General features: G+C 42.6%; 51 protein-coding genes (2 of these 51 running past the window's edge). 31 read left to right on the top strand and 20 right to left on the bottom strand.

Annotated elements, in window-relative coordinates:
* Positions 1-671, bottom strand: partial view of a tRNA epoxyqueuosine(34) reductase QueG gene (queG, locus tag GFB47_RS09665; RefSeq protein ID WP_153447801.1) — the 5' portion only. 448 nt of this gene lie to the left of the window's left edge; the window shows 671 of its 1,119 coding nt (coding positions 1-671); it begins with the start codon at positions 669-671; the stop codon falls past the left edge of the window.
* Between the two features lie 367 nt (positions 672-1,038).
* On the opposite strand from queG, the gene tsaE reads away from it, so the two are divergent.
* From tsaE to GFB47_RS09615, 10 genes are all read left to right on the top strand, one after another.
* Positions 1,039-1,503 carry a tRNA (adenosine(37)-N6)-threonylcarbamoyltransferase complex ATPase subunit type 1 TsaE gene (gene tsaE, locus GFB47_RS09660; RefSeq protein WP_153447800.1) on the top strand — a complete coding sequence of 155 codons (465 nt, stop codon included), beginning with the start codon at positions 1,039-1,041 and terminating at the stop codon, positions 1,501-1,503.
* Between the two features lie 35 nt (positions 1,504-1,538).
* Positions 1,539-3,263, top strand: coding sequence for a LysM peptidoglycan-binding domain-containing protein (locus GFB47_RS09655; protein WP_153448207.1), 1,725 nt, complete (start codon positions 1,539-1,541; stop codon positions 3,261-3,263).
* Positions 3,264-3,397: 134 nt separating this feature from the next.
* Positions 3,398-5,398 (top strand): DNA mismatch repair endonuclease MutL, encoded by a 2,001-nt coding sequence (mutL, locus tag GFB47_RS09650; protein WP_153447799.1) that lies wholly within the window; start codon positions 3,398-3,400, stop codon positions 5,396-5,398.
* Positions 5,395-6,330: a tRNA (adenosine(37)-N6)-dimethylallyltransferase MiaA gene (gene miaA, locus GFB47_RS09645; protein WP_153447798.1), complete on the top strand. Its 936-nt coding sequence runs from the start codon at positions 5,395-5,397 to the stop codon at positions 6,328-6,330. The genes mutL and miaA overlap by 4 nt, the downstream gene beginning before the upstream one ends.
* 303 nt (positions 6,331-6,633) lie before the next feature.
* Positions 6,634-6,903, top strand: a complete 270-nt coding sequence (gene hfq, locus GFB47_RS09640; protein ID WP_153447797.1) for an RNA chaperone Hfq — start codon at positions 6,634-6,636, stop codon at positions 6,901-6,903.
* A 35-nt stretch (positions 6,904-6,938) separates the two neighbouring features.
* Positions 6,939-8,246 carry a ribosome rescue GTPase HflX gene (hflX, locus tag GFB47_RS09635; protein WP_153447796.1) on the top strand — a complete coding sequence of 436 codons (1,308 nt, stop codon included), beginning with the start codon at positions 6,939-6,941 and terminating at the stop codon, positions 8,244-8,246.
* Positions 8,247-8,368: 122 nt separating this feature from the next.
* Complete coding sequence (gene hflK, locus GFB47_RS09630) at positions 8,369-9,562, top strand: FtsH protease activity modulator HflK (protein ID WP_153447795.1); 1,194 nt, start codon at positions 8,369-8,371, stop codon at positions 9,560-9,562.
* A gap of 2 nt (positions 9,563-9,564) precedes the next feature.
* Entirely contained in the window at positions 9,565-10,551 is a 987-nt protein-coding gene (gene hflC / locus GFB47_RS09625) for a protease modulator HflC (protein ID WP_153447794.1), read from the top strand.
* A 114-nt stretch (positions 10,552-10,665) separates the two neighbouring features.
* On the top strand, positions 10,666-10,854 hold the full coding sequence (locus tag GFB47_RS09620; protein WP_153447793.1) for a DUF2065 domain-containing protein: 189 nt from the start codon (positions 10,666-10,668) through the stop codon (positions 10,852-10,854).
* 160 nt (positions 10,855-11,014) lie between these two features.
* The gene (locus tag GFB47_RS09615) at positions 11,015-12,331 is read left to right on the top strand and encodes an adenylosuccinate synthase (protein ID WP_153447792.1); all 1,317 of its coding nucleotides are present in this window, start codon (positions 11,015-11,017) and stop codon (positions 12,329-12,331) included.
* Between the two features lie 102 nt (positions 12,332-12,433).
* Here the strand turns inward: GFB47_RS09615 and hmpA are convergent, their stop codons facing one another.
* Positions 12,434-13,606 (bottom strand): NO-inducible flavohemoprotein, encoded by a 1,173-nt coding sequence (gene hmpA / locus GFB47_RS09610; protein ID WP_153447791.1) that lies wholly within the window; start codon positions 13,604-13,606, stop codon positions 12,434-12,436.
* Between the two features lie 155 nt (positions 13,607-13,761).
* Here hmpA and nsrR point away from each other — a divergent pair, with 155 nt between their 5' ends.
* The 3 genes from nsrR (at position 13,762) to rlmB (ending at position 17,598) form a co-directional block, all read left to right on the top strand.
* On the top strand, positions 13,762-14,187 hold the full coding sequence (gene nsrR / locus GFB47_RS09605; protein WP_153447790.1) for a nitric oxide-sensing transcriptional repressor NsrR: 426 nt from the start codon (positions 13,762-13,764) through the stop codon (positions 14,185-14,187).
* A gap of 113 nt (positions 14,188-14,300) precedes the next feature.
* Positions 14,301-16,763: a ribonuclease R gene (gene rnr, locus GFB47_RS09600; protein ID WP_153447789.1), complete on the top strand. Its 2,463-nt coding sequence runs from the start codon at positions 14,301-14,303 to the stop codon at positions 16,761-16,763.
* An 82-nt stretch (positions 16,764-16,845) separates the two neighbouring features.
* Positions 16,846-17,598, top strand: coding sequence for a 23S rRNA (guanosine(2251)-2'-O)-methyltransferase RlmB (gene rlmB, locus GFB47_RS09595; protein ID WP_153447788.1), 753 nt, complete (start codon positions 16,846-16,848; stop codon positions 17,596-17,598).
* Between the two features lie 82 nt (positions 17,599-17,680).
* Here rlmB and GFB47_RS09590 read toward each other — a convergent pair whose 3' ends face one another.
* Positions 17,681-18,664, bottom strand: coding sequence for a TAXI family TRAP transporter solute-binding subunit (locus GFB47_RS09590; RefSeq protein ID WP_153447787.1), 984 nt, complete (start codon positions 18,662-18,664; stop codon positions 17,681-17,683).
* A gap of 203 nt (positions 18,665-18,867) precedes the next feature.
* A complete protein-coding gene (gene argR / locus GFB47_RS09585; protein WP_153447786.1) occupies positions 18,868-19,338 on the bottom strand; it encodes a transcriptional regulator ArgR in 471 nt (156 codons plus the stop codon).
* Positions 19,339-19,629: 291 nt separating this feature from the next.
* Between argR and mdh the strand changes: the two genes are divergently transcribed.
* Entirely contained in the window at positions 19,630-20,565 is a 936-nt protein-coding gene (gene mdh, locus GFB47_RS09580) for a malate dehydrogenase (protein WP_153447785.1), read from the top strand.
* A 298-nt stretch (positions 20,566-20,863) separates the two neighbouring features.
* On the opposite strand, the gene ispB is transcribed toward mdh, so the two are convergent.
* Positions 20,864-21,835 (bottom strand): octaprenyl diphosphate synthase, encoded by a 972-nt coding sequence (gene ispB / locus GFB47_RS09575; RefSeq protein ID WP_153447784.1) that lies wholly within the window; start codon positions 21,833-21,835, stop codon positions 20,864-20,866.
* A 372-nt stretch (positions 21,836-22,207) separates the two neighbouring features.
* Here ispB and rplU point away from each other — a divergent pair, with 372 nt between their 5' ends.
* The 7 genes from rplU (at position 22,208) to GFB47_RS09540 (ending at position 27,179) form a co-directional block, all read left to right on the top strand.
* Positions 22,208-22,519 carry a 50S ribosomal protein L21 gene (gene rplU, locus GFB47_RS09570; protein WP_153447783.1) on the top strand — a complete coding sequence of 104 codons (312 nt, stop codon included), beginning with the start codon at positions 22,208-22,210 and terminating at the stop codon, positions 22,517-22,519.
* Positions 22,520-22,541: 22 nt separating this feature from the next.
* The gene (gene rpmA, locus GFB47_RS09565; protein WP_017026335.1) at positions 22,542-22,799 is read left to right on the top strand and encodes a 50S ribosomal protein L27; all 258 of its coding nucleotides are present in this window, start codon (positions 22,542-22,544) and stop codon (positions 22,797-22,799) included.
* A gap of 198 nt (positions 22,800-22,997) precedes the next feature.
* Entirely contained in the window at positions 22,998-24,173 is a 1,176-nt protein-coding gene (gene cgtA, locus GFB47_RS09560) for an Obg family GTPase CgtA (RefSeq protein WP_153447782.1), read from the top strand.
* 168 nt (positions 24,174-24,341) lie between these two features.
* On the top strand, positions 24,342-25,109 hold the full coding sequence (locus GFB47_RS09555) for a threonine/serine exporter family protein (protein WP_153448206.1): 768 nt from the start codon (positions 24,342-24,344) through the stop codon (positions 25,107-25,109).
* Positions 25,109-25,573 carry a threonine/serine exporter family protein gene (locus GFB47_RS09550; protein WP_225874265.1) on the top strand — a complete coding sequence of 155 codons (465 nt, stop codon included), beginning with the start codon at positions 25,109-25,111 and terminating at the stop codon, positions 25,571-25,573. Before GFB47_RS09555 ends, GFB47_RS09550 begins: the two co-directional genes overlap by 1 nt.
* 36 nt (positions 25,574-25,609) lie before the next feature.
* The gene (folA, locus tag GFB47_RS09545; protein WP_153447780.1) at positions 25,610-26,092 is read left to right on the top strand and encodes a type 3 dihydrofolate reductase; all 483 of its coding nucleotides are present in this window, start codon (positions 25,610-25,612) and stop codon (positions 26,090-26,092) included.
* A 19-nt stretch (positions 26,093-26,111) separates the two neighbouring features.
* Positions 26,112-27,179: an FUSC family protein gene (locus tag GFB47_RS09540; RefSeq protein ID WP_153447779.1), complete on the top strand. Its 1,068-nt coding sequence runs from the start codon at positions 26,112-26,114 to the stop codon at positions 27,177-27,179.
* A gap of 135 nt (positions 27,180-27,314) precedes the next feature.
* Here GFB47_RS09540 and GFB47_RS09535 read toward each other — a convergent pair whose 3' ends face one another.
* The 6 genes from GFB47_RS09535 to lptD all read right to left on the bottom strand — a co-directional run bounded on the left by GFB47_RS09535 (position 27,315) and on the right by lptD (position 34,454).
* Positions 27,315-28,148, bottom strand: a complete 834-nt coding sequence (locus tag GFB47_RS09535) for a symmetrical bis(5'-nucleosyl)-tetraphosphatase (protein ID WP_153447778.1) — start codon at positions 28,146-28,148, stop codon at positions 27,315-27,317.
* Positions 28,149-28,157: 9 nt separating this feature from the next.
* Positions 28,158-28,541 (bottom strand): Co2+/Mg2+ efflux protein ApaG, encoded by a 384-nt coding sequence (apaG, locus tag GFB47_RS09530; protein WP_153447777.1) that lies wholly within the window; start codon positions 28,539-28,541, stop codon positions 28,158-28,160.
* Positions 28,542-28,749: 208 nt separating this feature from the next.
* Positions 28,750-29,586 carry a 16S rRNA (adenine(1518)-N(6)/adenine(1519)-N(6))-dimethyltransferase RsmA gene (gene rsmA, locus GFB47_RS09525; protein WP_194704448.1) on the bottom strand — a complete coding sequence of 279 codons (837 nt, stop codon included), beginning with the start codon at positions 29,584-29,586 and terminating at the stop codon, positions 28,750-28,752.
* A 47-nt stretch (positions 29,587-29,633) separates the two neighbouring features.
* Positions 29,634-30,680, bottom strand: coding sequence for a 4-hydroxythreonine-4-phosphate dehydrogenase PdxA (gene pdxA, locus GFB47_RS09520; protein ID WP_153447775.1), 1,047 nt, complete (start codon positions 30,678-30,680; stop codon positions 29,634-29,636).
* A complete protein-coding gene (gene surA / locus GFB47_RS09515; RefSeq protein WP_153447774.1) occupies positions 30,670-31,962 on the bottom strand; it encodes a peptidylprolyl isomerase SurA in 1,293 nt (430 codons plus the stop codon). The genes pdxA and surA overlap by 11 nt, the downstream gene beginning before the upstream one ends.
* An 89-nt stretch (positions 31,963-32,051) precedes the next feature.
* The gene (gene lptD / locus GFB47_RS09510) at positions 32,052-34,454 is read right to left on the bottom strand and encodes an LPS assembly protein LptD (RefSeq protein ID WP_153447773.1); all 2,403 of its coding nucleotides are present in this window, start codon (positions 34,452-34,454) and stop codon (positions 32,052-32,054) included.
* A 278-nt stretch (positions 34,455-34,732) separates the two neighbouring features.
* Here lptD and djlA point away from each other — a divergent pair, with 278 nt between their 5' ends.
* Positions 34,733-35,578: a co-chaperone DjlA gene (gene djlA, locus GFB47_RS09505; protein WP_153447772.1), complete on the top strand. Its 846-nt coding sequence runs from the start codon at positions 34,733-34,735 to the stop codon at positions 35,576-35,578.
* Between the two features lie 122 nt (positions 35,579-35,700).
* Here djlA and nadC read toward each other — a convergent pair whose 3' ends face one another.
* Positions 35,701-36,621: a carboxylating nicotinate-nucleotide diphosphorylase gene (gene nadC, locus GFB47_RS09500; RefSeq protein WP_153447771.1), complete on the bottom strand. Its 921-nt coding sequence runs from the start codon at positions 36,619-36,621 to the stop codon at positions 35,701-35,703.
* Positions 36,622-36,854: 233 nt separating this feature from the next.
* On the opposite strand from nadC, the gene ampD reads away from it, so the two are divergent.
* The gene (gene ampD, locus GFB47_RS09495) at positions 36,855-37,403 is read left to right on the top strand and encodes a 1,6-anhydro-N-acetylmuramyl-L-alanine amidase AmpD (RefSeq protein ID WP_153447770.1); all 549 of its coding nucleotides are present in this window, start codon (positions 36,855-36,857) and stop codon (positions 37,401-37,403) included.
* Between the two features lie 261 nt (positions 37,404-37,664).
* Here the strand turns inward: ampD and leuD are convergent, their stop codons facing one another.
* Genes leuD through leuA form a run of 4 tightly spaced genes read right to left on the bottom strand, consistent with a single transcriptional unit; the run spans position 37,665 to position 42,432 of the window.
* Positions 37,665-38,270: a 3-isopropylmalate dehydratase small subunit gene (leuD, locus tag GFB47_RS09490; RefSeq protein WP_153447769.1), complete on the bottom strand. Its 606-nt coding sequence runs from the start codon at positions 38,268-38,270 to the stop codon at positions 37,665-37,667.
* Positions 38,271-38,280: 10 nt separating this feature from the next.
* Complete coding sequence (leuC, locus tag GFB47_RS09485; RefSeq protein ID WP_153447768.1) at positions 38,281-39,732, bottom strand: 3-isopropylmalate dehydratase large subunit; 1,452 nt, start codon at positions 39,730-39,732, stop codon at positions 38,281-38,283.
* 18 nt (positions 39,733-39,750) lie between these two features.
* Complete coding sequence (gene leuB, locus GFB47_RS09480) at positions 39,751-40,854, bottom strand: 3-isopropylmalate dehydrogenase (RefSeq protein ID WP_153447767.1); 1,104 nt, start codon at positions 40,852-40,854, stop codon at positions 39,751-39,753.
* A 27-nt stretch (positions 40,855-40,881) separates the two neighbouring features.
* Positions 40,882-42,432: a 2-isopropylmalate synthase gene (leuA, locus tag GFB47_RS09475; protein ID WP_153447766.1), complete on the bottom strand. Its 1,551-nt coding sequence runs from the start codon at positions 42,430-42,432 to the stop codon at positions 40,882-40,884.
* Positions 42,433-42,891: 459 nt separating this feature from the next.
* Here leuA and GFB47_RS09470 point away from each other — a divergent pair, with 459 nt between their 5' ends.
* From GFB47_RS09470 to ilvN, 4 genes are all read left to right on the top strand, one after another.
* Positions 42,892-43,686, top strand: a complete 795-nt coding sequence (locus GFB47_RS09470) for an SH3 domain-containing protein (RefSeq protein WP_153447765.1) — start codon at positions 42,892-42,894, stop codon at positions 43,684-43,686.
* A 343-nt stretch (positions 43,687-44,029) separates the two neighbouring features.
* A complete protein-coding gene (gene leuO / locus GFB47_RS09465) occupies positions 44,030-45,004 on the top strand; it encodes a transcriptional regulator LeuO (RefSeq protein WP_153447764.1) in 975 nt (324 codons plus the stop codon).
* Positions 45,005-45,650: 646 nt separating this feature from the next.
* Positions 45,651-47,369 carry an acetolactate synthase 3 large subunit gene (locus GFB47_RS09460; RefSeq protein WP_153447763.1) on the top strand — a complete coding sequence of 573 codons (1,719 nt, stop codon included), beginning with the start codon at positions 45,651-45,653 and terminating at the stop codon, positions 47,367-47,369.
* 1 nt (position 47,370) lies between these two features.
* Positions 47,371-47,865, top strand: a complete 495-nt coding sequence (gene ilvN / locus GFB47_RS09455) for an acetolactate synthase small subunit (protein ID WP_153447762.1) — start codon at positions 47,371-47,373, stop codon at positions 47,863-47,865.
* Positions 47,866-48,471: 606 nt separating this feature from the next.
* Here the strand turns inward: ilvN and pykF are convergent.
* Positions 48,472-49,884 carry a pyruvate kinase PykF gene (pykF, locus tag GFB47_RS09450; RefSeq protein ID WP_153447761.1) on the bottom strand — a complete coding sequence of 471 codons (1,413 nt, stop codon included), beginning with the start codon at positions 49,882-49,884 and terminating at the stop codon, positions 48,472-48,474.
* 596 nt (positions 49,885-50,480) lie between these two features.
* Positions 50,481-51,281 (bottom strand): glucosamine-6-phosphate deaminase, encoded by an 801-nt coding sequence (gene nagB, locus GFB47_RS09445; protein ID WP_153447760.1) that lies wholly within the window; start codon positions 51,279-51,281, stop codon positions 50,481-50,483.
* A gap of 284 nt (positions 51,282-51,565) precedes the next feature.
* On the opposite strand from nagB, the gene GFB47_RS09440 reads away from it, so the two are divergent.
* The 3 genes from GFB47_RS09440 (at position 51,566) to GFB47_RS09430 (ending at position 55,395) form a co-directional block, all read left to right on the top strand.
* Entirely contained in the window at positions 51,566-52,333 is a 768-nt protein-coding gene (locus tag GFB47_RS09440) for a DeoR/GlpR family DNA-binding transcription regulator (RefSeq protein ID WP_153447759.1), read from the top strand.
* 221 nt (positions 52,334-52,554) lie between these two features.
* Positions 52,555-54,387 carry a glutamine--fructose-6-phosphate transaminase (isomerizing) gene (gene glmS, locus GFB47_RS09435; protein ID WP_153448205.1) on the top strand — a complete coding sequence of 611 codons (1,833 nt, stop codon included), beginning with the start codon at positions 52,555-52,557 and terminating at the stop codon, positions 54,385-54,387.
* 135 nt (positions 54,388-54,522) lie between these two features.
* Positions 54,523-55,395, top strand: coding sequence for a TnsA endonuclease N-terminal domain-containing protein (locus GFB47_RS09430; protein WP_225874264.1), 873 nt, complete (start codon positions 54,523-54,525; stop codon positions 55,393-55,395).
* A gap of 212 nt (positions 55,396-55,607) precedes the next feature.
* On the opposite strand, the gene GFB47_RS09425 is transcribed toward GFB47_RS09430, so the two are convergent.
* Both GFB47_RS09425 and GFB47_RS09420 read right to left on the bottom strand, forming a co-directional pair.
* Positions 55,608-56,483 carry a radical SAM protein gene (locus GFB47_RS09425; protein ID WP_153447758.1) on the bottom strand — a complete coding sequence of 292 codons (876 nt, stop codon included), beginning with the start codon at positions 56,481-56,483 and terminating at the stop codon, positions 55,608-55,610.
* Between the two features lie 174 nt (positions 56,484-56,657).
* Complete coding sequence (locus GFB47_RS09420) at positions 56,658-57,473, bottom strand: SDR family NAD(P)-dependent oxidoreductase (RefSeq protein ID WP_153447757.1); 816 nt, start codon at positions 57,471-57,473, stop codon at positions 56,658-56,660.
* 168 nt (positions 57,474-57,641) lie between these two features.
* Between GFB47_RS09420 and GFB47_RS09415 the strand changes: the two genes are divergently transcribed.
* Positions 57,642-57,671 carry the 5' portion of a zinc-dependent alcohol dehydrogenase family protein gene (locus GFB47_RS09415; protein WP_153447756.1) on the top strand. Its footprint extends 957 nt past the window's final position, so 30 of the gene's 987 nt are visible here — the first part of the coding sequence; it begins with the start codon at positions 57,642-57,644; its stop codon lies off the right edge, out of view.

The raw sequence follows: 57,671 nt of genomic DNA, 5'->3' as shown, positions 1-57,671 counted from the left end.
TCAAACTCAATGGTGAGATAAGAAATACATAGACGAGCATCCACCACGCCATCACTTAATATCGCCCCAGTCGGGCAAGAGGTGATACAAGCGGTACATTTTCCACATTGATTGCTCTGCGGTTCATCAACTGGAAGAGGAAGATCAATCAGTAGTTCACCTAAGAAAAACCAAGAGCCTTTATCTTTATCAAGAATAAGCGAGTGTTTTCCTGTCCAACCAAGTCCGGCTTTTTGAGCTAATGGACGTTCTAAAATAGGTGCGGAATCTACGAATGGGCGATAACCAAAAGCGCCAACTTCTTGTTCAATACGCTGACCGAGCTTTTTCAGTTGGTTACGCATTAATTTATGATAGTCACGACCTAATGAGTAACGACTAATATAAGCTTGGGTAGGATCGGCAAGGTTGGCGGCAAACTGGGCTTGCGGTGGAAGGTAATCCATTCGCACGCTGATCACTCGCACTGTGCCAGGGTGAAGTTCGGCCGGACGCGCACGCATCATGCCATGTCTTGCCATCCAGTCCATGTTGCCATGGTGACCTGCATCTAACCAGCGCTGCAGTTGAGCTTCATGTTCGGATAAATCGACATCACAGATCCCCACTTTTTGAAAGCCAAGCTCTTGGCCCCACTGTTTGATGTTTTGTGCAAGTTCGGTGTAATTCATGGCGGTTGGCTTTTAAGTGATAATCGAGGGCAGATTTTAACCAATCTAATCCAGGGTTGCGATGGCTCTTAATGGTTATTTATTAATTATATTCTTTCGCCAATCTTACTTGAGCCACTTCTTGCCAGAGTGCTCTTAATTCTGCATCTTGACCTTACTTGGGTATAGATAGCAGAATAAAGCGGATATTGAGTTAAATTCTGACACTTTGTTTAGAATTTATTGGCAATATGTAGAATAATGACGTGCTTAAGAGAATATTACTCTTAACACTGTATTTAAACTCTTTTTATACCCACTGAAATTGAAGCTTTATGTTGGTGGGTATATAGCGTTAGACCATTACCTTTTGATGAGCAAGAGTAACATGACAAAAATCAAACAAGCATTATTGATGGATGAAGCCGCTACTATAGATTTAGGGACTCAATTAGCCCATTTATGCTCACAACAAACTACGATTTATTTGCATGGTGATCTTGGTGCTGGAAAAACCACATTCAGTCGTGGTTTTGTTCGAGCATTAGGTCATCAAGGCAATGTAAAAAGTCCAACGTATACCTTAGTTGAACCTTATATATTAGATAAATGGCAGGTCTATCATTTTGACTTGTATCGCTTGGCCGATCCTGAAGAGTTGGAGTTTATGGGGATCCGAGATTACTTTACCCCAGATGCGATTTGTTTGGTTGAGTGGCCTGAAAAGGGCGAGGGCATTTTGCCGCTGGCCGATTTAGATATTGAATTGCGCTACATTGAAACCCATAGACAAGTGGTGTTGACCGCCAATAATGAATATGGACAATCTTTATTAAGCGAGTTGACGCTGTGATTAAATTAGTTAAAGCAAAAACTTTCTTTTTAGTCATGATACTGGCGGCTTTTTCATCGACCGTATGGGCTAATTCTTTAAATACTATTCGTGTATGGCCCTCAGCAACCGATACCCGTGTTGTGATGGACATGGGAAGTGAACCCACCTTTAGTTATTTTACCCTCTCTGGGCCTAACCGTTTAGTCGTGGACATTAAAAACACCAGTTTAAAAACAAAACTACCCGTCAAAGTTACCGATAGCCCTGTTTTGACCAAAATTCGTCGCAGTGGCGCGCCGGTTGCTTCAACTTATCGGTTAGTGTTTGAATTAAAATCGAAGCAAAATCCTGAAGTGTTTAAATTAGCCCCTACCGCCAATGGTCAATATGGTCATCGTTTGGTGGTGGATTTTAAACATGGATCAGCGGCAGTTAGCAACCAAAAATCAGGGCAATTTAGCCATACTTTGCCGGTAGTCGCTAAACCAACAGTAATAAAACCTGCGACTAAACCTCAAGCAATACCGAGTACAGTGTCGAGAACTCCAACTCGAATTATAGTGGCGATAGATCCTGGGCACGGAGGCAAAGATCCAGGCTCTATTGGCCCAACCCGAAAATATGAGAAAAACGTCACGTTAGCGATCGCTAAAAAAGTGGTGAATGATCTTAATAAGAAGACCCCTAATATTCATGCGATATTGACGCGTAAAGGGGATTATTACGTTAACTTAAATGAACGTTCAGAGATCGCACGTAAGAATAAAGCGCTGTTATTAGTGTCAATCCATGCTGATAGTTACACCACATCAGGCCCGCGTGGTGCGTCGGTGTTCGTATTAAGTACTCGTCGAGCCAATACTGAAATTGGTCGTTGGGTGGTAAAAAAAGAAGAGCAATCTGAGTTATTGGGCGGTGGTGGTCTATTGCTAGCCAAAAATGCTCATGATAAAAACGTCAGCCAAACGGTACTCGATCTCCAATTTGGCTATTCACAAACTGAAGGTAACAAGCTAGCACTGCATGTGATCAAGCAATTGCGTCAAGTAACACGGATGCATACCTCTAAACCCGTTTATGCCAGTTTAGCGGTTTTGAAGTCTCCTGATATTCCATCAATCTTGGTTGAAACTGGTTTTATTTCCAATCCTGCGGAAGAGAAGTTATTGGTGCAAAACTATCATCAAAATCAACTTTCAGGAGCTATATCTAAGGCTATTCAGCAATACTTTAAAGATAACCCAGTACAAGGAGCAATGGTGGTTAATCATGCTTCTTCTGGCACTCACAAAGTAAAAAGTGGTGAATCGCTTTCGGTTATCGCTAAGAAATACAACATCAGCACAGCCAATCTAATGCAGTGGAATAACTTAAAAAGCTCGAGCTTAAAGGTGGGGCAGCAATTAAAAGTAACCGCACCAAGCACAACGGCTTCCACTTCAAGCACTCAAGCTTCTTCGTTGTCAATCGGTACGCAAGACATTACTCATGTGGTTCAACGTGGGGATTACTTAGGTAAAATAGCTGAAAAATACAATGTATCGATCAGACAAATTAAGGCACAAAACAACTTGCGCAGCAATACGCTAAAGTTAGGTCAGAAGCTTAAAATCGCGGTGCCAAAATCGACTAAGACCGTCACGCACCAAGTAAAAAGTGGTGAATATTTAAGTGGTATCGCACAAAAATATAACGTCAAGGTGAGCGAAATCCGTAAAGCCAATAATTTGCGCTCTGATAGTTTGGCGGTGGGTCAGAAGTTAACTATTCCTCAATAAGCAATAAGCAATAAGCAATAAGCAATAAACGATAATCTGAGATAGCGTTAAACATTAAACATTAAACATTAAACATTAAACATTAAACGTTTGTTGAGGTATTAGTATTCATAGTGAAAATCAGTGGTGTAGCGATGGCGATTAAAATTTTACCAGCTCGACTGGCCAACCAAATCGCCGCTGGTGAAGTGGTAGAACGCCCTGCATCTGTGGTGAAAGAATTAGTTGAGAACAGTATTGATTCTGGTGCGACCCGTATTGATATTGATATTGAAAAAGGCGGTAGCAAGCTCATTCGAGTGCGAGATAATGGCTCGGGGATCGCCAAAGATGAATTGGGTTTAGCGTTAAGTCGCCATGCCACTTCAAAGATACACAGTTTAGATGACTTAGAAGCGATCATTAGCCTTGGTTTTCGCGGTGAAGCGCTGGCCAGTATTAGCTCGGTTTCTCGTTTAACCTTAACCTCGCGTATTGCCACTCAAAGCGAAGCTTGGTCTGCTTATGCTGAAGGGCGAGATATGGCGGTGCAATTAACCCCAGCCGCTCACCCTATTGGCACCACAGTTGAAGTGGTGGATTTATTTTTTAATACTCCAGCGCGACGCAAATTCTTACGCACGGAAAAAACCGAATTTACCCATATTGATGAACTGTTAAAGCGAATTGCGCTCAGTTGCTTCGAGGTGTCGATTACCCTGCGTCATAACGGCAAAGTGATCCGCCAATATCGCGCGGCAAAAAACGATATTCAAATCGAAAAACGTATCGGCGTCGCTTGTGGTTCGAGCTTTATGCAGCATGCGGTGTCGATCGCTTTAGATCACAACGATCTCAAACTAAAAGGCTGGATCACTACTCCCGACGGTGCGCGCAGTCAAAGTGATTTGCAGTACTGCTATGTTAATGGCCGTATGATGCGAGATAAGCTTATTAATCATGCGATTAGGCAAAGTTACGAGTCGGCGCTGCGCCCAGATCAATTTGCCACCTATGTACTCTTTATTGAAATCGATCCACATCAAGTTGATGTCAATGTGCACCCTGCGAAACATGAAGTCCGTTTTCATCAAGCGCGCTTAGTGCATGATTTTATTTATCAAGCATTGCGCGATGGATTATCGCAAGTGGTCGATATTACCGCTCCTGCTATTGCTAAATCAGCGTATGCTAGCCCGCCTCAAGTGGATGAACAAACTGAACATTCATCTCAAAACGAGGATCTTCAGGGCCGAGATGACAGCGCGCAAGGTAAGCGCAATGCGAGCCAATACATTAGCGATCAGCGACAAGGTTATACTGTATCGACTCATCAGGCTTGGCAAACGGACGATCAAGATGAAAACTCGCGCCCTAATGCTAATGCTAATGCTAATGCTAATACTAAAGCTCATTCGAGTCGCCCAAGAGCGTCATCGACAAGTTATCACCCTAAGCAATCAGAAGTCTATCGCGCCTTATTTCAAACACTCGACCCAATTGAAAAACCAGAATGCGTAGAGCAACCAGAAAATCACCAATCCAGTCATGCCTCAGAGTCAACTGAACCGAACATTATCACCAGTTTGGGTAAGTCTCTAGCGGTGGTGCAAGAGTGTTATTTGTTGATGCAAAATCCTCAAAGCTGTCTATTGGTGGATCTCAACAAGGCGGCGAGTTTAAAGATACAAGGCCAATTTTTGCTTAATGGCGAACCAAGCTTGAAAGCTCAGCCTCTATTGATCCCGTTAAGTCTTCCGCTATCGCTGGATTTGATAACGACCGCAGCAAGTCAGCATGCACTATTAGCGCAACTGGGGGTTGAATTACAAGCCAAAGGGCAGCATTTAATGGTGGTGGGGGTACCACAACCGTTAAGACAACAGAATTTACAAATCTTGATCCCTGAGCTTTTAGGCTACCTTAACCGTCACCAATATGACAACCAAAGTGGTGGCGAAGAAATCACTTATCAGGCTTTGAGTTTATGGCTCACAAAACATATTAGTGTTACTCAGACTCGCTATACTTTATCGCAAGCCATTCAATTGGTGTCGGAACTTGAACAAATTTGGGGAACCGCTTTGCCATTACAACAATATAACTGGGTTCAACCCGTTGATTTTTCATCTACTCTAGCGGTGCTGCAATCATGAGCCAAACATTACCTTTAGCATTATTTTTGATGGGGCCGACAGCCTCAGGTAAAACCGAGCTGGCAATACGTTTACGTCAAAAGTATCCAGTGGAAATCATCAGTGTCGATTCCGCCTTGATTTATAAAGGTATGGATATCGGCACCGCTAAACCAGATGCTGCAGAACTGGCATTAGCGCCCCATCGATTGATTGATATTTTGGATCCTAGCGAATCTTATTCGGCGGCGGATTTTCGTCGTGATGCACTGCAACAAATGGCGGAAATTGTCGCGCAAGGCAAAATTCCATTATTAGTTGGCGGGACCATGTTGTACTACAAAGCACTGCTAGAAGGTTTATCCCCATTGCCAGCTGCCGATCCGGTTATTCGCCAACAAATAGAGCAGCAAGCACAAGATATTGGTTGGGAAGCACTGCACCAAGAGCTTGCCAGTATCGATCCAGTTGCAGCTAAAAGAATCCACCCGAATGATCCACAGCGTTTATCTCGTGCGTTAGAAGTTTTCCGTATTTCAGGTAAAACCTTAACTCAACTAACCGAGCAAAAAGGCGAGCCGATCCCGTATCGAGTCAAGCAGTTTGCGGTTATGCCGAAAGAGCGAGCGGAATTGCATCGTCGGATTGAGCTGCGATTTGAGAAAATGATCGAGGCAGGGTTTGAACAAGAAGTGAGCGGTTTACATCAACGCAGTGATCTACATCTTGATCTACCATCAATTCGGTGCGTAGGTTACCGACAAATGTGGGAATATCTTGATGGAAATGGCACACTAGATGAAGCGGTATTTAAAGGGGTGTGCGCTACTCGTCAATTGGCGAAAAGACAAATCACTTGGCTGCGTAGTTGGGGTGATTTAACTTGGCTAGACAGTGAAAAAATTGACGCATCAGTAGAAACTTTATCAAATGCGATAACCAGTGACGGCTGATCCGTGCATCTTACCGTGATTTGAGTATATACTGAGACTAATCAGTATGATTGCTACTTTGATCGCTGAAAGTAAGTATCTAGGAACTAACTAGCCTAGAAGATTCATTATTTTCAATATGAAGATAAAAATTCGGCAGTCGAGCCATTTTGCTCGTTAATGCACAACTTCTTCTATTTTAGATGAAGTCTTAGCACTGCTTTTATTGTGTGACCACTTTCTTGTATCGGTTTTTTGTAACTTGATGCGTAGCAAAGTGAGATTAGCTAAAAATAAAATAACAAATAAATAAGGAAGAAAAACATGGCTAAGGGGCAATCTTTACAAGACCCATTCTTGAATGCATTACGACGTGAACGTATCCCAGTTTCAATTTATCTCGTTAATGGTATTAAGCTGCAAGGACAAATTGAATCATTCGATCAATTTGTTATCTTGTTGAAAAACACCGTCAGCCAAATGGTTTATAAACATGCCATTTCAACGGTTGTTCCTGCCCGCGCGGTGAGTCACCATACGACTGAGCGTCCGGCGCAGCAAGAGAAACCACAGCAAGATAATTCAGAAGATTAAGACTATTTTATTACCAAAACTAAGGAGCGAACTACTTGTTTGACCGTTATGAATCTGGTGAACAGGCAGTGCTTGTTCATATCAACTTCACCCAAGAAGGTGAGTGGGAAGATCTCAGAGAATTTGAAATGCTGGTTTCTTCCGCTGGGGTTAATAAGTTACAGGTTGTGACAGGTAGTCGCCAATCCCCGCATGCTAAATATTATGTAGGGACCGGCAAAGCACAAGAGATTGCCGATACAGTGCAAGCTCAAGGTGCTGAAATTGTTATCTTTAATCATGCATTAACACCGGCGCAAGAGCGTAACTTAGAAATGTTGTGCCAGTGTCGAGTACTTGACCGTACCGGCTTGATCTTAGATATCTTTGCTCAGCGCGCTCGAACCCATGAAGGTAAAATGCAGGTTGAATTGGCGCAGTTGCGTCATTTATCGACGCGTTTGATCCGAGGCTGGACCCACTTAGAGCGTCAAAAAGGCGGGATTGGCTTACGTGGACCGGGTGAAACTCAACTAGAAACGGATAGACGATTACTGCGTGAGCGAATTAAAGCCATTTTGCGTCGTTTAGCTAAAGTTGCAAAACAACGCGAACAGGGCCGAAAAGCCAGGCAGAGAGCTGAAATTCCGACCGTTTCATTAGTTGGTTATACCAATGCGGGTAAATCGACGTTATTCAATCGAATTACTGAAGCCGGAGTGTATGCTGCCGATCAGTTATTTGCGACATTGGATCCCACGTTACGTAAAATCGAACTAGAAGATGTGGGCGATGCAATCCTAGCCGATACGGTTGGTTTTATTCGTCACCTTCCTCATGATCTAGTTGCAGCATTTAAAGCGACCTTGCAAGAGACGCAAGAAGCAGACATTTTGTTACATGTTGTCGATGCCAGTGATGAGCGTTTTCGTGAGAACATTCATGCGGTTGATGTGGTTTTAGAAGAAATTGATGCGCATGAAGTACCGTCACTGTTAGTGATGAACAAAATTGATAGTATGGATGGACAAAAACCAAGAATAGATCGAGATGAAGAAGGTCTTCCTCGTGTGGTTTGGGTTTCTGCCATGAATGGAATTGGCTTAGATTTGTTGTTTACCGCGCTTACTGAGCGTTTGGCGACACAAATTGTTCAATATCAGCTGTGTATTCCACCTATGCATCAAGGACGTATTCGTAGTTTATTCTTTCAAATGAATGCGATCCAAGCAGAAGAGTACGATCAAGATGGTAACTTATTGATTGATATTCGAATGCAACAAGTTGATTGGTTAAAATTAGAAAAAAGAGAAGAGGTGGTTTTGAGTGACCTTATCGTCACAGACTTAACTACTACAATATGATATCAAAACAGCGATATTATTAAGTGGTTTACGACTAATGGTTTGATTAAAAACTATTTTGTATGAACTTTTTATTATTAATGATTGGTATGAACGTCATATCTACACGATGGAGCTTTCTAATGGCGTGGAACGAGCCTGGAAATAACAACGACAATAATGGCAGCGATAAAGACCCTTGGGGTAAGAATAAAAATCGCGGCGGTCGAGATCAAGGACCACCTGATTTGGATGAGGTGTTTAATAAACTCAGCCAAAAATTAGGTGGAACATTCGGTAAAAAAGGAAATGGAAAACCACTCTTTGGTGGCGGCGGTGCAATGGGCTTTGGTGCTATTGCTCTGATCGCAGTCTTAATCTGGGTTTTCTCTGGCTTCTATACCGTTGGTGAAGCTGAGCGCGGTGTGGTACTTCGCTTAGGTAAGTATGAGAAAATGGTTGACCCTGGTCTAAACTGGCGTCCTCGTTTTATTGATGAAGTGACGCCTGTTAACGTACAAGCGATTCGTTCATTACGCGCTAGCGGTCTCATGCTAACCAAAGATGAAAACGTGGTAACGGTAGAAATGGGGGTTCAATACCGAGTATCAGACCCTTATAAATACCTATATCGCGTAACCAATGCTGATGACAGCCTACGTCAAGCAACCGATTCTGCGCTTCGTGCCGTAATTGGTGATTCTTTGATGGACAGCATTCTAACCAGTGGTCGTCAGCAAATTCGTCAAACCACAGAAGAAACGTTAAACCAAATTATTGATAAGTACGATATGGGTCTAACGGTAACGGACGTTAACTTCCAATCTTCTCGCCCACCAGAGCAAGTAAAAGATGCCTTTGATGATGCGATTGCAGCTCGAGAAGATGAAGAGCGTTTCATTCGTGAAGCCGAAGCGTATAAAAATGAGATTTTACCGAAAGCAACCGGTCGTGCCGAGCGCTTGAAGAAAGAAGCTCAAGGTTATACCGAACGCACAGTGAACGAAGCATTAGGTCAAGTGGCTCAGTTTAATAAACTATTGCCTGAATACAACGCGGCGCCAAAAGTAACGCGTGATCGTCTGTATCTTGATGCGATGGAAAAAATCTACACCCGCAGTTCGAAAGTGCTGATTGATTCTGAGTCATCTGGCAACATGTTGTATTTACCGATTGATAAGTTAATTTCGGACGCTAAATCAAAACCAGCGAAAGCCCGCACCGGAGATAAATCCTCTTCTGAGTATGATGGCATTCAGCTAGATGCAAGCAAACCAAATGGTGATGAAACTGATCAACATTCAAGTTCGACTTCAACACGTAAAGGGAGATTCTAAACATGCGTAAGTTATTTATCCCTTTAGTGGCGATTTTAATTGTTGTGACACTGATGTCAGTGTTTGTTATTCCTGAAGGTGAGCGCGGAATCGTGATCCGTTTTGGACGAGTGCTTAAAGATACCAATGATGTGTCTTCAAGAATTTATCCACCAGGTTTGCATATTAAAATGCCTTTCTTTGATAACGTCAGAACGCTCGATGCTCGTATCCAAACTATGGATGGCAAAGCGGATCGTTTTGTTACATCAGAGAAAAAAGACGTCATCATTGATACCTATGTCAAATGGAAAATCAGTGACTTTGGTAAGTATTACCTAGCCACTGGTGGTGGTAACGCATTAACAGCAGAAGCATTGCTTGAGCGTAAAGTGACTGATGTTCTTCGTTCTGAAATTGGTTCGCGTGAAATTAAGCAAATTGTTTCTGGTCCTCGTAGTGAGATCGTTGCAGCAGATACCATTAAAGATGATGAAGGGTTGCCAGAATCAGCTAAAGAAGCATTAGAAGTTGATGGTGAACGCGATAAGATCATGCAAGATGTATTGGATGATACGCGTGATAGTGCAATGAAAGATTTAGGGGTTGAACTGGTTGACTTCCGTATGAAGAAAATCAACTTACCTGATGAAATCAGCGAATCTATTTATCGTCGTATGCGTGCTGAACGTGAATCTGTTGCTCGTAAGCACCGTTCTCAAGGTCGTGAAAAAGCCGAAATCATTCGTGCTCAAGCGGAACTTGAAGTGGCAACTACAATAGCAGAAGCGGATAAAACAGCTCGAGTGACTCGTGGTAACGCTGATGCAAAAGCGGCGGCGATTTATGCACAGTCGTACCAAAAAGCACCTGAGTTTTATAGCTTCTTGCGTTCACTTAAAGCTTACGAGAAATCGTTTAGCAATAAGAGCGACTTGTTAGTACTCGATCCTAAGAGCGACTTCTTCAAGTACATGAATGCCAGTGATGGACGTAAAACTGACAAATAATTATCTATTGATGAATACTCAATCAATATCGATATAAACTAGGGAGCCGAATTGGCTCCCTTTTTTTCATGAAATCTATGATGATAAATCGTAGACAAAATATGAGTAATGAACATGACATCTTTATTAATAGCGCTAGGCTTGGTATTGGTTTTTGAAGGTTTAGGCCCAGCATTTGCACCAAAAGCATGGCGTAATATGGTGGCTCAAGTCGCTCAACTGCCAGATGCTCAATTAAGACGAGTGGGTGGCGCATTAGTGGTTGCCGGTGGGGTAATGGTATTTATGTTGTTAAAGTCGTAGTGATTAACGCTGATATATCATTGATACCAGCCACAACATACTGTCAAGTAAGAAAAAATCAGCAAAAAATGAAACTGCATAAAAATTCATCTAAAAAATGACTGCAACAACGATTGTTGGTATGCTAGAATCCTTTTTTAACTAGCAAGCAGATTTAAAAATGGCAAATAACGTAGTCGTTCTAGGCACCCAATGGGGTGACGAAGGTAAAGGCAAAATAGTTGACCTTTTAACTGAAGATGCAAAATATGTGGTTCGCTATCAAGGCGGTCACAATGCAGGTCACACTCTAGTCATTGACGGTGAAAAAACCGTTCTTCACTTAATTCCATCAGGTATTCTACGCGACAATGTGAAATGCATTATCGGTAATGGCGTAGTACTGTCACCTGACGCTTTATTAAACGAAATGAAACCGCTTGAAGCGCGAGGCATTCCTGTTCGTGAACGCCTATACATTTCTGAAGCTTGTCCTCTCATTCTTCCTTACCATATTGCTTTAGACCAAGCGCGTGAACTCGCTCGCGGTAAAAAAGCGATTGGTACAACCGGTCGTGGTATCGGTCCTGCTTATGAAGATAAAGTATCTCGCCGCGGTTTACGCGTTGGCGATCTATTTGATATGGAATCTTTTGCAGAGAAACTAAAAGAAGTAATGGAATACCATAACTTCCAATTAGTGAACTACTACAAAGTAGAAGAAGTGAACTACGAAGAAGTACTTGAGCAAGTGAAAAGCTATGCTGATCTACTAACTTCTCTTGTTATCGATGTAACCGATGAGCTGGATGCTGCTCGTAAACGTGGTGATAAAATCATGTTTGAAGGCGCACAAGGTACATTACTTGATATCGACCATGGTACTTACCCATACGTAACTTCTTCAAATACTACCGCTGGTGGTGTTGCTGCAGGTTCTGGTTTTGGTCCGAGTCACTTAGGTTACATCTTAGGTATCGCGAAAGCGTACTGTACTCGTGTAGGTTCAGGTCCGTTCCCGACTGAATTATACGATGGTATTGATAAGCAAGATCCAATTGGTAAACACCTTGGTACTGTTGGTCACGAATTTGGTGCAACCACGGGGCGTTTACGTCGTACTGGTTGGTTTGATGCGGTTGCGATGCGTCGTGCGGTGCAACTAAACTCAATTACCGGTTTCTGCTTAACTAAGCTTGACGTTCTTGATGGTTTAGAAGAACTTAAAATCTGTACTAGCTACCAAATGGAAGATGGTTCAGTAATGAACGTGTCTCCATTAGCGGCTGATGCATTTGAGAAAGCGACTCCAATTTACGAAACCATGCCAGGTTGGTCTGAAAATACTTTCGGTGCTAAATCAATCGATGCGCTTCCACAAGCTGCTCTTGATTACATCAAACGTATTGAAGAATTAACTGGTGTGCCAGTGGATATCGTTTCAACGGGTCCAGATCGTAACGAAACTATCGTTAAGGTTCACCCATTTAACAGCTAATACTTGCTCCAATCTTCTGTGATTGGTTTTCAATGTATTTAAGTTAAATGAACAATCAAAAAAGCCGACGTATAATGCGTCGGCTTTTTGTTATCTAAAATATTACAGTACTTTGTGTGGTCCGAAGCATTCATAGTGAATACGATCTTCGCTGACACCTAATGCTAATAATTGCTTAGCAACATGCTGCATAAATACCACAGGGCCACAGAAGTAGAAATCGGTTTTATCCCAATCTATATCGGCTTTAATTTGGTTTAAATCGATCAGACCGTCAAGATGTTCAATTTCGTCATCTTTTTCTTGATACCAAGTGTATTGATTCAAGTTAACGGTTTGCTGGGTAAGCTCATGTAGGCGAGCTTTAAAACCATGACGCTGGCTATTATCTGCTGCATGCAACCAATGGATCGGTGCGCTGTGAGTTCCTTTAATCGCTTCTAACATCGCCATCATTGGCGTAATACCAACACCGGCTGAAATGAGCGCGATAGGGGTATTTGGTTCTGTGGTTAAGAAGAAGTCTCCAGCTGGCGCAGCTAACTGAACGCTATCGCCAACATTAATACTGCTATGCAGGTGATTTGAAGCAATACCTTGATCTTCACGTTTAACTGAAATGCGGTAAGTTTTGCCATTTGGCGCATCTGACAAGCTGTATTGACGAATTTCTTGGTTATCAAACTTATCTGAGTTTAGGTAAATACCGATATACTGCCCAGGCTTGTAACCTACCACCGTATTATCATCAACTGGTGCAAACACAAAGCTGGTGATCACTTCGCTTTCGACGATTTTTTCGATGACTTTGAATTCACGGGTACCACGCCAACCGCCACTTTGGCTTTCGGTTGCTTGGTAGATTTCTTCTTCACGAGTAATAAATACGGTAGCTAACAGGCCATAAGCTTCAGCCCAAGCATCAATCACCGCTTGTCCTGGGCTCATTAATTCATCAATGGTTGCCAGTAAGTGACTACCAACAATTTGATATTGCTCGGCGGTAATATTAAAGCTAGTGTGCTTTTGGGCAATTTTTTCAACCACTGGCAATAGAACTTCAATATTCTCAATATTGCTGGCATAACCATAAATCGCATTAAATAGCGCTTCACGTTGGCTGCCACTTTCTTGGTGGGTGAGATTGAAGATATCTTTCAGTTCTGGATTATGCGATAGCATGCGATCGTAAAAGTGCGCAGTAAGAGCCGGACCCGCTTGTTCGATCAGCGGAGCGGTAGATTTTACGATGTCGATAGTAGATTGAGTGAGCATTGTTAGAACACCTTTATAGTTATATGGACGATTACTTTGTAAGTTGTATCTAAAATGTATCTTTTAGTCAAATGAATATTTATAATGAAGTCACATCAGCAAGATGACCTTGAGGTTAATTAAGCGTATATTGAACACATTCAACAGGAGATAGTATGCAATTAACCACTTTTACCGATTATGGACTGCGGGCGCTAATTTATTTAGCCTCACTACCTGAAGGTGAAAAAACCAATATCAACACCGTAAGCCAAGTTTTTAATGTGCCTAAAAATCACATGATCAAAATTATCAATAAATTGGCTCAGCTTGGTTATATTACTGCGATCCGTGGTAAAAATGGTGGGATCTTGCTCGGGTTACCGGCAAAAGATATTATTATTGGCCAAGTGGTACGCGGTATTGAACCAATGCAGTTAGTTAATTGTGCTCCTGAAGCGTGTCATATTACTTCTGCTTGCCGTTTAAAAAGCCATATTGCCAAAGCAAAACAAGCTTTTATTGCTGAACTCGATAAAGTGACACTGCAAGATCTCTTGGCGGATAATGACGAATTACTTTTGTTTTTAACGCCAGTTTAAGAATATAGGCCGTTTTTTTCGCTATTTTTGTCATTTTCCAAACCATTTCTGTAGCTTAATGCTGCTGTCAGATATAATCATAATTACACTTTGCGTCTATAAGCAGGTTTGTCATGTCCGAACGTCCCGAAATAATTGATCCTTTTGCCAAGCGAGAATCAGAAAAATACGAAAACCCCATTCCGAGTCGAGAATTCATTTTATCGTTCTTAACTAAGGCGAATGTGCCGATGAATCGTAATGATCTCTTCGAAGCGCTAAATTTAGCAGGCGAAGATAATTATGAAGGACTGCGCCGTCGTTTACGTGCGATGGAGCGTGATGGTGAATTAATTTTCACTCGTCGCCAATGTTACGCCGTACCTGAAAAAATCGATCTGATTAAAGGTACCGTCATCGGTCATAAAGATGGCTTTGGTTGGGTGCGCCCAGACGGTAGCGTAGGTAAAGATAACGATGTCTTGTTACCATTTCATCAAATGCGCACTATTATCCATGGCGATTACGTATTAGTGCAACCCAATGGCGAAGATAAGCGTGGCCGTAAAGAAGGGCGTTTAGTGCGCATTCTTGAAGCGCGTAAAACTAACTTGGTTGGCCGCTTCTTTATGGAAGATGGCCATGCTTACGTGGTATCTGATGACTCTCGTATTTGCCAAGATATTCTCATTCCTGAAGAGTTTCGTGCTGGGGCTCGTATGGGCAACGTGGTGATCGTTGAGCTGACCGCTCGTGCCACTCGTTCACGCGCCATGATGGGTAAAGTCATCGAAGTATTAGGCGAAAATATGGCGCCAGGTATGGAGATCCAAATTGCGATCCATACTCATCAAATTCCCAATGAATGGCCACAAGCAGTTGAGCAACAAGTTAAAAATTTAGCCGAAGAAGTACCAGAAGAAGCGAAACAAGGTCGAGTTGATTTACGTGATTTACCGTTAGTGACCATTGATGGCGAAGATGCGCGTGATTTTGATGATGCCGTTTATTGCCAAGCTAAAAAAGGTGGTGGCTGGCGTTTATGGGTGGCAATTGCTGATGTAAGTTATTATGTTCGCCCTAAAACATCCCTCGACAAAGAAGCGATTAAGCGCGGTAACTCGGTTTACTTCCCTGCGCAAGTGGTGCCGATGTTGCCAGAAGTTCTGTCCAACGGCTTATGTTCACTTAACCCTCAAGTAGATCGCTTATGTATGGTATGTGAAATGACCATTTCAGCGGCGGGTAAGCTGTCGGGTTATAAGCATTACGAAGCAGTAATGAACTCTCATGCTCGTCTTACCTACAACAAGGTTGGGGCAATTTTAGATGGCAATCAAGAGCTGCGTGAGCGCTATTCAAAAGTGGTGCCGGATCTCGAGCAGTTGCATAAGATGTATCAAGTGCTGAAAGTAGCGCGTGAACAACGTGGCGCTATTGAGTTTGAAAGCACCGAAACGAAGTTTATCTTTAATGAATTACGCAAGATCGATCGCATTGAACCTGTAGTGCGTAACGATGCGCATAAGATCATTGAAGAATGTATGATCTTAGCCAATATCGCTTCAGCAACGTTTGTTGAAAAAGCCAAAGAGCCGGCTTTGTATCGCGTGCATGATACTCCGGGTGAAGAGCGCCTCACGGGTTTTCGATCTTTTCTTGGTGAACTCGGTTTAGGTTTAACTGGCGGATTAACCCCAACACCAACCGATTATGCCGCCTTGATCCAATTGATTGCCGAGCGTCCAGATAAAGAGCTTATCCAGACCATGTTGCTGCGTTCAATGAAGCAAGCGGTGTATAACCCAGCTAACGGTGGTCACTTTGGTTTAGCGTTGCAACGTTATGCACACTTTACCTCGCCAATTCGTCGCTACCCAGATTTGCTGCTGCATCGTGCGATTAAGTATCTCATCTCTCAAGGCGAAAGTTCATCAACCGGTGGTCATCACTATAACGTTGATGAAATGGACTTTTACGGTGAGCAATGTTCAACCACAGAGCGTCGCGCCGATGATGCTACCCGTGATGTATCCGATTGGCTTAAATGTGAATACATGCAAGATCATGTCGGTGAAGAGCTTGATGGCGTGATCGCAAACGTGACCGGTTTTGGTTTCTTTGTGCGTTTAAGTGATTTGCATATTGACGGCTTAGTGCATATTTCATCGCTGGCCAATGACTACTATCAGTTTGATCCTATGGGTCAACGCTTAGTCGGTGAAAGCTCAGGCCTGATTTATCGCTTAGGTGACACTGTTAAGGTGAAGGTTTTAGCTGTGAATCTTGAAACCCGTCAAATTGATTTTGAAATTGTTGGCAGCAGCCGCGAAGTGCGTGGTAAAGGCAAAACCGCCAAGAAACGCGCCGCGAATGCAGATAAAAAAGAAATCAGTAAAAAGAAACAAGCGGTAAAAGCCAATAAGCCAGGCAAAAAAGCCAAGCCTTTAATTGAACCGACTAAGCGACCGGAAGAAACATTAGGCAAACCGGCGAAAAAGAAAAAAGCCAAGCGTAAGCCAAAAGAGGCGGGTAAACCTGGCACTAAGCCAAAACGCAGCAAACCGTCGGCGTCGAAGCGCGCGAGCAGTAAGTAATATTATTTTCAGTCATTAGGATCGATCACTAAGATCGATCCATAATTAATATGGGGTCGATGATCGACCCACAAGGTAGACCATGAGTAACGAATTTATCTTTGGCATCCACGCCATCAATGCGGTTCTAGAAAAAGATCCTGCGCGCTTAATTGAAGCTTTTGTTTTAAAAGGCCGTGAAGACGACCGTTTAATGCCGGTAATTAACCAACTAAAGAAGTATGGTATTTCGGTACAGCAAATGGGGCGTAAAGCGTTAGATGACAAGTCTGAAGGGGCTAACCACCAAGGTATTATCGCTAAAGTAAAACCGGCTAAACAGCTGAATGAGAATCATCTTGATGACATTATGATCGCTTACAAAGCCAAAGGTGAGCATCCGTTATTATTGGTGCTCGACGGTGTGACGGATCCGCATAATCTAGGCGCTTGTTTGCGTAATGCCGATGCGGCAGGTGTTGCCGCGGTTATCGTACCCAAAGATAAGTCAGCGCCATTAACCGGTACAGTAAGCAAAGTCGCGTGTGGCGCGGCAGAAAGTGTTCCATTTGTGCGTGTCACCAACTTAGCTCGCACGATGCGCGCGCTGCAAGAGCAAGGTGTCTGGTTTGTGGGTACAGCGGGTGAAGCGACCCAAGATATCTATCAAGCAAAATTAACAGGACCTTTGGCGATTGTGATGGGCGCAGAAGGTGATGGAATGCGTCGTTTAACTCGTGAAACCTGTGATGATTTAATCAAGATCCCAATGGCAGGTAGTGTTTCAAGTTTGAATGTATCGGTTGCCACTGGCGTATGTTTATTTGAAGCGGTAAGACAACGCTTGGCAAAATAAGCCATCATTGAAGCAATGCTATACACAAAAAAGCGATCCGGTTGGATCGCTTTTTTTATGGCTGAAATAACCAGCAAGTTGACTATAGCAGTCCGACCTCTTTGTAATAACGGATCGCTCCAGGGTGAAGTGGCACTGAAATCCCATCTTTGACCATATTCTGCTTTTTTAAATGGGCAAATGCCGGGTGCAGACGTTTGAATATCTCAAAGTTTTCAAATACCGCTTTGGTTATTTGATAAGCGTTTTCATCGGGCAGTTCGGTGCTGGTGACGACGGTTGATAGTACCCCAAAGGTTTTTATGCTGTCTGGGTTGTTAGGGTAAATTCCGCCAGGTATGGTGGTGTAAGTATAAAATGCACTGCGTTTAACAATATTATCTACCCCTTTTCCGACCACCGGAATCAGTTGGGCTTTACAGGTTTGGGTGGCTTCTTTAATTGAAGCATTGGGGTGGCCAAGAAAAGCCACAAAAGCATCGATTTGATTATCACATAATGCTTTAGCGCGATGAGAACCCGCGAGAGCTTGGGTTGAGGCAAAGCTATCATCATCCCATTTTGATTGTGCCATTAAAATATTCATAGTGGCGCGATCGCCCGAACCATTGCTGCCTAAACTGACTCGCTTATTTAATAAATCGGGTAGGCCATGAATGGCTGAGTCTGAGCGCACTAATAAATTAAAAGGTTCGTTATACAAAGAGAACAAAGCGCGCTGCTCTTTATAGGCTCCTGCACTGGCAAAAGGACCACTGCCATGATAGGCGTAGTATTGCCAATCAGCTTGAGTGATCGCGATATCAATATCTTGCGCTTGCAGCTGAGTGAGATTATCGATTGAACCATTACTGGATTCTACCGAGCAGCGAATATGATGTTGTTTACGACCTTTATTGATTAACTTACAGATAGAAGCGCCAGCAGGATAATAGACACCCGAGACCGAACCGCTACCAATGGTGATAGAGGTATTTTCTTGGGCGTGTAAAGCGGAGCTAATTACTAATAAGGCAGACGCGAGCCATAACCAGCAAAAGCGCAGAGGTGAATCAGGTGAAATCATCGTAACGATCCTTGTCGTTTTAACCATAAATAACGCAATCCATCGCGTTAAGTCCTTGCTGCTAGAGTTGAAAACCAAAGGGCTCTACAGGGAATAACAAGGTACACAGTTATCCGAAAGGCAAATGTCATGGAAGGGGTAGAAAAAAACGAGAAAAGTTGTGTATTTGAGAAGGCGTTCACGTCATGAACGCCAATATTGCTTTAGTCGGCGTATTCGAATAAATCACAAACAGAATCAAACAGTTGCTTTGTAGTATAATTCATTGTCGGGGTGATAAAAATGGTATCATCGCCAGCCACTACGCCAAGAATGCCTTCTGACTTACCTAGTGAGTCCAATAAACGCGCGATAAGTTGCGCTGCGCCCGGGCCAGTATGGATCACTACGAGCGCATCATTGTGACCAACATCGAGTACTAATTCTCGTAATGAGCTTGATACTGTTGGCACCCCGAGCTCAGCAGGTAAGCAGTACACCATGTCCATTTTGGCGTTGCGGGTACGAACGGCGCCAAACTTAGTTAGCATGCGAGAGACTTTAGATTGGTTGATATTATCGAAGCCTTCTTCTTTAAGGGCATCGACAATTTCGCCTTGTGAACCAAAGCATTCTTCTTTCAATAATGATTTGAATGAACGGACGAGTTGATCTTGTTTATCGCTATTTCGCATGAGACACATCTTTAATTTACATAGAATTGCATTATTTTCGCATAGAAAGGCACTTTGTGCCAATAAGAACTGGTGGCAGAGTTAACGAAAAAGAAAAATTGAAATGTAATATATATTATTGAGATTTTAATCACTGACCTAATATCCTTTATACCTGAAAATAAGAGGTCAGATGAGGGGAAGATCTCAAACTAAAGGTTAATGAATTGTAATCAATATGTCTATGTTGTAGTTTGTTTTTAGTCACTTTATTGACGTAATTATAAAATTGTTTTCCAAAGGAGAAGGTTTATGAAAGTAGCGGTAATTGGTGCTGCAGGTGGTATCGGACAAGCATTGGCTTTATTGCTTAAAAATGGCTTGCCAGCAGGTTCAGATCTTGCGTTATATGATATTGCACCAGTAACCCCAGGGGTTGCGGCTGATCTTAGTCATATTCCAACCCCTGTTTCGATTAAAGGTTACGCTGGCGTTGACCCTACACCGGCACTGGAAGGTGCGGATGTGGTGCTGATTTCTGCAGGTGTGGCGCGTAAGCCCGGCATGGACCGTTCTGATCTTTTTAATGTTAATGCCGGTATTGTTAAGTCATTAGCAGAAAAAATTGCGGTAACTTGCCCTACAGCGTGTGTCGGTATTATTACTAACCCTGTTAATACTACGGTTCCTATTGCCGCAGAAGTATTAAAGAAAGCGGGGGTTTACAATAAAAACCGTTTATTTGGTATTACTACTCTTGACGTTATTCGTTCAGAAACCTTTGTGTCTGAATTAAAAGGGGTATCTCTTGACGGTCTAGAAGTACCGGTTATTGGTGGTCACTCTGGTGTGACTATTCTGCCATTACTTTCACAAGTGAAGGGCGTTGAATTTAGCACGGAAGAAACCGCAGCATTAACTAAGCGTATTCAAAATGCCGGTACTGAAGTGGTCGAAGCTAAAGCGGGTGGCGGTTCAGCTACACTGTCGATGGGCCAGGCGGCTTATCGTTTTGGTCTGTCTTTAGTTAAAGCGCTACAAGGCGAGCAAGGTATTGTTGAATGTGCATATGTTGAAGGTGATGGCGCAAATGCCCGTTTCTTCGCTCAGCCTATTCGTTTAGGTAAACAAGGGGTTGAAGAGATCTTAAGCTATGGTGAGCTAAGTGATTTCGAACAACAAGCTTTTGATAGCATGCTAGAAACACTGAAGAGTGATATTGCCCTAGGTGAAGAGTTCGCTCAATAATGTAGCAGACGAACCTACACAAGTATTTTAGAAAAACAAAACCCCGTGATGGCTTAAACCGTCACGGGGTTTTATTTTAATCTCGTTCGCTATTTACGGTCACGAAGCCTAAGGCCGGAAACCTAAAGCTAATAGCAATTCCATTTAATGTTTGCTCAATTTGAATACGCCGAAAAGACGCTAATCTGTCCTTGGTCGCTTGAGATAAAGGTCATCCATGGTCTTTGACACTTTTCTCTGTACTCAATTTTGAACGGTCATTAAATTTATAGAATTGCTATAAAGCTAAAAACGGAAGCTATTTTGTTCTTCTCACTGCCATATGCGCTAGTGTGATCAGTGCTTGCTTATATTCAGACTCCGGAACGACCGCTAGCTCTGCAATCGCTTTATCGGCTTCTTGCTCGGCGCGTTGAGTGGTGTACTCCAGTGAGCCAGTTTGATGCATCGCATCCATAATGGCATCGAGCTTTTCCATTCCATTCGAGTGCTCAATCGCTTCACGGATCATGGTTGCTTGTTCCGGAGTACCATTACGCATCGCGTAAAGCAGTGGCAGCGTCGGTTTGCCTTCAGCAAGGTCATCACCGACATTTTTTCCCATCTCTTTACCATCAGACGTATAGTCCATTACATCATCAATTAATTGGAATGCAGTACCTAAATAACGACCGTAGTTTTGCAGCGCAGTTTCGGTTTGTTGCGGGGCGTTAACCAAAAGGGCACCGATTTGAGTGGCCGCTTCAAATAAACGTGCAGTTTTCGAATAGATGACCTGCATGTAGCTTTCTTCTGTGGTATCTGGATTATTGCAGTTCATTAATTGCTGAACTTCGCCTTCGGCTATTACGTTTACCGCATCACTCATTAGCTTGAGGATTTCCAAAGAGCCTAAAGCGGTCATCATTTGGAATGAGCGAGTATAGATGTAATCTCCGACCAGAACGCTAGCAGCATTACCAAATGCCGCATTGGCGGTTTCCTTGCCACGGCGCATATCAGATTCATCGACAACGTCATCGTGCAGTAACGTCGCGGTATGAATGAATTCTACAAATGAGGCGGCGGTAATGTGGTCTTGACCTTGATAACCAAGCGCCTTGGCTGAAATAAGCGCGAGCAAAGGGCGAATTCGTTTGCCACCACTACTGACAATGTAAAAGCCTAATTGGTTAATTAGGCTCACATCTGAATTGAGTTGAGCGTGAATGGTTTCATTCACTTTGGTCATGTCATCAGCAGTCAAGGCTTGGATAGCAGTAAAATCCATATTCATTCCAGCGAAAGTTAAGCGTGATATATCCCCATGTTACTTGAAGCCACCGTTTGTTTGATTAACGGTGAATCAGTCAGAAAGTCGAAGCAAATAAGACATATCCGAGTGTTACTTCAATTGGTTTGGGGGATAAATGAAAATAATGTTGGATTCTACACTAAAAAATATTGATAAACACGGCTCTAAACGGCATCATTACACCACTTTAATCAGGCGATGATCTTTTCGCCATTTTTTTTAATATTTATCTTGTCAAAGGCTAAGCTCTCAAGTAGAATCTGCGCCCTATTGATGACAAGTTTAAGCGCACACCTGATATGTTTAAAATAACTAACATGATGCTGTGCGGAAAAAGCGGAGTAAAATATGTACGCTGTTTTCCAATCTGGTGGTAAACAACACCGTGTAAGCGAAGGTCAAACTCTTCGTTTAGAAAAATTGGACGTAGAAACTGGCGCAAACGTAGAGTTTGATTCAGTTCTTATGGTTGCTAATGGTGAGGAAATCACTATTGGTGCACCTCTGGTTGCTGGCGGTAAAGTAACTGCAGAAGTAGTTAAGCACGGTCGTGGCGATAAAATTAAAATCGTTAAGTTCCGTCGTCGTAAGCATTCTCGTAAGCAAATGGGCCACCGTCAGTGGTTCACTGAAGTCAGAATTACTGGCATCAGCGCTTAATTAACATAACGGAGAAGCTAACATGGCACATAAAAAAGCTGGTGGTTCTACCAATAACGGTCGCGATTCAGAAAGCAAACGTCTAGGCGTGAAGCGTTTTGGTGGCGAATCTGTTCTTGCAGGTAACATCATTGTTCGTCAACGTGGTACTAAATTCCACGCAGGCACCAATGTTGGTATCGGTAAAGACCATACTCTATTTGCTTTATCTGAAGGTAAAGTTAAATTTGAAGTTAAAGGTCCTAAGAACCGTAAGTTTGTAAGTATCGAAACTGCATAAGTTTTCTACTTACATTATGAATTCAAAGCCCTGCCTTAACGGCGGGGTTTTTTATTTATAAAGTACCAATTGATATTCGAAATAGACCCTAGACCCTAGCCCCTAGAATGAATCATTTAGATATAGCAATATCACTGGGATTTATAGTCTGTGGTCTACACTCATAATAGACTTGCCAACATGCAGGTGGAGTAGCAAATGAAATTTGTTGATGAATCAACCATAAAAGTAGAAGCGGGCGACGGCGGTAACGGCGTAGTCAGTTTCTGGCGTGAAAAATTCGTAGAAAAAGGTGGCCCTGACGGCGGTGATGGCGGTGATGGCGGCGATGTGTATATGCAAGCCGACGAAAACCTCAACACCTTAGTTGATTATCGTTTTGAGCGTTTCCATAAAGCAGAACGTGGTAAAAACGGTAGTGGCGGCAACTGTACCGGTCGTCGTGGTGCGGATAAAACCATTCGTGTGCCTGTTGGTACTCGTGCGGTTGATATCCACACTAACGAAGTCGTAGCCGAAGTCACCGAACATGGCAAAACCATTATGATCGCTAAAGGCGGTTGGCATGGTTTAGGTAACCAACGTTTTAAATCGTCGGTTAACCGTGCACCTCGTCAAAAGACAATGGGGACGAAAGGTGAAGTTCGTGAATTGCGCCTAGAATTATTGTTGTTGGCTGATGTTGGCATGCTAGGTTTGCCTAATGCCGGTAAATCGACTTTTATTCGCGCAGTTTCTGCCGCTAAACCAAAAGTTGCCGATTACCCGTTTACCACTTTGATCCCAAGCCTTGGTGTGGTTCGTGCCGGAGCTGAGCGTAGCTTTGTAGTTGCCGATATTCCTGGTTTGATTGAAGGTGCCGCAGACGGTGCTGGTTTAGGTGTGCGTTTCTTAAAACACTTAGAGCGTTGCCGAGTATTGTTGCATATGATTGATCTTCTACCGGTTGATGGCTCGGATCCAATCACCAATGCTCTAACGATTATTGATGAGTTAGAGCAATACAGTGAGAAAGTTTCGGCTAAACCGCGCTGGTTGATCTTCAATAAAGTGGATCTTATCAGTGAAGAAGAAGCAGACGAAAAGATCCAAACGATCATCGACGCTTTAGGTTGGGAAGGCCGCACAGCCCGTATTTCAGCCATCAATAAATTAGGCACCAAAGAGCTGAGCTTCGAATTAGCTGAGTTTATGGAATCGTTGCCAAAAGAAGCATTGGAACTGACCGTTGAAGAAGAGAAAGTCGACTTCAAATGGGATGATTACCATAAAGATGCGATCAGTGGTAAAGATGTTATCACTGAAGAGTGGGACGATGATGATTGGGATGATGATGACGAAGATGATGGTCATGTTATCTATGTTCGTGACTAATCCCCATCTTAAACTGAAGTGATACCAAGAAAGCTGCAATTCTCTTTTGAGATTTGCAGCTTTTTTATTTTAAATCATATTTTCCAATCTCGTAGTGATGCACACTAATAATGATAGGCAGGAAGCCTATTATTAGTTTGATTTCTTAATGAGGAAGAGTGATTGGCAATGGAAGCAAATCAGAAAAATATAACCCGCTTTATCATCAATGCGGGACAGATGTTATTAGCCCACGGCGCGGAAAGCACGGTGGTGGCCGATATCACTCGCCGTTTAGGTTTAGCCTGCGGAATGGAAGAAGTCGAAGTGTCGTTATCGGCCAGTTCTATTATTATCACCACCATTATGGATGATAACTGCGTGACTACGGTTAGACGCAGCCCTGACCGAGGGATTAATATGTCGGTTGTGACCGATATTCAACATATCTGTATTATGGTTGAGCGTCGCGTGCTTGATTTTACCTTAGCTCAACATAAACTCGAACAAATCAAGCCTAAGCGCCATAACCGTTGGATTGTGGTTTTAATGATAGGTTTATCCTGTGCCGCTTTTTCGCACCTTGCGGGTGGGGATCGCATTGCCTTTGCTATCACATTTGTCGCCTCAGCGATTGGTATGATTGTGCGACAAGAAATAGCTCACCGAAATTTTAATCCGTTGCTTAATTTTGCCGTCACTTCTTTTGTTATCACATTAATATCCTCACAAGCGGTGATTTATCAAATCGGTAGTCACCCTTTTCTTCCTATGGCTTCCTCAGTGTTAATGATGGTGCCAGGCTTTCCGTTAATTAATGCCGCCGCCGATATGCTCAAAGGTTATATTAATATGGGAATCGCTCGTTTTGTGATGGCAACATTACTGACCTTGGCGACCAGTATTGGTATTGTGGGTGCGATGACGCTCACTGGTGCATGGGGGTGGGTACACTAATGGATCTATTACTCGCACTGCTCAATGATATGTTTTTTGCTTCTATTCCAGCGGTCGGTTTTGCTTTGGTGTTTAATGTGCCGGTTAAAGCGTTAAAGTATTGCGCACTGGGTGGGGCGCTTGGTCATGGCACTCGTTTTTTACTTTTGCACTATGGCGTACCGATTGAATGGGCGACATTATGCGCCGCGACTTTAGTGGGGATGGTGGGGGTGCATTGGTCGCACCGATTCTTAGCTCATCCGAAAGTATTCACTGTGGCGGCGATGATCCCAATGATCCCTGGGGTTTATGCCTTTAAAGCCATGATCGCAGTGGTTGAGTTGAGTCATGTCGGTTATAGCCCTGAATTACTAGCAATATTAATCGATAATTTTTTACAGGCGATATTTATCATTGCCAGTTTAGCGATTGGACTCGCGATGCCGGGATTATTATTTTATCGGCGTAAGTCAGTGGTATAATCCTCTGATATTTAACTGTTGAAGGATGGATAGTGCGTGAAAATTAGCATGATAGCCGCAATGGCGAACAATCGAGTGATTGGCAAGGATAATCAAATGCCTTGGCACCTTCCGGCTGATTTTGCTTGGTTTAAACGTTGCACCTTAGGTAAGCCAGTAGTGATGGGAAGAAAAACCTATGATTCAATAGGTCGCCCATTACCAGGCAGAATGAACATTGTGATCAGTCGAGATAAGACCTTATTCATTGAAGGTGTGACTACGGTGTCCAGCATTGAACAAGCAAAAGAGGCCGCCGGTAACGTTGATGAGTTGATGATCATTGGTGGTGGCAGTATCTACCAAGCTTGTTTAGCTTTTTCTGATCGACTTTACTTAACTTATATTGACGCTGATCTTGATGGTGATACTCAATTTCCTGATTGGGGCAAAGGTTGGCATGAAATTCAAAATGAAACTTATGCCGCTGATGACAAAAACGGTTATTCGATGCAATTTGTTTGCTTAGAACGAAAATAATAATAATTGAAGGTAATTAATGCGTCTTAATAGCGCGGTTTCTCCCTTAGAGCTTTGGATATTTAAATATTATCGCTTTGTACATGGCGCTCGTATTGCACTTGCGTTTGTGATGATGTTAGCTATAACACGCTTACTTGATATTCCAGACAGCACTTGGCCATTGATCACATTAGTGGTGGTGATGGGGCCTATTTCTTATTGGGGGAATGTCTTTCCTCGCGCGATTCAACGAGTACTCGGAACCTGTATCGGTGCGGCATCGGGCATGGTGGCTTTATACCTAGAAACCTTTTCAACCCCATTATTGATGTTGTGGTGTGCGATTATTATGTTTTTGTGCGGCTACCTTGCATTAGGTAAGCGGCCTTACGCCGGTCTATTGATTGGTATTACTTTAGCAGTGGTGTTAGGGGCGCATAGTGGCGAGTTTGAACAGGCATTATGGCGCAGTGGTGATGTGATTTTTGGCTCAGCATTTGCGTTGTTATGTTGCAGTATTTTCCCCCAACGTGCCTTTATTCACTGGCGATTAAATGTCAGTGAGCATTTACTTCAAATTGCTACGCTGCACCATACATTATTATCACCTAACGTGGTTGAGCGTCCTCGCCTACAAGCAAGACAAAAAGAAATGTTGGGTAACATTATTCGTAATCGCAGCTTAGTTTCGCCTTCGGCGGCAGAAACACATTTAAGCTCTAGTTTATTAAGTAGCATTCAAAGCAGTATGGTGAACTGTCTATATACTGTCGATAAATTGTCGGATATTTATTGGCAAGACCGCCACCATCATTTAGCTTTAATTCAGGCTAAAAGTTTAAAGATAAGTCATCAAGCGACCGAAAAAACCTTATATCAATTATCTCATATGCTGAAAACCGGAGAGATTGAAGGGGGAGAGTGGCATTTTGACAATATGAATGAAGCAATTGAAGAAGTGAAAAGCTTGTTAGATAAATCCCAGCACGATACTTCATTGTATGGCTATGTGTGGTTAAATGTGCAACTTATTGAAGAGCTGGCCAAGTTGCGCCGTATGATTATGTTAGCTTTGAATCTCACCAAGTCTTCAAATTTTACTTAGAGCCGCTTTGTTGCTTTGCTCTACTGTGTTACTGATTTTTTGTGTTGGCCACAATACGTAAAAATAGAACATCAGCAATACGGTTATAAATTAAATACTATCAATGGTTTATTTGGTTTATTTGGTTTATTTGGTTTATTTGGTTTTTTTGGGTGTTTGAGTTAGGTTATCTTGAGTAAATACCTGCTGATCTTCCCAACATAGCATCGAGAGATACTCTCCCCATACGCATCCGGTATCCAATCCAATCACGTTCGCTTGCTTATCATGACAGCCCATTAATGATGCCCAATGACCAAAAATGACAGTTTTTTCCAATGGAGTACGATTAGGTACTTGAAACCAAGGCACTAAACCATTGCTGCTGGCTTGCTCTGGTGGCAGTTTGCATTCTAAATTAAGCTCACCATCTGACTGGCAAAATCGCATGCGGGTAAAAGCATTGATGCTATAACGTAAGCGATCTAGGCCTTGTAGCATCGGATCCCATTTAGTCGGTTGATCACAATACATATTTTCGATTAGCCAAGGCCATTTTTCACCTTGTAAGTGAGTGGAAATCTGCGCTGATGCTTGACGTGCATCTGTGAGATCCCATTGTGGCGAAATACCAGCATGGCACATCACAAATTGATCATGTTCGGCCAATAATGGTTGTTGGCGTAACCAATCCATTAACTCATTTCTATCAGGCGCGGCAAAAATATCAGCAGTTTTATCTTTTGTTTTACAAGGGAATAAACCAAGATGCACGGCCAGTAAATGCAGATCATGATTGCCTAATATACAACGAGCAGCTGAGCCTAAAGAGCGTACAAAACGCAGCGTCTCGAGTGATTTAGGCCCGCGAGCCACAAGATCGCCCGCCAGCCAGAGCGTATCGATTTTAGGATCAAAGGCCACTTGTTGGAGTAGTTTTTGCAATTCATCCAAGCATCCTTGAATATCACCGACAATATAAGTCGCCACAAGGCCTCTCTAGTTTAAAATGTTGGGAATGGCTAAGCGGAACGGTTCAATTTCAGTAATGAATGCCTGTCCTTGTTCATCGAGCATGCCGTAATGACCTTGCATAACACCAACCGGCGTTTCAATCGCAGTACCACTGGTATAAGTGTATTCTTGCATCGATTCAATCACAGGTTGCTCGCCGACCACGCCTTCACCTTCAATACTTAATTGCTTGCCATTTGCATCGGTAATTAACCAACGTCGAGTCTGTAGTTGTACGCTTTGCTGGCTTAAATTACGGATAGTGATGGTATAGGCAAATACATAACGGTGTTGTTCCGGTTGAGATTGCTGAGGAATGTAACGGGTATGCACTTGGCATTTAATACAAGGGGTCGAAACTGCTGGCATGGAGTTCTCCTATCCTTAGGGGAAGGTATGTTTTGTCTTTCAGTATTGGTTGTTAGGGTATCTAGGGTTTACCCCAATCACCGAAACAAGTTTGGCTAATGGGGTAAACGACCTTGCGAGCTTTCAATTCTTAACGTTCTAGCATCATTCGCATTTTAATTATTCAATCAAAAGCGAAAGGCAATAAATTAGAAGCATTGATTTAAGCTTATTCTTCAGCGTCTGACTGCGCTTCAGGCGAACCTGATCTAGCGTGAAGGTAATTAGCTAAATCGACAAACTGCACCAAAGTTAAGTTCTCAGGACGAACGCTTGGATTAATTCCCACTTGTTCGAGTTCTTCCACTGTCGCCAGGTTTTTAAAACAGTTACGTACGGTTTTACGACGTTGGTTAAAACCTTCACGGCATACACGTTCTAGCCATTTTAAGCTAGTGGTCGGATGCGGAAGCACTTCGTATGGCATTAAGCGAACCACGGCTGAATCTACCTTTGGCGGCGGAATAAAAGCCGTCGGTGGCACTTCTAATACCGGCATCACTTGGCAATAATATTGCGCCATCACAGTTAAGCGACCATAAGCTTTTGAGCCCGGGCCCGCCGCTAAGCGATTAACCACTTCTTTTTGCAACATAAAGTGCATGTCTTGAATATCACTATGGAATTCAAACAAGTGGAACATTAATGGGGTTGAGATGTTATATGGCAAGTTGCCGAAAATGCGCAGTTTATTGTTTGGCTTCACCAGTTGGTTAAAGTCAAAACGCATCGCATCGCCCTCATGAATGGTGATTTTACTTGCCAGTTCAGGGTGGTTGCGTAGCCGTTCTGCTAGATCTCTATCTAGTTCAATCACGGTCAGTTTATCAACTTCACGTCCAACCGGCTCTGTAATTGCGCCAAGGCCAGGACCAATTTCGACCAAGTTTTGCCCAGGTAGTGGGTTAATTGCCGATACAATACCGTCAATAATATAAGGGTCATGAAGGAAGTTTTGACCAAAACGCTTACGCGCTTTATGACCTAGATGGACATCATTACTCATTAATATTTCTCATTTTTTAATAAAACTAACACCATTAAAGATAGGCTTTAAATGCGGTTAGTGCTAGAGCTTTCAGCAAGCTCTAAAGCGTGGGTGATAGCAGTTAAAAAACTGCCAATGTCGGCTTTCCCTGTGCCGGCTAAATCAAGTGCAGTCCCATGATCAACTGAGGTGCGTATAAAAGGCAGACCTAAGGTAATGTTGACTGAATTACCAAAGCCTTTGTATTTTAGTACAGGTAGGCCTTGATCGTGGTACATAGCTAATACTGTATCAGCTTGTTCCAAGTATTTAGCATTAAAGATGGTGTCGGCAGGTAATGGGCCAACTAAATCCATGCCATCTTGTTGTTTAAGTTTTTCCAGTGTCGGGCTGATGGTTTCAATCTCTTCACGCCCTAAACAGCCATCTTCACCGGCATGTGGATTAAGACCACACACATAGATCGATGGTTTTTCAATACCAAATTTGGTCACCAAATCAGTATGTAAAATTCGGATGATGCTTTCTAAGCGTTCGGCAGTAACCGCTTGGCTAACATAAGCTAACGGAATATGAGTGGTGACTAAAGCCACGCGTAAACCTTCGGTTGCCAGCATCATAACCACCAATGGGGTATTGGATTGCTCGGCAAAAAATTCGGTATGGCCACTAAATGCCACACCAGCGCGATTGATTACACCTTTATGTACCGGACCTGTAACTAAGGCATCAAATTCTTTACTAATACAGCCTTGGCAAGCGTGCTCTAAGGTTTTAAGTACATAATGCCCATTGGCTTCATTCAGTTCGCCTGCCACTACTTCAACCGAAGCCTCGATATGCTGAACGTATAATTGCCCTGCAATAGAAGCGCAGACTGGTTGCTTGGCTTGATAATCGAGTAAATTGACTTTGATCCCTAACAATTGTGCGCGCTGTTGTAACATATTTTTGTCGGCGCAGACAATCAATTGATGTGGCCAATCGCTTTGAGATAAAGCTAAAACCAGGTCTGGACCAATACCAGCCGGCTCACCTGCTGTAATAACAATCCGCTTGATCGTGGCGGTGGTATGGTGATGCTCTTTATGGGGTTGATTGTTATTTTGCATCGTTCGTACCTTGATCATTATCAAGCATTTCAACATAAGCACTGGCACGAATTTCTTGTAACCAAGCACCGGCTTCTTCATTAAATTTACGCTTAAATAGGATCTCATAGGCACGGTTTTTCATGGCCGATTCAGTGCGGTCGACAGTGCGACGATCGAGGACTTTGACAATATGCCAACCGAAGCTGGTTTTAAAGGGTTGGCTGATCTCACCAATCGGTAAAGTATCGACTTGATGTTTAAATTCAGGCGCATAATTATCAGAAGTTTGATAGCCGAGTTTACCATCATTAACTGCCGTACCTGGGTCTTGGCTGTATTGTTTCGCCAACTCACCAAAGGTTCGCTTGCCAGATTCAATTTGATCAATAAAGCCATTTAGTTCTTGTTCGGCGCCTTGATCACTTAAAATAATCGAAGGTTTGATTAAGATATGTTGGGCGCTAGTTTCCGTTACCGCTACCGTTTTAAGCCCTTTAACATCTTCAATCTTCATAATGTGAAAACCAACGCCGCTGCGGAATGGACCAATAATTGCGTCTTTTCCTTGAGTGGTTATTTGGTCGGCAAAAATGGTTGGCATTTCTTCTTTACGCATCCAACCCCAGTCACCACCTTCTAACGCTTTTGGACCTTTTGAATAAGTGTAAGCCAGCGTAGAGAAATCTTCCCCTTGTTTTAAACGCTCGACTAACTCTTTTGCTTGTTTTTCGGTTGCGGTTTTATCATCACCAAAGCGTAGTTGTAATTGGGCGATCTTATATTCAACCGTTGAGGTGGTTTGGTCGGCCAGTAAAGCTGATAAAGTATCAACTTCGGAAGGTGAAATATTAACGCGGCGTCGAACCTGAGCATTACGTGCTTCACTAATCGCAATTTCTTTGCGTATTTGTTCACGGAAAATAGGGTAAGTTAAGCCTTCACTCTCAACCGATGCTTTGAGTTGATCAACGGTTTGTTTATGTCCGCTGGCAATTCCCTTTATCGCTTGTTCTAAACGGTCATCATCGATTTGGATGCCCATTTTTTTTGCTTCTTGCAGTTGGATCTCATCTAAAATCAGTTTTTCTAGTACTTGTTCATGCAAAACCTTGGCATCCGGCAGGCCTTTTTTACCTGCGTTTGCCTTGACCGTTTTCATGGCATTATCGACATCGGTTTGTAAAATAACGCCAGTGTTGACAATGGCGACGACGCTATTTAGCTCTTGCGGCGCAGCAAAGGCGGTGTGCCCAATACCTAGAGTGAGTATGCTCAATAATGCAGGGATCCATTTTTTCATTACTACTTCCAAAATAATAGAGATAGAAAGCCAGCCCAATTGTGGCTGACTTAGTCATTTATTTGTTGTTTTGTGATCGTTTTTTATGATTAATTTAAGCTAAATGGACGACCATAACTTAAGGAGTTACCACCATCGCTGTAGGCAAGACCTGCACTGGTACCTAAGCCTTTAATACCAATGTTGATACTGACTTTACCTTCGTACTCTGGTCCTGGCCCATTCTGGGCATATACATTTTCAACACTACCTGATGACATAATATGATGCGAATAGGTGACACCTAAGAACCAACAATCATCGTTGTAAGTGACGCCCGCTAAGCCTTCTAACATGTTGTTTTCAGTTAAATCATAATAATAACTGGCATTAAAGTCCAAACGCTTCGTAATTTTAAATTTAGTTAAAGCACCAAGTTGAGAAATACCACTTCGAGTGTATGAATCGAGCTGGGACTCTAAAATATTGGGTGCACTCTGTTGGATATAATCTTTCGATGTATAACGATAGTTTAACTGGGTATAACCGGTTGGCAATTTATATTCAAGCGTACTGTTCGCTTGCTGTAAATTGGATAAATTGGAGTCATATTGAAGACCACCTTTATATTGCCATTTGTCACTGATATTCCATTCGTTCTCTAATGCCCATGCCGAGAGATGATTATTGTTAGAATTATCACTTTCTTCCGATGGTGTAAGATAGAGTATCTGGCCTAATGAAATATTAAAACGTTCTTTAAAATCGGCATCATAAAAACGAGAGGTAGCACCATAACTAAGCTGGTTAGCTGAGGCGATATAATCGACACTGCTGTATTTCATATCACGGAATAATCCGTAATAATCTTGCGGCATTAAAGTTGTGTCATAACCATGATAAATCTCATCTTGATCGACTTTGGGAATATACAAGTATTGCAATCTTGGCTCGATGGTTTGGGTGTAATCACCAAAGAACTTTTCGTTACTGTCCATGAATAGATTACCGTTAATTCTAAATTCTGGCACTACTCGTTGAGTGTGCTCTTTTAATTTGGGAACGTTGGTGTTTTTTAAATCTTGATCATAGTAGGTATACATTACCTTAGCTTCTGAAGTTAACTGCCCCCATGGCGCAGAAAAAGGCAATATAACGCCTGGCTCCATATGTAAGCGTGTTGCATCTGGGAGTTTATCGTTATCGGTTTCAAAACGCGAGATATGGCTATTCCACTCAAAATCTAGGTGTGGCAATGCGCGTGGACGATAATATTTAAAGCCCAACTGTGGTAATAATCGGTATGGTTTGTTATTGGTGAGCACCTGGAAATTACGCACCTTTAAGGTGGTGTCAGAGAATTCGGTTCGGTAATTGACTTCACCAATTTGGTTCAGCTGCCCATCTTCACGCTTACCAATATTAGAATCGAGATCATCTAAATAAGTATTATCACTGATTTTTGCGTAATCGACCGAAAATTTCCAGTGTCGATTATAGATACCTTCATGCTGCCAGTGCCCCCCCCAACGAGCGCCTTTATCGGTGTAGAGACCATCTTTATTCAGGTATTCAAATTGAGCTGAACCTGCACCAAAGCCATCGGTTCGGTAGCGAAACTCGTTCTCAAATTGAGTGCCGCGCTTTTGCATGTAGTTGACGGTGGTGGTGAGATCGTAATTGGGTGCTAAGTTGAAATAAATGGGAATATTTAACTCTAGGCCATTTTTTGTATCATAAGCAGCATTAGGGTATAGAAAACCGGTTTTACGTTTAGCACCAATCGGCACGGTGATGTATGGCCAGTAAAAAATAGGAATATCTTGCACTTCAAAGCGAGTGTTGTAAAAAGTAGCTTCTTGCTCGTCGTTATCAATATCAATGTCACTGGCTTTCACGCGCCATGATTTGTTATCTTCTGGACAGGTAGTTAAGCTGCCATCTTGCATTGAATAAATCGCTTGGCCATCTTTTAGAATATAGGCTGCGTCACCACGAGCCGTTTGGCACAGTAAATTATATTTCGTATTGTACAGTTCAACTCGATTCCCTTTCAGATCTGAGTTAACCTTGGTCGATTGTGATTTAATTTGACCATCATTGGTGACCACGTTGCCATCGGCTACCGCGGTATTATTGGCTTGATTGAGCGTTACTTTGTCGGCTGTTATGGTCTTATGACCTTGAGTTACCACCACATTGCCATGATAGGTCGCTTGATTTTGACCTTGAGACGTTACACTATCTGCTTGAATATTAACTGGGATACTATTGCTGTTTTTCGGTTGACTGGCTGGATCAATACATTGATCTACTGGGGGCGTATTGATTGACGCGCTATCATCAGAGTCACTCTCATTTAAAGGAGTGTTACTTGTACTTGAGTCAGCAGGGGGAGCATCAACCACTGCGGTTTCAGACACACTATCGCGACTGCTATCGTCAGCGAAAGCAGGAGATAAAAAAGCAGCACTAAGAAGAGTGGTGAAAAAAGTGCGAGAAAGTCGAAGCATTGAGTAAAATAGTCCTTTGCAACGTTAAAGTTGATATTGTTTTTTATAAAATTTCATAAATAAGACGAACTCTATAGAGATTTCTATATCATATACGGAAACGGCTTTAAGATACATTGTTCAACCAGATAAAAATGGTTTGTATTTCACATCGTCAAATGGCGAAATAGAGAAGACCAACCTCGCTCGGGTTGAGAACAATAATCATCTCGTGCGATTGTTACTATACAGACAACGGTAAAGAATAAAAATTCATAGTTTGGGAATTGGATAAGTAGATGATAGGTAAATTACTCGGTATTTTGTTTGGCTCCATGGTAGGTAATATCCCAGGGGCGATTATTGGCTGCTTTATTGGTCATATGTTTGATAAAGCTCGTACAAATCAACAAGGTTTTCAATCTGCGTTTGGTTCTGGTGCGTCACAAGCGGAGCGCCAAACGGAGTTCTTCCAAGCTGCATATGCAGTGATGGGACACGTTGCTAAAGCCAAAGGGCAGGTGACCAAAGAAGAAATCCAACTGGCGAACGTGATGATGGATCGAATGAACCTGAGCGCGGCGCAAAAAACAATTGCTCAAGAGGCATTTCGTCAAGGTAAGGAAGCGTCTTTTCCATTACAAGAAACGTTACGGAAAGTACGGTTTTCAGCCGGACGTAGACGTGATTTGTTACAGTTTTTCTTAGAGCTACAAATCTCAGCCGCTTTTGCTGATGGTGATTTACATCCTAGCGAAATTCAAGTTTTGCAGGTTGTGGCTCAAGAGTTAGGGTTTACTGCGCAATATTTACAGCAACGTTTACGCATGCAAGAGGCTGCTTTCCGTTTCCAGCAGCAAGGTGGGTTTGGTGGCTATCAACATCAAGGCCAGCAATCGGGCGGCCAATGGCAACAACAAACATCGGCTTCGCAACTAAACCATGCTTACGACCTACTAGGGGTGAGTAAGGATGATGATGCAAAAACCATTAAACGTGCTCACCGTAAGTTGATGAATGAACATCACCCAGATAAATTAGTGGCAAAAGGTTTACCGCAAGAAATGATGGAAGTGGCAAAGCAGAAAGCGCAAGAAATTCAAAGTGCTTATGACCTGATCAAGAAAGAAAAAGGCTTTAAGTGAGTTTAAAGTAGAAGGGGCGGAACGCTTCGCTTGAGAATCAATGATATAAAATAGCCTATGCCTATTTATCAAACGGGAGCATATTAGGCTCCCGTTTTTTTTTGCTTTTATTTTTTAATCCCTTATCCCTGCACGCGCATTGATAGATCCATCGCTTTAATGTGCTTCGTCAGTGCGCCGACAGAAATGTAGTCCACTCCTGTTTTAGCGTATTCATTTAAGGTCTCAAGGGTTATGTTGCCTGAGTTTTCTAATGCGGCTTGACCAGTGGTTAAACCGTTTTCTTGGCCTATCTGCTGATTTAATGCCACCGCTTCAATCATCATGTCTTTAGTGAAATTATCGAGCATCACAATATCTGCACCGGCTCGGATTGCGCGTTCCAATTCGGCCAGTGATTCAGTTTCAACTTCCACCGGTTTACCTGGGTTTAATTGCTTAGCCGTCGCGATCGCCTTTTCAATCCCGCCACAGGCAATAATATGATTCTCTTTAATTAAATAACCATCAAAAACTCCAATCCGATGATTAAAACCGCCACCACACGTCACCGCATATTTTAATGCGCTGCGCAGGCCAGGAATGGTTTTACGAGTATCTAGCAAGCGACAGTCCGTGCCTTGCAATTGCTGAACATATTGAGCGGTTAAGCTGGCGCATCCAGATAAAGTTTGAATAAAGTTCATCGCATTACGCTCACCGGTGAGTAGTGCGCGGGAAGGACCGGTTAGGGTGCAAAGGGTTTGATTGGGTTTGACGGTATCGCCATCGGTGACATGCCAATCTATGCTTACTTGGCCGCCAAGTTGTACAAACACTTCATCAGCCCAAGCTTGACCACAAAAAACGCCATCTTCACGTGTAATAATGGTGGCAGTATTTACCGCATCTGCAGGAATTAAACTGGCGGTAATATCGGCATTCGGATCAAGTGTGCCGCCTAAGTCTTCTTTTAGGGCATCACTTACCATACGAGTGATTTGTTGTGGTAGTTGCTGCTTTAGATAGTTAAGGCGAGAATCTGAATCGTGAGTATTTTTCATGCGAGAGTGATCCGGTTGAAGTTTGCGATAATGGTATGATACTGCAATCTGGATCAAAAGGGGAAGAGCGCGATTATTTAGTAGTATTAATACTAATCGCTTTAGATCTGATCCAGCATTAATACAAGGATTGCTTAAATATGGATTTATTTTACTCTATATACACATTTCTTTTCCGAGACTAAATTTTATATACCCCAAGTAAGATGGGTATAAGCACTTTAAGGACATATATGTATATCAAGGCTGATCACTGGTTGTCAGAGGTTAAGCACATTCCCTCACCATATTGTGATCAACGGCCAGATCAAACGCCGATTTCACTATTGGTGGTGCACAATATTAGTTTGCCTCCGGGTCAATATGGTGGACCTTATGTCGAACAGTTTTTCACCGGACAACTCGATCCTAATGCGCATCCTTTTTTTAAAGTGATCCATAGAATGGGGGTTTCGGCGCATTGCTTTATTCGACGTGATGGTGAAGTGATCCAGTTTGTGCCTTTTAATGCTAGAGCATGGCATGCGGGGCGATCGAGTTTTGCAGGAGTGGATCGTTGCAATGATTATTCGATAGGTATTGAGCTTGAAGGTACCGATTGGGATAGTTATAGCCAAGCGCAATACCAAGCTTTGGTCGCAATAACTAAAGCGCTGATGACCACTTACCCCGACATTACACTACCAAGGATCACTGGCCATCAATATATAGCGCCATTACGCAAAACCGATCCTGGTTTAGGGTTTGATTGGCGAAAATATCGCGCCATGATTAAAGCGTAGTTCCCATTCAAATCAATTTGAATACGCCTAAAAGACGCTGAACCGTCCTTGGTCGCTTGAGAAAAAGCCATCCATGACCTTTGACACTTTTCTCTGTACTCAATTTTGAACGATCATTAAATTTATGGAATTGGTATTACACTTTTCTTGTATCCAATTTTGATGCTTCATTAAATTTCTTGCATTGGCATAAAAAAGAATAAAACGTAAAAATCCTAGAAACCAGATAAAAGAGGCTTCTAGGATCATTGCTTATTGCTTCTATTTCAAAAAGCTAGGGATGTTGTTTTCAAACTCGGTAATTTTATCGGCATGTTGCAGTGTTAACCCGATATTATCCAAACCATTTAACAAGCAATGACGGCGAAACTCATCAATTTCAAAGGAATATTGCTTACCATTGGCGGATACCAGCATAGCTTCAAGATCAACCGTCACTTGCGCGCCTTGATTGGCTTCAACAAACTGGAACAGTTCATCGACTTCCGCATCAGTGAGTCGAACCGGCACCATCTGATTATTGATTGAGTTGCCATAGAAAATATCGGCAAAGCTTGGCGCGATCATCACTTGAATACCATAATCGGCTAATGCCCACGGCGCATGCTCACGCGATGAACCACAACCAAAGTTTTCACGCGATAATAAAATACTCGCCCCTTGGTAGCGGGGTTTATTCATAATGAAATCAGGATTTGGCTGTTGACCGGCATCATCTAAAAAGCGCCAATCATTAAAAAGATGTTGACCAAAACCAGTGCGAGTGACTTTTTGCAGAAACTGCTTAGGGATAATCGCATCGGTATCGATATTAGCAATATCCAATGGCACCACTAGGCCAGTATGTTTTTGAAATCCTTGTGACATAGTGTTTTCCTTATTGTGCTTGTTCTGCGAAGGCAAGTTCGAATGAACGAATATCCACAAAGTGACCGGCGATCGCCGCTGCCGCTGCCATAGCCGGGCTGACTAAGTGAGTACGACCATCGCGCCCCTGACGACCTTCAAAATTACGGTTGCTGGTGGAAGCGCAACGCTCTTGTGGACCCAAACGATCATTGTTCATCGCCAGACACATAGAGCACCCCGGTAAGCGCCATTCAAAACCGGCATCGATAAAGATTTTATCTAATCCTTCAGCTTCGGCTTGCGCTTTGACTTGCTCTGAGCCTGGTACGATGAGGGCTTGCACATTGGCGGCAACTTTCTTGCCATTAGAGGCGCTAACAACGGCTGCTGCCGCGCGCATATCTTCAATGCGAGAGTTAGTACAAGAACCGACGAACACTTTATCAACAGGATAATCCGACAGTTTTTTACCGGCTTCAAGTCCCATATAAGCCAAGGCTTTTTTGGCTGAACTTTGCTCAACAGGATCAGCGAAACTTTCTGGTGCAGGAATAACCCCATCGACTGACATCACTTGACCAGGGTTGGTACCCCAAGTGACTTGTGGAGTAATGTCTGCCGCGTTTAACGTAACGACAGCGTCAAATTGAGCGTCATCATCAGATTGCAGCGTTTTCCAATATTCAACCGCCGAGTCATAATCGCCGCCTTTGGGAGCAAATTTACGCTGTTTAATATAATCGAAAGTGGTTTGATCGGGAGCGATAAGGCCGGCTTTAGCGCCAAGTTCGATCGCCATGTTACATACCGTCATGCGGCCTTCCATCGAAAGATCGGTAATCGCTTCACCACAAAACTCGACCACATAACCGGTGCCACCCGCTGCCGTGGTTTTGCCAATAATGGCTAGCACGATGTCTTTGGCGGTAATGCCATCAGCCACTTTGCCTTTGACTTCAATTTTCATTGTTTTAGCTTTGGCTTGTTTCAGCGTTTGAGTGGCTAATACATGTTCGACTTCCGAGGTGCCAATACCAAAGGCTAATGAACCAAATGCGCCGTGAGTGGCGGTGTGCGAATCCCCACAAACAATGGTCATGCCTGGTAGAGTAATACCAAGTTCAGGCCCCATTACATGTACAATGCCTTGATATTTATGGTTTAGATCGTAAAGTGTCACACCAAACTCTAAGCAGTTTTGCATCAGAGTTTGCATTTGAATGCGCGCCATTTCACCCGAAGCATTAATGTCTTTGGTGGTGGTGGAGACGTTGTGATCCATAGTCGCGAAGGTTTTGCTCACTTGGCGTACCGGCCGGCCTTTTTCGCGTAAACCATCAAAGGCTTGAGGGGAAGTCACTTCATGTACTAAATGACGATCAATATAAAGGATAGGTGTTTCACCTTCCGCGGCGACTGCGACATGAGCATCGTAGACTTTTTCATATAGCGTTTTGGCTGTAGTTTGTTTTATAGACATTGCTCTACCTGCTCGTGTTTAGCGATTAATGGCTGGGGAGTTAAGGATATACTGCGCGATCTTGTCACCCATTTCTGAGGTCGAAAGTGCAGCTTTATCTCCGGCTAAATCACCCGTTAGCTCTCCGGCTTCTAGGGCTTGAGATACCGCTTTTTCAATATCTTGCGCAGCCGCTTCTTCATTTAAACTATAACGAAGCATTAATGCGGCTGATAAAATTTGCGCCACTGGATTAGCAATGTTTTTACCTGCGATATCCGGTGCACTGCCGCCCGCAGGTTCATACAAACCAAACTTGCTTTCATTTAGGCTGGCAGATGGCAACATGCCCATTGAACCTGTGATCATGGCGCATTCATCTGAAATGATGTCACCAAAAATATTAGAACAAAGCATGACGTCAAATTGCGATGGGTCTTTGATTAGTTGCATGGTGGCGTTATCAATGTAGATATGTGATAACTCTACATCTGGGTAGCCTTTGGCGATTTCTTCGACCACTTCACGCCATAAAATCGAGCTTTGTAGTACGTTGGCTTTGTCGACCGAGCACACTTTTTTGCCGCGTAGACGAGCCGATTCAAATGCGATTTTGGCAATACGTTCAATTTCATAACGGTGGTAAATTTCGGTATCAAAGGCTTTTTCTTCTGGGCCTTGGCCTTCACGACCTTTAGGTTGACCAAAATAAATACCACCAGTTAATTCACGCACCACCACAATATCAAAACCACGCCCTGAGATATCGGCGCGTAATGGCGAGAAGTTCTCTAAACCGGAATGAATTTGTGCGGGGCGTAGATTACAAAATAATTGGAAGTGCTTACGCAGAGGAAGCAAAGCGCCACGTTCAGGTTGATCGTTTGGAGGTAGGTTTTCCCATTTCGGGCCGCCGACTGAGCCAAATAAAACCGCATCGGATTGTTCGCACGCTTTAACTGTGCTGTCCGGCAGTGGCGTGCCATGGTTATCAATCGCGATCCCACCAACATCATGTTGTTCACGCTCAAAGGTGATCGTGTGTTTTTTCTCTATTGCATCCAGAACCTTGTGCGCTTGTTGCATAACTTCTGGACCAATGCCATCACCAGGTAGTACGGCTATTTTATATGAACCTGCCATGGTTATTTCTTCCTTAAAAATTAAAATTTAAACAGTTGCGATTTTTTTCGAGTGTTTGATCTCGGCAATTTGATCGGCGCGATGAATACTATTGATCACATGAAGCAGCGCTTGACCAGAAGCCTCGACAATATCGGTCGCCAAACCCGTACCATGATATTTACGGCCTTTGTAATTAGCAATAATGTCAGCCTGACCTAAGCCATCTTCGCCTTCACCTTTGGCTGTCAGATCAAATTTATCCAATACGATTTCATAGCCAGTCAATTTATAGATACATTGGTATAACGCATCAACCGGACCATTACCGACTGCTGCTTCACATTTTTCTTCATCGCCACACTGCAATTTAATGCTGGTGGTCGCCATCACGCTGCCGGATTGTACGCTTAGGTAATTCAACTTAAAGTAGTCGTCTTCATCGCGCAAGTTCGCAAAGTGCATTAATGACTCTAAATCGTAATCAAAGACTTGGCCTTTACGGTCTGCCAGTTTTAGGAAATCATCATAAAGAGTATTAAGATCGTATTCGCTGTCGTGATAACCCATAGTGTCCATGTGGCTCTTGACCGCCGCGCGACCAGAGCGACTGGTTAGGTTTAAGGCTTGATTTTTAAGACCGATGGTTTCTGGTGTCATGATCTCATAAGTATTTTTATTTTTTAGCATGCCATCTTGGTGGATACCGGATGAATGGCTAAAGGCATTCGAGCCCACAATGGCTTTATTGCTTTGAATTGGCATATTGCACAGTTGGCTGACAAGCTTGCTGGTGCGATGGATCTCATCGTATTTAAGACCAGTATTGACCCCTAGGAAGTCACCACGGGTTTTGATGATCATGGCGATCTCTTCCAGTGCACAGTTACCCGCGCGCTCACCAAGCCCATTGATTGTCCCTTCCACTTGACGAGCACCTGCTTGAACTGCCGCCATTGAATTGGCAACCGACATACCCAAATCATCATGGCAATGCACAGAGATCACCGCTTTATCAATGTTAGGAACGCGATTAAATAGGGTGGCGATAATGCCGCCGAATTCGTTGGCCATGGTGTAGCCGACGGTATCGGGAATATTAACCGTGGTAGCGCCAGCATCAATGGCCGCTTCGACAATGCGACATAGATTATCGATTGGAGTACGGCCGGCATCTTCACAAGAAAACTCAACATCGTCGGTGTATTTACGCGCACGTTTAACCGAGCGGATCGCCATTTCAACTACATCATCATAGCTGCGACGCAGTTTGTCTTGTACGTGAATGGTCGAAGTGGAGATAAAGGTATGAATACGGAAAGCTTCTGCCACTTTTAGCGCTTCGGCGGCGACATCAATGTCTTTTTCTACTGCGCGAGACAGGGCGCAAATACGACTGTTTTTAATATTTTTGGCAATGGTTTGTACCGATTCAAAATCACCAGGAGATGAGATAGGGAAGCCAGCTTCGATAACATCCACCCCTAAACGCTCTAATGCATAGGCAATTTGCAGTTTTTCTTTTACTGTCAGGCTGGCAGAAAGTGCTTGCTCGCCGTCGCGTAGGGTAGTGTCGAATATAATTACTTGATCATTCATAGTGGCTTCCTTTCTATGTGTGTACGCGATCCAACGCGATTTTAGCTTTGGTGAGCTAAATATAATAAAAAAGCCCGCATGGTAATGCGGGCTTTTTTGGAATTCTTATGTGGTATGTTTCGTCCACTTCCTACCCGCGCGATGGTTTCACGATAAGGAGGAGGTTGAGTAGAGTTGAAACATGTTTAGTCATTAATTTTCATCCACAAAGTTAGTGTCTAAATTTGTACCGCATTTACCTTATCATCGTCAAGGGTTTTGATTGAAAAAGTGACAATAAGTTAACATTTTATCTTCATCTCTTTTAATTCTGGTTATTCCCTATGAGTTATCTTTTTCAACTTATTGGTTTGATTTTCAAAGCAATCACTCAGTTTTATCGTTACAATCGAATTAAGCATACAATTGCTGATAACATCTAGAACTGTAGAGATGGCATGTAGACCAAAGGAAGGGTAGATGCGCAATAAGTTACAACAAAACAAGTTTGTTTTTAATCGGCTATGTTGCTTGAGTTGCATAGTGTTACTTTCCGGCTGCCAAATATTAAATCAATCGGTTCCAGGGCCTGCTTTCTCTCCATCAACTAATCAACCCGTTTCGATGCTAGCGAAAATGGGGAACGATATCGATCAGGCCTTATCCTCTGATGGTCAGAAAAAATTGCTAAACCAAATCAATATCGCTTTAGAGTCTTATTCTCGCCGTAATTTTACCGGGCAAGATAAAATCAGCCAATCAAGTTGGTCGATTGCTGTCGGGGATAATAATGTCATAAGCAAAACGTTAAAACGTCAAGTGACACAAGGCGTCACTCTCAATATCGCATCTGAATGGCGAGACTTACCTTATCTGGCGACCACCACGGTTAATTTACGTTCTGAACCGTCATCGCAAAGTGAAAAGGTTGGGCAGTTGCAAAAGGGCGAACGATTTACCGCTCTGGTTCGAGTAAACAACAAACGTTGGTTTATGGTAGAGCAACATGATGTAGTTTTAGGTTATGTGCATATGGATTATGTTCACCCGATGAATACTGATAGAACCTTACTCTCAACATACCCTTCTGCCTTTAATATTGATCCTCATACAATCACAGAGCAAGAATCGGCGTTACTTACATCTTTTAAAACTGCTCTTCGTTGTAAGTCGATGACGTATACCTTGTCTAATCAGGCACAAGAAACGCAATCACCCCCTTTCACCGTTTGCAGAAAAGCCCTCAATCGTTGGTATATTCAAACTCATCAATAGCCTTGGTCTGATCCATTGTCTTTGTATATTTATTATGCCAAACCATGATCTAAAACCACTCAAATCATACAGTGGATGGATGGTTTGTGTTTTAGAATAATTTATATTTTTTCTGTCTTGTTTAACTGATTGTTTTAATTGGTTATTTTGAAGTGTTCATCTAAATGATATTATATAATATAAATATAGTTGTCATCAATGCTTCTTGGGTGGATAGTGTCCTCAGACCGCTTCCAAGTGGCTTCAAATTAAATCATTATTAATTATCTTTTCTTATCGACAGTGTGGTGAGCGATTACTCATTTAAGAGTGCTACCTGTTAAGAATTGTAGAGGCAAGCAGCATGACAAACTCAACTGAACAAAACCAAACAACAGTAACTAACCACCGTATGGAATCAACATTACGTGGTGTTGACCTTAACCTCCTTACAGTGTTTGATGCGGTAATGCAGGAGCAAAATATCACTCGTGCAGCTCAGTATTTGGGTATGTCACAACCGGCAGTAAGTAATGCCGTTGCTCGCTTAAAAGTGATGTTTAACGACGAACTTTTCATGCGTCATGGTCGTGGTATTCAGCCAACTCAACGTGCTCGTCAGTTATTTGGTCCAATGCGTCAAGCGCTGCAATTAGTGCGTAATGAATTACCGAACTCTATTTTCTTGCCAGAAACTTCAAGCCGTAGTTTTAAATTGTCGGTATGTAGCCCATCAGATATCCGTTTTGCTCCTCGTATTATGAGCGGCATTGCAGAAAAATCACCAAGCATTCAACTGCACCTAGATGCAGAAAATGACACTAACTTGGCTGAAAAACTTCGTTACCAAGAAGTGGATTTCGTGATTGATTACGCTCGTTTTGATGCACCAGGATACTCAAGTACTGAAATTTTTAGTGATGAATTAGTAGTGGTGGTTTCAGCCAATCACCCTCGTATTGGTTCTCAGATTTCTAGCCAAGAATTCTTAGCGGAAAACCATGCAACATTATCGAAAGTAAATGGTGTTAGCAGTTTCTATGAGCATGTGTATGGCGCAGAAACTCAGTATAAAGAATCTTATCAGGGTACCGGTTTGAGCAATGTTCTTTATGTTGTTGGCCAATCTGAGCTTGTGACTGTGGTACCACGTTGGTTAATGGATATCATGCCAAATCGTCAAAACTACAAAGTATTGCCTTACCCATTCGCCGATAACAAAGTAGCGGGTTACCTAAGCTGGCACGAATCACGCGAAAAAGATAAAGGCCACATCTGGATGCGTGATCAACTGATGATCCTTTGTGGTGAAGCACTAGCTGATGCACAGCGCGCATAAGCCGTGATGAAGTGAAGTAAAAACAAGCACAACTTCTAAGCTATTCAATATAAACGCAGAGTCTTTACCGGCCCTGCGTTTTTTGTTGTCTGGCACAAAGTCGTTATTTGCGGATTTTAAATTTACGCATATATGCAATGACAACTTCTGATCACGTTATTTTATCATCACGGAACCTTAGAGATAAATTTGTCCTATGTTGCAAAAATGATAATATTTTTGGTTTTATTTTTAGCTTTTATTAGACGATAAAGGATAAAAGACATTAAAACTTAGCTAGATATCCTTAAATCGGAGTGAAACATCAGTTTTAGAGCTTATGCTGGCGGTTTCTCCGGCTAGACGCATTAAAACGATGACGGTAAAGTGATCAGGTTGAGAGTCGGGAATTCTCTCAATAATGCACCTCCTTAAGCGATTATGATCGAATTAAGGGGTACATAGATTGGATAGATATTCGCATCGTATCCCTCGTAGATACCGGTTGTAGTGTGAAGTTATCTCTTTATTTAGGCTAAAAATAAGCCCTAACTATGTAAACATTTATCGCATGGATGAGCGAGATGTCTCCATTTGGTAAGTGATGCCAAGCAAGTCATTTGATGATTGAAATCATTATGACGATTGGTCTATTAACGGAGGCAATATGGAAATGTTATCCGGCGCGGACATGGTCGTTCGCTCTTTGATTGATGAAGGTGTTGAACACATCTTTGGTTACCCTGGCGGCTCAGTACTCGACATCTATGATGCTTTGCATGAAAAAAGCGATATTGAGCATGTATTGGTTCGTCACGAACAAGCTGCCGCGCACATGGCTGATGGTTACGCTCGCGCTACCGGAAAAGTTGGCGTGGTGTTAGTGACATCGGGCCCCGGCGCCACCAATACTATTACAGGTATCGCAACCGCTTACATGGATTCAGCGCCAATGGTAGTGATATCTGGTCAAGTACCCAGTAACTTAATTGGTAATGATGCCTTTCAAGAATGCGACATGGTGGGGATCTCTCGCCCAGTGGTGAAACACAGTTTCTTGGTGCAAAGAGCGCAAGATATTCCTGAAGTAATCAAAAAAGCCTTCTATTTAGCATCCACCGGTCGTCCTGGTCCGGTAGTGGTTGATCTGCCTAAAAATGTATTAAACCCACTTGAAACTTTCCCTTATCAGTATCCTGATGAAGTTAAAATGCGATCGTATAATCCGACCACGTCAGGCCATAAAGGACAAATCAAAAAAGGCTTAAGAACCTTACTTGAAGCGAAAAAACCAGTGTTGTATGTCGGCGGAGGCGCGATCATTGCGGAGGCTAGCGAGCAACTGATTAAGCTGGCTGAAGCATTGAATTTACCCGTTGTCAGCACCTTAATGGGGCTCGGCGCTTTCCCTGCAACTCACAAAAATTCATTAGGTATGCTCGGGATGCACGGTACGTATGAGGCCAATATGGCGATGCATAATGCCGATTTGATCTTTGGTGTAGGGGTACGTTTTGATGATCGAACCACCAACAATGTAGAAAAATACTGTCCCAATGCCAAGATCATGCACATTGATATTGATCCTTCTTCTATTTCCAAGACCATTCATGCCGATCTGCCGATTGTTGGCTCGGCTGATGAAGTGCTCAATAGCATGCTTAAGCAACTGCCAGAAAAAGAGATCAAACAAGACAGTGAAGCGATCGAAACTTGGTGGCAAGAGCTGCAAGGTTGGAAAAATCGTCAGTGTTTGGAATTTGATCGCACCAGTGATCGTATTAAGCCACAACAAGTGATTGAAACGCTGTATAAATTGACCAAGGGCGAAGCGTATGTCGCTTCTGATGTCGGTCAGCACCAAATGTTTGCTGCGCTGTATTACCCATTTGATAAACCGCGCCGTTGGATTAACTCTGGCGGTCTGGGCACTATGGGCTTTGGTTTGCCTGCCGCGATGGGGGCCAAGTTTGCCATGCCACAAGAAGAGGTGGTGTGCGTCACTGGAGATGGCAGTATTCAAATGAATATCCAAGAGCTATCCACTTGTTTGCAATACGATATTCCGGTAAAAATTATTAACTTGAATAACCGATTCTTAGGCATGGTTAAGCAATGGCAAGACATCATTTACCAGGGACGTCATTCTCATTCTTATATGGATTCAGTACCCGATTTTGCCGCGATAGCCGAAGCCTATGGGCATGTTGGGATCCGAATTGATAAACCCGAAGATCTTGAAGCTGGCTTACAAAAAGCGTTAGATATGAAAGATCGTTTGGTGTTTGTTGATATTAATGTCGATGAAACTGAACATGTTTACCCAATGCAAGTGAAGGGTGAAAGTATGGATAAGATGTGGCTAAGCAAGACGGAGAAAACCTAATATGAGACATATTATTTCGCTATTATTAGAGAACCAAGCGGGGTCATTATCTCGCGTGGTGGGTCTATTTTCGCAGCGTGGTTATAACATTGAGTCACTAACGGTTTCAGCCACCGATGATCCAACTCTCTCTCGTTTAAATATTACTACCGCCAGTGACGCGCTTGAGTTAGAGCAAATTGAAAAACACTTACACAAGCTGGTGGATGTATTAAAAGTACAAGAAGTGACAGAGCAATCTTACGTTGAACGTGAGTTAATGTTGGTCAAAGTGAAAGCCAGTGGTTTTGCTCGCGCCGAAGTACACCGTTTATCGGATGTCTTTCGTGGTCAGATCGTCGATGTCACCGCCTCTTTATTTACCATTCAACTGGCGGGCGACAGTGAAAAACTGGATGCCTTCATTCGAGCGGTATCGGAAATGACAGATGTCATCGAAGTGGCGCGTAGTGGTGTGGTGGGTATTGCCCGTGGCGAGCGAGCGTTAAAAGCTTAGCTTATTTAGCGTGAGATTAAATTAAAGCTTAAGCAATCAAACAATTACTCTTTATAAGCAATACTAGCAGTCCTCAATGGGCTGCTTTTTTTTGCATTAACCAAAATACATTCGACTTTAGTCTAATAAAAAGTGTGATCTTAATCTAATCTTTAAAGTGTCGAACGGTATTTTGACTAGGTGTATATACCCAAAGTAATTGACGTTGCAGTGAGGCGGCAAGTAAACGAAGCCCCATGAGCTTAGCTTGCCTAAGTGATTGGGGTGAGTTAGCGCAGCCCAAAAAGCTGCAGCTTCAAGTAAGACGGGTATAGAATATGAGATAGGGGCGGAGGCAACAGGTTATGGCGAGCATAGCATTGGTGAGGTTAACAATCGGATCTTTGATGGTGTTAGGGTTTCAGCTCAGCGCGTTGTATTTTCTTTTGTTGGTGGTATTGCTCAATACCCATCATAAAGAATTTTTTGGGTGGTAATTAACGGTTAGATTAACGGCGTTAGTGGCAAAGCGGCAGTAGGAAAGTTGAAGTGGAAATTTTGACAATAAAAAAGGAGGCGATAAAGCCTCCTTTTGTTTTTCATCTTTTCGGTAACGCGAACTTTATATTAAAGAACGTGAACAGAAGAAGTGTTAGTTGTGCCTGATGGTACAAGAGCACCAGAAACCATAACTGCGACATCACCTTTCTCGCCGTAACCCATTTCTAGAGCTAGAGCCATACCTTGACGGTAGAAGTCTTCAGTATCATTGATAGCGGCAACAACGATTGGTGTAACACCTTTAGACAAGCAAAGTTGCGCTGCTGTTTTAGTGTTAGTTGTTACTGCAATGATTTTCGCTGTTGGGAAGTATTTACGTACTGAACGTGCAGATTTACCTGCTTCAGTTGCAACAACGATTACAGGAGTGGCTAGTTTCTCAGCGGTTTCAACGGCTGATTTACATACTGCTTCAGTGATGCGTAAACGTGGGCTATCTAAACGAGAACCTAGTTCAGCTTTCAAAGCGCGGTCTGTACGAGCACAGATTTGAGCCATGATAGTTACCGCTTCAACAGGGTATTTACCTTTTGCTGATTCACCAGAAAGCATAACTGCATCGGTGCCATCCATGATTGCGTTAGCAACGTCGCCCGCTTCTGCGCGAGTTGGACGTGGGTTTTTAATCATTGAATCAAGCATTTGAGTTGCAGTGATAACCACTTTACGTGCGCGGTTACATTTCTCAATCATCATTTTTTGAGCGAAGATTACTTCTTCAACTGGGATCTCAACACCTAGGTCGCCACGAGCAACCATGATGCCGTCTGATGCTTCAAGAATTTCGTCGAAGTTATCAACACCTTCTTGGTTCTCAATTTTAGAGATGATTTGGATGTTTTCGCCGCCGTTAGCGCAAAGAAGTTCACGGATTTCTTTAACATCATCAGCTTTACGGATGAAAGATGCAGCAACGAAATCAACGCCTTGCTCACAACCAAACTTAAGGTCAGCTTTATCTTTTTCTGCAAGAGCAGGAAGTTTTACTGAAACGCCAGGAAGGTTAACACCTTTGTTTTCACCTAAGTCACCGTTGTTAAGAACTTTACACTTAACTTCAGTATCGGTAGTCGCAATAACTTCCATTTCGATAAGACCATCATCCACTAGGATAGTATCGCCAGCAGTAAGATCTTGTGCGAAACCTGGGTAAGTAACCGCAACTGTGTTGATGTTACCCACAACCGTGATATCAGTGGTGAAAGTGAATTCTTGACCCGCAACTAGAGCAACATCGTCGCCATTTTCTAGTTTGATAGTACGGATTTCAGGACCTTTAGTATCAAGCAAGATAGCAAGTTGCTTGCTTGTGTTCTTCATCACTTGACGAAGATTATCAATACGAGTTCCGTGCTCTTCGAAATTACCGTGTGAGAAGTTTAAACGCATAACGTTCATACCTGCGTTAGCAAGTTCAGTTAGTTTCTCAACAGATTCAGTTTTCGGGCCAATCGTACATACGATTTTGGTCTTTTTCATTTGGGATACTCTCCAGTAAATAATATTAAATATTTGAATATTGTCGGTTTCGAAGGAGCCAAATCATCCAATCTAGATGGATAAGTACTCTTCAAAACAAAAACCGTGTAGACAGAAATGCTGTCATACAGTGTAGATGCTATTTATACGTCCGCATAATAATGATTTTCTCGCCTTTTTATAAAGCCAGATGACGACGGACGTTTACATTCAAGTTACGAGATTTTTAAGTAACTTAGTTATAGATGTAATTTACTTTCTAAATTGAGGTCGGAATTTTACCAGTCTTTGATACTAAGATCACGGTTCTTACTTGTCTTAGAACAAGATTTGGCCATAAAACAATTATTTTTCGTTGTGAATTAAATTGAATGTGAATAAAAGTTACAAAATAGCAGTAACAATTTGCTTGTTATTTTGGGCTTTTATTAAAGTGAATAAAAGGTCATTCAGGCTTATGAGAGCTTAGGGCTGCGTTAAAAATGAGCAATAAAAAACCGCCCAGGAATGTGGGCGGCGAGTATCGTAGCTTTTGCATTAATCTCATAAAGGTAAGTGAGAGCGATGCTTTTGCACTAAAGGTATTTAATCAAAGGTTATAAACCTTTAATGTTCTCAGCTTCTAATTCAGAGAAATACTTCACTGTTTTCACTTTTAGCTCTTGTTGCGCCGCTTCATCCGCCACCAAGATTGCTTTACGGTGCAATTGCAGCGTAGTCACAGTCCACATGTGGTTAACAGAGCCTTCAATCGCCATTTGTAGTGCTTGGCCTTTATTATGGCCAACAGACAAAATAACCACTTCTTCAGCGTCAAGCAAAGTGCCAACACCAATAGTTAGCGCGTATTTAGGCACTTGATTTAGATCGTCGTTAAAGAAACGTGAGTTTACGATACGGGTTTCTTCAGTCAGCGTTTTGATACGAGTACGAGAAGATAAAGACGATCCTGGCTCATTGAATGCAATGTGTCCGTCAACGCCAACGCCACCCATAAATAAGTTAATTTTGCCGTATGAACGAATTTTATCTTCATACGCTTGGCAATGCGCTTCCGTATCTGCCGCTTGACCGTCAAGAAGGTTGATGTTTTTTTCTTGAATATCAATGTGATTAAACAAGTTATTAAACATGAATGAACGGTAAGACTCAGGATGGTTAGGATCAATGCCAACATACTCATCCATATTGAAAGTCACGACATCTTTAAAACTTACGTCACCATTTTTACAAGCTTCAATTAAGTACTTGTAAGTCACTAGAGGTGTACCACCAGTAGGAAGACCTAAAACAAATGGGCGGTCAGCCGTTGGTTTGAAAGCATTAATACGACTTACGATATGACGAGCAGTCCATTTACCAACTTGTTCTGCATTTACTAATGGGATCAATCTCATGTTTATAGCCCTTATTTCAGATATTCATTTAATGTTTTTTTGTATTGTAAATTAAGTTCTTTTGTTTTCCTAGACAATTTGTTTGTAGTCTTGATCTGCCTCAATATCAACCAATATGAAACAATTTTCATCACTTTAGTAGTTTTGGTTCGAAGCTTTTTAGTTTCGAATTGGTTTTTTGTGGATATTTTAATTGAATTAAAGTGAATATTAAGTATTATATCTTTCGATTCGAAGCTTATATCTTTCGTTTTATTGGGTTTAGCGAGGCTTTATTGGCTATTATGAGAAAAAGAAATACACAATTGCGTCGTCATGAAATTGTGAATCTAGTGGTTGAAAAAGGTGAGGTTAGTGTTGAAGAATTGGCGCTTACTTTTGAAACTTCTGAGGTGACGATTCGCAAAGATCTTACCGCTTTAGAGAGTAGTGGGCAGCTATTGCGTCGTCATGGTGGCGCCATTTTATTACCCAAAGAAGTCACTGACAGCATTGCAACCGAGGTCGCTTCAAAACAAAAAGAAGCCTTAGCAAAAACTGCGTTAACTTTAATCCAAGATTACAACCGGATTGTGATTGATTATGGCACTACTACTGGGGCATTGATCCCATTGTTGGGCAATAAACGTGGTTTAGTGGTGATGACCAACTCATTGGCATTGGCAAACTCGATTAACGATCTCGAAAACGAACCAACACTTATCATGACCGGGGGGACATGGGACACCAATTCAGAATCATTTCAAGGTAAGGTGGCCGAATCGGTGTTGCGTTCTTACGATTTTGATCAATTGTTTATCGGTGCCGATGGTTTGGATCTTGAACGTGGAACCACCACTTTTAATGAATTGACAGGTTTAAGCCAAGTGATGGCGGAAGTGTCGCGCGAAGTGATCGTGATGATCGAATCTGAAAAAATACATCGCAAAATGCCAAATCTAGAATTGGGTTGGGAAGGGATCGATATTTTGGTCACCGATGATCACTTATCTGATCAAGATATGGCAACCATAAAATCTAAAGGTGTACGCGTTATGCGGGCACACTATTAAAATAAATATCATTCATGACAAATCAATTTGAACATACCGAAAAGACGCTGTCCCGTCCATGGACGCTTGAAAAAGGTCATCCATGGCCTTTGGACACTTTTCTCTATATTCAATATTGATTCAGCATCTCGTTACCTGAATGGTAATAAATCTATTTTTAACACTTATCTTTACCGCCTTTGCTTGCTGCGGATATGAAGAATAAACAGGATACTTATATTATGTGTGGAATTGTTGGCGCAGTCGCGCAGCGTGATGTAGCTGAAATTTTAGTTGAAGGTCTACGTCGTTTAGAATATCGCGGTTATGACTCTGCTGGTGTGGCAGTGGTGGATGCCGATTCAAATATGACTCGTGTACGCCGTTTAGGCAAAGTGCAAGAGTTAGCCGATGCGGTAGAAGCGACTCATGTATCTGGCGGAACGGGGATCGCGCACACACGCTGGGCAACTCACGGTGAGCCTTCAGAAGTTAATGCTCATCCCCATGTTTCTGCGGATATTTCTGTGGTGCATAACGGCATTATTGAAAACCATGAATCATTGCGAGCCATTTTGCGTGAGCGTGGTTATATTTTCGAGTCTCAAACCGATACCGAAGTTATCGCGCACTTAGTTGAGTGGGAACGTCGCACTTCAGAAACCTTAGTTGAAGCGCTACAAAAAGCAGTTAAACAACTGGATGGCGCATACGGCACCGTGGTGTTTGATCGCAAAGATCCAAGCCGTGTGGTAGTGGCACGTTCTGGCAGCCCTATAGTGATTGGTTTTGGTGTTGGTGAGAATTTTATCGCCTCTGATCAATTAGCATTATTAAGCGTTACTCGCCGCTTTATGTATCTAGAAGAAGGCGATGTAGCCGAAGTAACGCGTCGTGAGGTCAGTGTATTTTCCGCCAACGGTGAGCAAATTAAGCGTGATATCACCGAATCAAACGCCGAGCATGATGCGGGTGATAAAGGTCAATATCGTCACTTTATGCAAAAAGAAATCTTCGAGCAGCCAACCGCATTAATTAATACCATGGAAGCGCGTTTAACCAAAGATAGTGTGATCACGGAAAGCATTGGTGTGAACGCTGCCGAGATTTTATCGAAAGTAGAGCATGTTCAAATCATTGCTTGTGGTACTTCTTACAATGCAGGTATGACCGCACGTTACTGGTTTGAATCATTGGCCGGTGTGAGTTGCGATGTTGAAATTGCTTCTGAGTTCCGTTACCGCAAGTTTGTGACTCGTCCAAACAGCTTATTAATTACCTTATCGCAATCGGGTGAAACCGCCGATACCTTAGCTGCGCTACGTTTAGCCAAACAAAAAGGTTATATGTCGGCAATGTCTATTTGTAACGTTGCCGGTTCATCCTTGGTTCGTGAATCGGACTTGGCTTTTATGACTCGCGCAGGAACTGAAATTGGGGTGGCATCAACCAAAGCATTCACCACTCAACTGGCAGCCTTACTGATGCTAGTCACTGCTATGGGTAAAGAGCAACAACGCATTGATAGCGTAAAAGAAGCGGAAATTGTGGAAGCATTGCATGCTCTGCCGAATCAAATAGAAGCCGCATTAGCGTACGACAAAGAGATTGAAGCGTTAGCCGAAGATTTTGCCGACAAACAACACACCTTATTTTTAGGTCGTGGTGAGTTTTACCCAATTGCGGTAGAAGCATCGTTAAAGCTAAAAGAAATTTCTTATATTCACGCAGAATCTTATGCGGCTGGCGAACTGAAACATGGCCCATTAGCGTTAATTGATGCGGATATGCCAGTGGTGGTGGTCGCGCCGAATAATGAATTGCTCGAAAAATTGAAATCGAATGTGGAAGAAGTCCGCGCCCGTGGTGGTCTGTTATATGTTTTCGCGGATGCCGCCGCCGGTTTTGAAGCCGATGAAAGCATGAAGATCATCAACCTGCCACACGTCAGTGACATTACCGCGCCGATTTACTATACCATTCCAATGCAGTTGCTGTCGTATCATGTCGCGTTAATTAAAGGCACTGATGTCGATCAACCTCGTAATTTAGCCAAGGCTGTAACGGTAGAATAATTCCTTTAAATCAAATGGTTAATTTTGTCGGAGGACAATAAAGTTTGATCAGTTACAATAAAGTCTGATCATATACAATAAAGATTGATCGTTTTTTAACCTCCTGCTAAGTTTAGCTTAGTCGGGGGTTTTTTTATGTCAGATGCAGATAAGCCACTTAATAAGAAAGACCCAAAGCGTTTAGATGAAAAACGAGGCGAAGGGGCGGGAAAAGATTACGTTCCCTTTATTAAAGTGGGAGAGTTCAGTAGCTCTGGCGAAAGCGTTCGAGTTAAAAGCTCCACAGTTGGCCGCATACATCACTTCTTCTCTGGAAATGAGCTTGCGGCATTTTTGGTGTTCGATTGGTGCAACGAGGTCGTGGACATTCGAGAGCAGTTTCCAATTCCTCTTGTTGATTCTTTAATTATTTGCCGACAACTTGGTATTCGTCACCCGCAAGAAAAGGGCGAGCTTAAAATAGTGACAACGGACTTACTCATCGATTTTTCCGATGGTTCCCAGTTAGCGATCCCCGTAAAACCCGCCCTAAAGCTTGATGAAAAACGCGTTGTCGAAAAGCTTCAAATAGAAAAATTATACTGGGAAGGCCTACAAGTTCTTTGCCCCATTTTCACAGATCAAGAAGTCTCAAACGAGCTAGAAATGAACTTGAAGTGGTTAAAGCCACTCATTGACATAGACATCGAAGCCGAATGCCCATTTTCTAAACAAGATGTTATAGATCTTGTAGGTAGACTTACGAAGCAACCCAAAGCTTTTGTTGCTCGATATTGTGCAAAATTGGATGACAAATACCAATTAGAGGAAGGTACTCATATCGGAGTATTTCGCTATGGCATTGCCAATCAGTATTTAAAAGCATCACTAGAAATTCCGTTTACTGAATGGAAGTGTGAAGATGTTGAACTCTTAGTTAGCGATAGTGTAGTGTCACATGGGCAATGTAGGGTTCATTTGCTAGGAATAACTCTTTCATGCGACCCTCTCTTATTATTAATGTTCTAATCTGTTACAAGCATAACCTTATATCGAGTTTATTTTCATTTGAGCCATCCTTTTTTTGTTTTTGCTTGTTCTAAATTGAGTGAATCTATACAGTTAGAATTAACAAAAATTAAATTGTTTATCCTGACTTTTACGCTACCGCGTTAGAGAACTGTTGCTCTAACGCGACATAATCATCTTAACCATCTGTATTAACTTGAGATTATATAAAACTACCAAGCATACGTCTCAATGACGTTTTTTTTCGCCATTGGATTGTGGTTAATGTGTTTATTAATGTTTTCTATAAATGGTTGACGAACCTCTGGCCACACACCTCGCATAGAGGCAATGTTATTACCGTGGTCACCCCAGTAGAAACTGAGGAAGTCATCCATGTTTTCAAGTAAGTACTTTTCTTCTTCGAGTATTTGCAGTGGCGTTGGTAAAATAAATTCACCGCGTGCCACTTCGCGCTCTAGCTCGCTTCCTGGCTGTATTGCCAAAGCCATTGGTGCAATCGCATCAGGACGCATGATATTAAGCAGACTGGTAGTGTTCTCTGCGTGCTCTTTTGAACGCTCACGACCGCCTAAACCAAAGATAAATGAAGCGAGAACCTGAATATCAGCCTCACGAGCCATCTCCATACCTTGAATAGCATGCTCGCGGGTCATCCCTTTTTTAATGCGTTCTAAGATAATCGGATCACCAGATTCAAGGCCAGAATATGCCGTGGTTAACCCTGCCGATCGAAGTTCTTTCAGCTCAGAGATACTTTTACGGCGAAAATCATTAAAGCCAGAGTACAGTGCAAGATGTTTTAATTCAGGAAATGTCACCTTGATTCGGTCAAGAATGGTCAGCAGCTTTTCGGTTCGCATCGCCATAACATTTCCATCAATCAAAAAGATTGATTCAACCTTACGATGGGTAGCACGAACCTCAGAAATGTCTTTGTAAATGTCTTCTAATTCACGAACTTTAAATCGCTTATCATCGAACATAGTACAAAAAGTACATTGGTTATTGCTGCAACCTAATGTGGTCTGGATCAGCACACTGTCTGCTTCCATCCAAGGGCGATAAACTTTACCTTCGTAATGCATGTTAAGCTCCTCAGCTCTGCAAATTTCGACGTTGGCAAGCTTACCTATTAATCTTTTGGTTGATAATAGCGATTAAAATCAAATCAGTATTAATATTTCATTAATAATATAAGTAAAAAAAGAGCGTGGATGTACCCAAGCTCTTTAACAGTTCAACTAAGCAGTGCTTGACGATTAACTCGTCAGCTTTTCTGCCAACACGCTATCAATCACTGCGACTACTTTTTCATTTTTCGCTTTATTCATTGCATCTGAGTGAGGTGTGGTGAATCGACCATCGTCATTATCAAAGTATTTACCCGTTGCATCCGCAAACTCTTCCGACAGTGCGGCTCTGTGCAGAATGTCGGCACCAATACCGAGATCATTACCTTGCATGCCATACGCTTCTTTTACGAGTTTACTACCAAGAAATGAAGCAGGATTCACCGCAACGACCGACGGGCCTTTGCCTTTTAGCTGCTCTGCAAGGTAAACCGACCACATGGTAATGGCCAATTTGGTTTGCGCATACGCAGAGCCATCATCCATTTGAGCATCAGAGCTAACTAAAGCATTGAGGTTAACAGGGGCTTGCGCTCTGGATGATAGATTAACGATTCGACCAGTGGTATCGAACAGACTTAGCAAACTCTTGGTCAATAAATACGGCGCAATGGTATTAACAACAAATCGAACATCGAGGTTATCTTTAGTGGTCACCGTTGGGACGATATAGACACCTGCATTGTTAATAAGCACATCCAAACGCTCGTGATCTTTTTTTACTGCAGCTGCAAACGCTTCCACGTCAGCAAGGCTTGATAAGTCAGCAGCATAACCTTCAACAATGGCTTTAGAAGAAAGCGTAGTTAGGGTTTCTTTTACTTTTTCCAGCTTTTGAGGGTTTCGGCCATGGACTAAGACATGATGCCCTTCTTCTACGAATTTTTTTGCGGTTTCAAAACCAATACCATCGGTTGAACCTGTCACTAAAATTACTTTCTTCATTCGTTTGCTCCGCTTGTGCCACGTTGATTGATTGTTAATCATACTAGACAAATGGACTTAAATATTATTAATAAAAAATTAATACTGATTGTAGATTAAGACCTATTATCAAATTTTAGCCAATGAATATACTGAACCCATAACGAAACGCGAGAGAGGTTACACCCCATGAAAGCGACAGTAATTGGTACATTTGGC

The organism is Vibrio algicola (assembly GCF_009601765.2).
In the GTDB taxonomy this organism is placed as follows: domain Bacteria; phylum Pseudomonadota; class Gammaproteobacteria; order Enterobacterales; family Vibrionaceae; genus Vibrio; species Vibrio algicola.
This window is presented reverse-complemented; position numbering and strand designations above follow the sequence as displayed.

Coding starts and splice junctions, on each gene's coding strand:
- tsaE (WP_153447800.1), top strand. CDS start 1,039: ATGACAAAAATCAAACAAGCATTATTGATGGATGAAGCCGCTACTATA.
- GFB47_RS09655 (WP_153448207.1), top strand. CDS start 1,539: ATGATACTGGCGGCTTTTTCATCGACCGTATGGGCTAATTCTTTAAAT.
- mutL (WP_153447799.1), top strand. CDS start 3,398: ATGGCGATTAAAATTTTACCAGCTCGACTGGCCAACCAAATCGCCGCT.
- miaA (WP_153447798.1), top strand. CDS start 5,395: ATGAGCCAAACATTACCTTTAGCATTATTTTTGATGGGGCCGACAGCC.
- hfq (WP_153447797.1), top strand. CDS start 6,634: ATGGCTAAGGGGCAATCTTTACAAGACCCATTCTTGAATGCATTACGA.
- hflK (WP_153447795.1), top strand. CDS start 8,369: ATGGCGTGGAACGAGCCTGGAAATAACAACGACAATAATGGCAGCGAT.
- hflC (WP_153447794.1), top strand. CDS start 9,565: ATGCGTAAGTTATTTATCCCTTTAGTGGCGATTTTAATTGTTGTGACA.
- GFB47_RS09620 (WP_153447793.1), top strand. CDS start 10,666: ATGACATCTTTATTAATAGCGCTAGGCTTGGTATTGGTTTTTGAAGGT.
- GFB47_RS09615 (WP_153447792.1), top strand. CDS start 11,015: ATGGCAAATAACGTAGTCGTTCTAGGCACCCAATGGGGTGACGAAGGT.
- hmpA (WP_153447791.1), bottom strand. CDS start 13,606: ATGCTCACTCAATCTACTATCGACATCGTAAAATCTACCGCTCCGCTG.
- nsrR (WP_153447790.1), top strand. CDS start 13,762: ATGCAATTAACCACTTTTACCGATTATGGACTGCGGGCGCTAATTTAT.
- rnr (WP_153447789.1), top strand. CDS start 14,301: ATGTCCGAACGTCCCGAAATAATTGATCCTTTTGCCAAGCGAGAATCA.
- rlmB (WP_153447788.1), top strand. CDS start 16,846: ATGAGTAACGAATTTATCTTTGGCATCCACGCCATCAATGCGGTTCTA.
- GFB47_RS09590 (WP_153447787.1), bottom strand. CDS start 18,664: ATGATTTCACCTGATTCACCTCTGCGCTTTTGCTGGTTATGGCTCGCG.
- argR (WP_153447786.1), bottom strand. CDS start 19,338: ATGCGAAATAGCGATAAACAAGATCAACTCGTCCGTTCATTCAAATCA.
- mdh (WP_153447785.1), top strand. CDS start 19,630: ATGAAAGTAGCGGTAATTGGTGCTGCAGGTGGTATCGGACAAGCATTG.
- ispB (WP_153447784.1), bottom strand. CDS start 21,835: ATGGATTTTACTGCTATCCAAGCCTTGACTGCTGATGACATGACCAAA.
- rplU (WP_153447783.1), top strand. CDS start 22,208: ATGTACGCTGTTTTCCAATCTGGTGGTAAACAACACCGTGTAAGCGAA.
- rpmA (WP_017026335.1), top strand. CDS start 22,542: ATGGCACATAAAAAAGCTGGTGGTTCTACCAATAACGGTCGCGATTCA.
- cgtA (WP_153447782.1), top strand. CDS start 22,998: ATGAAATTTGTTGATGAATCAACCATAAAAGTAGAAGCGGGCGACGGC.
- GFB47_RS09555 (WP_153448206.1), top strand. CDS start 24,342: ATGGAAGCAAATCAGAAAAATATAACCCGCTTTATCATCAATGCGGGA.
- GFB47_RS09550 (WP_225874265.1), top strand. CDS start 25,109: ATGGATCTATTACTCGCACTGCTCAATGATATGTTTTTTGCTTCTATT.
- GFB47_RS09540 (WP_153447779.1), top strand. CDS start 26,112: ATGCGTCTTAATAGCGCGGTTTCTCCCTTAGAGCTTTGGATATTTAAA.
- apaG (WP_153447777.1), bottom strand. CDS start 28,541: ATGCCAGCAGTTTCGACCCCTTGTATTAAATGCCAAGTGCATACCCGT.
- rsmA (WP_194704448.1), bottom strand. CDS start 29,586: ATGAGTAATGATGTCCATCTAGGTCATAAAGCGCGTAAGCGTTTTGGT.
- pdxA (WP_153447775.1), bottom strand. CDS start 30,680: ATGCAAAATAACAATCAACCCCATAAAGAGCATCACCATACCACCGCC.
- surA (WP_153447774.1), bottom strand. CDS start 31,962: ATGAAAAAATGGATCCCTGCATTATTGAGCATACTCACTCTAGGTATT.
- lptD (WP_153447773.1), bottom strand. CDS start 34,454: ATGCTTCGACTTTCTCGCACTTTTTTCACCACTCTTCTTAGTGCTGCT.
- djlA (WP_153447772.1), top strand. CDS start 34,733: ATGATAGGTAAATTACTCGGTATTTTGTTTGGCTCCATGGTAGGTAAT.
- nadC (WP_153447771.1), bottom strand. CDS start 36,621: ATGAAAAATACTCACGATTCAGATTCTCGCCTTAACTATCTAAAGCAG.
- ampD (WP_153447770.1), top strand. CDS start 36,855: ATGTATATCAAGGCTGATCACTGGTTGTCAGAGGTTAAGCACATTCCC.
- leuD (WP_153447769.1), bottom strand. CDS start 38,270: ATGTCACAAGGATTTCAAAAACATACTGGCCTAGTGGTGCCATTGGAT.
- leuC (WP_153447768.1), bottom strand. CDS start 39,732: ATGTCTATAAAACAAACTACAGCCAAAACGCTATATGAAAAAGTCTAC.
- leuB (WP_153447767.1), bottom strand. CDS start 40,854: ATGGCAGGTTCATATAAAATAGCCGTACTACCTGGTGATGGCATTGGT.
- leuA (WP_153447766.1), bottom strand. CDS start 42,432: ATGAATGATCAAGTAATTATATTCGACACTACCCTACGCGACGGCGAG.
- GFB47_RS09470 (WP_153447765.1), top strand. CDS start 42,892: ATGCGCAATAAGTTACAACAAAACAAGTTTGTTTTTAATCGGCTATGT.
- leuO (WP_153447764.1), top strand. CDS start 44,030: ATGACAAACTCAACTGAACAAAACCAAACAACAGTAACTAACCACCGT.
- GFB47_RS09460 (WP_153447763.1), top strand. CDS start 45,651: ATGGAAATGTTATCCGGCGCGGACATGGTCGTTCGCTCTTTGATTGAT.
- ilvN (WP_153447762.1), top strand. CDS start 47,371: ATGAGACATATTATTTCGCTATTATTAGAGAACCAAGCGGGGTCATTA.
- pykF (WP_153447761.1), bottom strand. CDS start 49,884: ATGAAAAAGACCAAAATCGTATGTACGATTGGCCCGAAAACTGAATCT.
- nagB (WP_153447760.1), bottom strand. CDS start 51,281: ATGAGATTGATCCCATTAGTAAATGCAGAACAAGTTGGTAAATGGACT.
- GFB47_RS09440 (WP_153447759.1), top strand. CDS start 51,566: ATGAGAAAAAGAAATACACAATTGCGTCGTCATGAAATTGTGAATCTA.
- glmS (WP_153448205.1), top strand. CDS start 52,555: ATGTGTGGAATTGTTGGCGCAGTCGCGCAGCGTGATGTAGCTGAAATT.
- GFB47_RS09430 (WP_225874264.1), top strand. CDS start 54,523: ATGTCAGATGCAGATAAGCCACTTAATAAGAAAGACCCAAAGCGTTTA.
- GFB47_RS09425 (WP_153447758.1), bottom strand. CDS start 56,483: ATGCATTACGAAGGTAAAGTTTATCGCCCTTGGATGGAAGCAGACAGT.
- GFB47_RS09420 (WP_153447757.1), bottom strand. CDS start 57,473: ATGAAGAAAGTAATTTTAGTGACAGGTTCAACCGATGGTATTGGTTTT.